Annotated in this window: 48 protein-coding genes and 5 tRNA genes; 17 read left to right on the top strand and 36 right to left on the bottom strand. The window is 41.6% G+C overall.

Annotated features, from left to right (window positions below):
• Positions 1-49 precede the first annotated feature (49 nt).
• The 3 genes from C9J46_RS18625 to C9J46_RS18615 all read left to right on the top strand — a co-directional run bounded on the left by C9J46_RS18625 (position 50) and on the right by C9J46_RS18615 (position 1,725).
• A tRNA-Trp gene (locus C9J46_RS18625) sits at positions 50-126 on the top strand.
• Positions 127-441: 315 nt separating this feature from the next.
• Positions 442-777, top strand: coding sequence for a DUF1904 domain-containing protein (locus C9J46_RS18620; protein ID WP_107205344.1), 336 nt, complete (start codon positions 442-444; stop codon positions 775-777).
• A gap of 96 nt (positions 778-873) precedes the next feature.
• Positions 874-1,725, top strand: a complete 852-nt coding sequence (locus C9J46_RS18615) for an endonuclease/exonuclease/phosphatase family protein (RefSeq protein ID WP_107247699.1) — start codon at positions 874-876, stop codon at positions 1,723-1,725.
• A 20-nt stretch (positions 1,726-1,745) separates the two neighbouring features.
• Here C9J46_RS18615 and C9J46_RS18610 read toward each other — a convergent pair whose 3' ends face one another.
• The 3 genes from C9J46_RS18610 to gloB all read right to left on the bottom strand — a co-directional run bounded on the left by C9J46_RS18610 (position 1,746) and on the right by gloB (position 4,818).
• Positions 1,746-2,435, bottom strand: a complete 690-nt coding sequence (locus C9J46_RS18610) for a YIP1 family protein (RefSeq protein WP_107247698.1) — start codon at positions 2,433-2,435, stop codon at positions 1,746-1,748.
• Complete coding sequence (locus tag C9J46_RS18605; protein WP_107291349.1) at positions 2,432-3,988, bottom strand: LysM peptidoglycan-binding domain-containing protein; 1,557 nt, start codon at positions 3,986-3,988, stop codon at positions 2,432-2,434. The genes C9J46_RS18610 and C9J46_RS18605 overlap by 4 nt, the downstream gene beginning before the upstream one ends.
• Before the next feature lie 71 nt (positions 3,989-4,059).
• On the bottom strand, positions 4,060-4,818 hold the full coding sequence (gene gloB, locus C9J46_RS18600) for a hydroxyacylglutathione hydrolase (protein ID WP_005363468.1): 759 nt from the start codon (positions 4,816-4,818) through the stop codon (positions 4,060-4,062).
• A 43-nt stretch (positions 4,819-4,861) separates the two neighbouring features.
• Here gloB and C9J46_RS18595 point away from each other — a divergent pair, with 43 nt between their 5' ends.
• Positions 4,862-5,632, top strand: coding sequence for a methyltransferase domain-containing protein (locus tag C9J46_RS18595; RefSeq protein ID WP_107261819.1), 771 nt, complete (start codon positions 4,862-4,864; stop codon positions 5,630-5,632).
• Here the strand turns inward: C9J46_RS18595 and rnhA are convergent.
• Positions 5,629-6,093 carry a ribonuclease HI gene (gene rnhA, locus C9J46_RS18590; protein ID WP_045084816.1) on the bottom strand — a complete coding sequence of 155 codons (465 nt, stop codon included), beginning with the start codon at positions 6,091-6,093 and terminating at the stop codon, positions 5,629-5,631. The two genes, C9J46_RS18595 and rnhA, sit on opposite strands and share 4 nt — an antisense overlap.
• A 51-nt stretch (positions 6,094-6,144) precedes the next feature.
• On the opposite strand from rnhA, the gene dnaQ reads away from it, so the two are divergent.
• Positions 6,145-6,870 carry a DNA polymerase III subunit epsilon gene (gene dnaQ / locus C9J46_RS18585; protein ID WP_107261798.1) on the top strand — a complete coding sequence of 242 codons (726 nt, stop codon included), beginning with the start codon at positions 6,145-6,147 and terminating at the stop codon, positions 6,868-6,870.
• 7 nt (positions 6,871-6,877) lie between these two features.
• Positions 6,878-8,116 (top strand): TIGR03503 family protein, encoded by a 1,239-nt coding sequence (locus C9J46_RS18580; protein WP_233217815.1) that lies wholly within the window; start codon positions 6,878-6,880, stop codon positions 8,114-8,116.
• A 75-nt stretch (positions 8,117-8,191) separates the two neighbouring features.
• On the opposite strand, the gene fadE is transcribed toward C9J46_RS18580, so the two are convergent.
• Complete coding sequence (gene fadE / locus C9J46_RS18575) at positions 8,192-10,642, bottom strand: acyl-CoA dehydrogenase FadE (protein WP_107247693.1); 2,451 nt, start codon at positions 10,640-10,642, stop codon at positions 8,192-8,194.
• 503 nt (positions 10,643-11,145) lie between these two features.
• Between fadE and dauA the strand changes: the two genes are divergently transcribed.
• The 3 genes from dauA to C9J46_RS18560 all read left to right on the top strand — a co-directional run bounded on the left by dauA (position 11,146) and on the right by C9J46_RS18560 (position 14,378).
• The gene (gene dauA, locus C9J46_RS18570; protein WP_107291348.1) at positions 11,146-12,837 is read left to right on the top strand and encodes a C4-dicarboxylic acid transporter DauA; all 1,692 of its coding nucleotides are present in this window, start codon (positions 11,146-11,148) and stop codon (positions 12,835-12,837) included.
• A 99-nt stretch (positions 12,838-12,936) separates the two neighbouring features.
• Complete coding sequence (lpcA, locus tag C9J46_RS18565; protein WP_006647091.1) at positions 12,937-13,518, top strand: D-sedoheptulose 7-phosphate isomerase; 582 nt, start codon at positions 12,937-12,939, stop codon at positions 13,516-13,518.
• Positions 13,519-13,580: 62 nt separating this feature from the next.
• Complete coding sequence (locus C9J46_RS18560) at positions 13,581-14,378, top strand: class II glutamine amidotransferase (RefSeq protein ID WP_107205351.1); 798 nt, start codon at positions 13,581-13,583, stop codon at positions 14,376-14,378.
• A gap of 71 nt (positions 14,379-14,449) precedes the next feature.
• On the opposite strand, the gene purN is transcribed toward C9J46_RS18560, so the two are convergent.
• Both purN and purM read right to left on the bottom strand, forming a co-directional pair.
• Positions 14,450-15,094 carry a phosphoribosylglycinamide formyltransferase gene (gene purN, locus C9J46_RS18555; RefSeq protein WP_107261804.1) on the bottom strand — a complete coding sequence of 215 codons (645 nt, stop codon included), beginning with the start codon at positions 15,092-15,094 and terminating at the stop codon, positions 14,450-14,452.
• A 100-nt stretch (positions 15,095-15,194) separates the two neighbouring features.
• Positions 15,195-16,235 (bottom strand): phosphoribosylformylglycinamidine cyclo-ligase, encoded by a 1,041-nt coding sequence (gene purM, locus C9J46_RS18550; protein ID WP_107205353.1) that lies wholly within the window; start codon positions 16,233-16,235, stop codon positions 15,195-15,197.
• Positions 16,236-16,428: 193 nt separating this feature from the next.
• Here purM and upp point away from each other — a divergent pair, with 193 nt between their 5' ends.
• Complete coding sequence (gene upp, locus C9J46_RS18545) at positions 16,429-17,055, top strand: uracil phosphoribosyltransferase (RefSeq protein WP_045129097.1); 627 nt, start codon at positions 16,429-16,431, stop codon at positions 17,053-17,055.
• A 610-nt stretch (positions 17,056-17,665) separates the two neighbouring features.
• Positions 17,666-18,820: a DUF2066 domain-containing protein gene (locus C9J46_RS18535; RefSeq protein ID WP_107291347.1), complete on the top strand. Its 1,155-nt coding sequence runs from the start codon at positions 17,666-17,668 to the stop codon at positions 18,818-18,820.
• Between the two features lie 80 nt (positions 18,821-18,900).
• On the opposite strand, the gene C9J46_RS18530 is transcribed toward C9J46_RS18535, so the two are convergent.
• From C9J46_RS18530 to C9J46_RS18515, 4 genes are all read right to left on the bottom strand, one after another.
• Positions 18,901-19,332 carry a DUF2069 domain-containing protein gene (locus C9J46_RS18530; RefSeq protein WP_107291346.1) on the bottom strand — a complete coding sequence of 144 codons (432 nt, stop codon included), beginning with the start codon at positions 19,330-19,332 and terminating at the stop codon, positions 18,901-18,903.
• A 29-nt stretch (positions 19,333-19,361) separates the two neighbouring features.
• Positions 19,362-19,937, bottom strand: coding sequence for an NAD(P)H:quinone oxidoreductase (gene wrbA, locus C9J46_RS18525; protein ID WP_107205356.1), 576 nt, complete (start codon positions 19,935-19,937; stop codon positions 19,362-19,364).
• The gene (gene arsC, locus C9J46_RS18520; RefSeq protein WP_107205357.1) at positions 19,937-20,287 is read right to left on the bottom strand and encodes an arsenate reductase (glutaredoxin); all 351 of its coding nucleotides are present in this window, start codon (positions 20,285-20,287) and stop codon (positions 19,937-19,939) included. Before arsC ends, wrbA begins: the two co-directional genes overlap by 1 nt.
• A gap of 84 nt (positions 20,288-20,371) precedes the next feature.
• A complete protein-coding gene (locus C9J46_RS18515; RefSeq protein ID WP_107205358.1) occupies positions 20,372-21,829 on the bottom strand; it encodes a M48 family metalloprotease in 1,458 nt (485 codons plus the stop codon).
• Positions 21,830-21,994: 165 nt separating this feature from the next.
• On the opposite strand from C9J46_RS18515, the gene C9J46_RS18510 reads away from it, so the two are divergent.
• Together C9J46_RS18510 and C9J46_RS18505 are read left to right on the top strand one after the other, a co-directional pair.
• On the top strand, positions 21,995-22,219 hold the full coding sequence (locus C9J46_RS18510) for a sulfurtransferase TusA family protein (RefSeq protein ID WP_107205359.1): 225 nt from the start codon (positions 21,995-21,997) through the stop codon (positions 22,217-22,219).
• A gap of 8 nt (positions 22,220-22,227) precedes the next feature.
• Complete coding sequence (locus tag C9J46_RS18505) at positions 22,228-23,313, top strand: AI-2E family transporter (protein ID WP_107205360.1); 1,086 nt, start codon at positions 22,228-22,230, stop codon at positions 23,311-23,313.
• A 51-nt stretch (positions 23,314-23,364) separates the two neighbouring features.
• On the opposite strand, the gene bcp is transcribed toward C9J46_RS18505, so the two are convergent.
• Positions 23,365-23,829, bottom strand: coding sequence for a thioredoxin-dependent thiol peroxidase (bcp, locus tag C9J46_RS18500; RefSeq protein ID WP_107261813.1), 465 nt, complete (start codon positions 23,827-23,829; stop codon positions 23,365-23,367).
• Positions 23,830-23,922: 93 nt separating this feature from the next.
• Positions 23,923-24,462 (bottom strand): glycine cleavage system protein R, encoded by a 540-nt coding sequence (locus C9J46_RS18495; protein WP_107205362.1) that lies wholly within the window; start codon positions 24,460-24,462, stop codon positions 23,923-23,925.
• Positions 24,463-24,811: 349 nt separating this feature from the next.
• Here C9J46_RS18495 and dapA point away from each other — a divergent pair, with 349 nt between their 5' ends.
• Entirely contained in the window at positions 24,812-25,690 is an 879-nt protein-coding gene (gene dapA / locus C9J46_RS18490) for a 4-hydroxy-tetrahydrodipicolinate synthase (RefSeq protein WP_107291350.1), read from the top strand.
• Between the two features lie 31 nt (positions 25,691-25,721).
• Complete coding sequence (bamC, locus tag C9J46_RS18485; RefSeq protein WP_107205363.1) at positions 25,722-26,732, top strand: outer membrane protein assembly factor BamC; 1,011 nt, start codon at positions 25,722-25,724, stop codon at positions 26,730-26,732.
• Between the two features lie 89 nt (positions 26,733-26,821).
• On the opposite strand, the gene lipA is transcribed toward bamC, so the two are convergent.
• The 12 genes from lipA to leuS all read right to left on the bottom strand — a co-directional run bounded on the left by lipA (position 26,822) and on the right by leuS (position 39,925).
• A complete protein-coding gene (gene lipA, locus C9J46_RS18480; protein WP_107205364.1) occupies positions 26,822-27,793 on the bottom strand; it encodes a lipoyl synthase in 972 nt (323 codons plus the stop codon).
• Entirely contained in the window at positions 27,790-28,440 is a 651-nt protein-coding gene (gene lipB / locus C9J46_RS18475) for a lipoyl(octanoyl) transferase LipB (protein ID WP_107205365.1), read from the bottom strand. The genes lipA and lipB overlap by 4 nt, the downstream gene beginning before the upstream one ends.
• Positions 28,441-28,625: 185 nt before the next feature.
• A complete protein-coding gene (gene ybeD / locus C9J46_RS18470; RefSeq protein WP_105060821.1) occupies positions 28,626-28,901 on the bottom strand; it encodes a DUF493 family protein YbeD in 276 nt (91 codons plus the stop codon).
• 213 nt (positions 28,902-29,114) lie between these two features.
• Positions 29,115-30,290, bottom strand: coding sequence for a serine hydrolase (locus tag C9J46_RS18465; protein ID WP_107205366.1), 1,176 nt, complete (start codon positions 30,288-30,290; stop codon positions 29,115-29,117).
• 239 nt (positions 30,291-30,529) lie between these two features.
• Positions 30,530-31,408 carry a septal ring lytic transglycosylase RlpA family protein gene (locus C9J46_RS18460; protein ID WP_107205367.1) on the bottom strand — a complete coding sequence of 293 codons (879 nt, stop codon included), beginning with the start codon at positions 31,406-31,408 and terminating at the stop codon, positions 30,530-30,532.
• Positions 31,409-32,530 carry a peptidoglycan glycosyltransferase MrdB gene (mrdB, locus tag C9J46_RS18455; RefSeq protein ID WP_105060818.1) on the bottom strand — a complete coding sequence of 374 codons (1,122 nt, stop codon included), beginning with the start codon at positions 32,528-32,530 and terminating at the stop codon, positions 31,409-31,411.
• Positions 32,530-34,491 (bottom strand): penicillin-binding protein 2, encoded by a 1,962-nt coding sequence (gene mrdA / locus C9J46_RS18450; RefSeq protein ID WP_107291345.1) that lies wholly within the window; start codon positions 34,489-34,491, stop codon positions 32,530-32,532. Before mrdA ends, mrdB begins: the two co-directional genes overlap by 1 nt.
• A gap of 6 nt (positions 34,492-34,497) precedes the next feature.
• Positions 34,498-34,968, bottom strand: coding sequence for a 23S rRNA (pseudouridine(1915)-N(3))-methyltransferase RlmH (gene rlmH / locus C9J46_RS18445; protein ID WP_005363385.1), 471 nt, complete (start codon positions 34,966-34,968; stop codon positions 34,498-34,500).
• A 7-nt stretch (positions 34,969-34,975) separates the two neighbouring features.
• Complete coding sequence (rsfS, locus tag C9J46_RS18440) at positions 34,976-35,293, bottom strand: ribosome silencing factor (protein WP_005363382.1); 318 nt, start codon at positions 35,291-35,293, stop codon at positions 34,976-34,978.
• A gap of 226 nt (positions 35,294-35,519) precedes the next feature.
• Positions 35,520-36,545, bottom strand: coding sequence for a DNA polymerase III subunit delta (gene holA / locus C9J46_RS18435; RefSeq protein WP_107205369.1), 1,026 nt, complete (start codon positions 36,543-36,545; stop codon positions 35,520-35,522).
• On the bottom strand, positions 36,542-37,213 hold the full coding sequence (gene lptE / locus C9J46_RS18430; protein ID WP_105060815.1) for an LPS assembly lipoprotein LptE: 672 nt from the start codon (positions 37,211-37,213) through the stop codon (positions 36,542-36,544). The genes holA and lptE overlap by 4 nt, the downstream gene beginning before the upstream one ends.
• Positions 37,214-37,351: 138 nt before the next feature.
• Positions 37,352-39,925 carry a leucine--tRNA ligase gene (gene leuS, locus C9J46_RS18425; protein ID WP_107291344.1) on the bottom strand — a complete coding sequence of 858 codons (2,574 nt, stop codon included), beginning with the start codon at positions 39,923-39,925 and terminating at the stop codon, positions 37,352-37,354.
• A gap of 171 nt (positions 39,926-40,096) precedes the next feature.
• On the opposite strand from leuS, the gene C9J46_RS18420 reads away from it, so the two are divergent.
• Complete coding sequence (locus tag C9J46_RS18420) at positions 40,097-40,579, top strand: zinc ribbon-containing protein (RefSeq protein ID WP_107205372.1); 483 nt, start codon at positions 40,097-40,099, stop codon at positions 40,577-40,579.
• Positions 40,580-40,666: 87 nt separating this feature from the next.
• Here C9J46_RS18420 and C9J46_RS18415 read toward each other — a convergent pair whose 3' ends face one another.
• The 7 genes from C9J46_RS18415 to mtgA form a co-directional block, all read right to left on the bottom strand.
• Entirely contained in the window at positions 40,667-41,392 is a 726-nt protein-coding gene (locus tag C9J46_RS18415) for a YSC84-related protein (protein ID WP_107205373.1), read from the bottom strand.
• Between the two features lie 158 nt (positions 41,393-41,550).
• Positions 41,551-43,104 (bottom strand): apolipoprotein N-acyltransferase, encoded by a 1,554-nt coding sequence (lnt, locus tag C9J46_RS18410; RefSeq protein WP_107291343.1) that lies wholly within the window; start codon positions 43,102-43,104, stop codon positions 41,551-41,553.
• A 3-nt stretch (positions 43,105-43,107) separates the two neighbouring features.
• Positions 43,108-43,980: a CNNM family magnesium/cobalt transport protein CorC gene (gene corC, locus C9J46_RS18405; protein WP_107205375.1), complete on the bottom strand. Its 873-nt coding sequence runs from the start codon at positions 43,978-43,980 to the stop codon at positions 43,108-43,110.
• An 87-nt stretch (positions 43,981-44,067) separates the two neighbouring features.
• Positions 44,068-44,532 carry an rRNA maturation RNase YbeY gene (gene ybeY / locus C9J46_RS18400; RefSeq protein WP_107291342.1) on the bottom strand — a complete coding sequence of 155 codons (465 nt, stop codon included), beginning with the start codon at positions 44,530-44,532 and terminating at the stop codon, positions 44,068-44,070.
• On the bottom strand, positions 44,532-45,629 hold the full coding sequence (locus tag C9J46_RS18395; RefSeq protein ID WP_107205377.1) for a PhoH family protein: 1,098 nt from the start codon (positions 45,627-45,629) through the stop codon (positions 44,532-44,534). The genes ybeY and C9J46_RS18395 overlap by 1 nt, the downstream gene beginning before the upstream one ends.
• A 107-nt stretch (positions 45,630-45,736) precedes the next feature.
• Positions 45,737-47,164, bottom strand: coding sequence for a tRNA (N6-isopentenyl adenosine(37)-C2)-methylthiotransferase MiaB (gene miaB / locus C9J46_RS18390; protein WP_107247683.1), 1,428 nt, complete (start codon positions 47,162-47,164; stop codon positions 45,737-45,739).
• A 160-nt stretch (positions 47,165-47,324) separates the two neighbouring features.
• The gene (mtgA, locus tag C9J46_RS18385) at positions 47,325-48,044 is read right to left on the bottom strand and encodes a monofunctional biosynthetic peptidoglycan transglycosylase (protein ID WP_107205379.1); all 720 of its coding nucleotides are present in this window, start codon (positions 48,042-48,044) and stop codon (positions 47,325-47,327) included.
• A 162-nt stretch (positions 48,045-48,206) separates the two neighbouring features.
• Between mtgA and C9J46_RS18380 the strand changes: the two genes are divergently transcribed.
• Complete coding sequence (locus C9J46_RS18380) at positions 48,207-49,367, top strand: 2-octaprenyl-3-methyl-6-methoxy-1,4-benzoquinol hydroxylase (RefSeq protein WP_107205380.1); 1,161 nt, start codon at positions 48,207-48,209, stop codon at positions 49,365-49,367.
• Between the two features lie 128 nt (positions 49,368-49,495).
• Here C9J46_RS18380 and C9J46_RS18375 read toward each other — a convergent pair.
• The 4 genes from C9J46_RS18375 to C9J46_RS18360 form a co-directional block, all read right to left on the bottom strand.
• Positions 49,496-49,580: transfer RNA gene (locus C9J46_RS18375), tRNA-Leu, on the bottom strand.
• Positions 49,581-49,614: 34 nt separating this feature from the next.
• Positions 49,615-49,689 (bottom strand) — tRNA-Gln (locus tag C9J46_RS18370).
• A gap of 42 nt (positions 49,690-49,731) precedes the next feature.
• Positions 49,732-49,816 (bottom strand) — tRNA-Leu (locus C9J46_RS18365).
• Between the two features lie 82 nt (positions 49,817-49,898).
• A tRNA-Met gene (locus tag C9J46_RS18360) sits at positions 49,899-49,975 on the bottom strand.
• Positions 49,976-49,979: the final 4 nt, after the last annotated feature.

Here is a 49,979-nt window from a genome sequence, read left to right as displayed (position 1 = left end):
TCCGCTCCGCCACTTTATTTAGACACAGTTAAGTCTTTAAAATAACTACAGGGGTGTAGCTCCAATTGGCAGAGCAGCGGATTCCAAATCCGCGTGTTGGGAGTTCGAATCTCTCCACCCCTGCCATCTTCAAGAAAGCCTCGTCAGAAATGACGGGGCTTTTTTACGTCTGGATATTATTAGCTCCGCTATGTTCTTTTTAACTCTCTTTTATTGATTTCTTTTATTGATTTCTTTTATTGAATGTAAATTATCATTGTATTCACTCTTCAATGTATTCTGCTGTTGATATTGTATTGCTTGGTGTAAAAGCAAAAAAGGAGGGGTATGATTACGCTTATAAGCAAAGAGATTGACCTATCGCTAACAATAAAATCTCGAGCTTAGGTAAGATTAAGTGATAATCTAGTGCTGCTAACATTGATCAATCAAGGAGAGTTCATGCCTCATCTTCGTTTCCGTGCTGTAGAGTTTGATGCAGTGAAAACATTATCAACAGATCTTGTTGATGAACTTCAACCACTTATGTCATGTCCTCGCGAAGATTTTACTCTAGAGCATATTCCGGCATCTTTTATCTTTGACGGAGAAGTATCTGATGCTTACCCGTTTGTAGAAGTTTTGTGGTTTGAGCGCGGACAAGAAACGCAAGATAAAGTTGCAGCGGTAATAACCGCTTCTATACGTAAAGTACTGGATGATAAAGATCAGGATGTTGCCGTCATTTTTACCGCATTAACGGCAACCGCTTATTATGATAATGGCGAACATTATTAATATTCCTCTCTAAAACAGATATTCAAACGTTTAAGTATTCATTTTTATAAGTCAGCTTATATCCAATAGGCTGACTTACTCTGTTTAAGGGGTAGTATGGCACGTTATACAAAAACGAAGCTTGTTGCTGGTGTCGGGGTGGTGGCAGGGGCGTTAGGCCTTGGGGCTTTTAATGCTTCTTTTGATATATCAACCCAACCTGATGTTACTAATGAGGTCTTTGCTCCACACCTCTCGTATCGTTGTATGGAAAGTGTTATTGCGCCGCCATTGGATATTGATGGTGAATTAACGGTAGCGGTCTGGAACATCTATAAACAACAACGCAGTAATTGGCGTAAGGCTTTAGAGTCTTTTTCAGCAGGAACGGATTTAGTTTTACTGCAAGAAGCGAGCTTAAATACTGATTTAAAATCATACCTTGATGATAATAGCTGGATGGTACGGATGGCGAATGCTTTTCGTTTCCTAGATACGCCGGCAGGGGTGATGAATTTATCTCGAGTAGACTCTAAGCAGACGTGCGCTTATCTAGCCATGGAGCCTTGGTTACGATTACCAAAGTCAGCATTGTTATCAGAGTTTTCGCTTTCTAATGGGCAAACACTGGTTGTTGTGAACTTGCACGGTGTGAACTTTGCATTAGGGCTTGATGAGTACAAAGCACAGCTCAATAGTTTAAAAGATGTGTTGTCCAATCATGTTGGTCCAATCATTTTGGCTGGGGATTTTAATACTTGGCGTCAGGGGCGGATCAAGGTGCTAAAGTCGTTTGCACATTCATTAGGATTGAAAGAAGTATCATTTGCAGATGATCAACGTATTCGTATCTTAGGCAAGCCACTTGATCATTTGTATTATCGTGATTTAACGTTAGTTAAATCAGAAGCACCAAGAACTGATGCTTCTGATCATAATCCGCTACTTGCATCGTTTAGGTTGAAGTAACAAGACGAGCGACGAAGTTGCTAGGCCACAATAATCAGTAGTGGCCAAACGATAAGTGTTAATGCCCAAGGTAATACGGCAACAATAATTGCTTTAGGACGATCAAAGTCAGTCCAAGCGCCTACAGCTGCATAAGTGAGTGCAATATACCAAGGCGCTAACAATGGTATTGTGGTCGCAAACGGTGCCCATGGATTGTTTAACGGTAACTTTAATAGCCCATTAATGCTGTTTAAATCAGCGGCATTGGGCAGAATATTTGCAGAATTAAAGATAACATTTATATAACTCGCAATATCACCAATAAATGCAGGTAACATGATAAAGCAAGAGGCTGCTAACCATTTACCGTAACTGTGTTGATATTGACTTCCTTTAGTGGCCATTTTTAACCATAATGCCAGTAGAAAAATAACCGCAGTTCTGCCTGAAAAATCGCTAAATACTTCTCCTGCTAGTAATACTTCTTTTGTTAACCACGCTTGTTTTACGGATTCATCCACACTACCCAGTTGGCTTTGTAAGGCTTGCTGTAACCAAGGTAGATCAACGTGATTAAAGTAACTCCCCCATAAGATAAATGAGCCGAAAATAATGATGATGTAGGGTAAGAACGCCCACTTTGGACGTTCATAAACCGCTGCAAAACAATCAATCGGCGAACGGAAAAGATCAACAAGAGCAATTAATGGATTTTTGGACGGTGTCATGCTTTAACCTTGCTTGTATCTATAACCAGTTTAAGTGTTTGGCCCTGTTTTAGATACTTTTTACTATTGAGATTATTCCATTTTACTATTTGTTTTACTGTCACTTTGTGACGTTGTGCAATAACACTTAAACTATCGCCATTTTTTACTTTATAGCTAATTGTTTTGACTTTATTGGTTGATTTTCCAGTACTTGTCGATACTTTATTATCAGAAACTTTTAGTTTTTGACCTAAATGTAACGTTGATTTCGTGGAGAGTTTATTCGCTTTCGCTAGTGCGTTAACAGAGGTGTTGTATTGACGTGCAATTGTCCACAAGCTATCACCTTTACGAACGGTATGGTGTGTGTGAGCAACCGCATTGCTGTGCTGAGTACGAACTAAGGCATAACTTGATGTTGGCAGTTTAAGTTGCTGGCCAATACGTATATTGCTTGTTTTGAGGTGGTTTGTTTGTTTAATTGCACTGATTGTTGTGTTATGACGAGCGGCTATTACACCTAAGCTATCGCCAGACTTAACTGTGTAAGTCGTAGTTCTTAAGGCTTTATTCCTATTATTAGCTAATGCGCGATTAAATTTATTGACGCTGTTTATTGGCAATAATAAATCGTTTAACCCATTAGGTGCTGTAACGCCTCGACGATAAGCCGGATTTAGCGCTTTTATTTCAGCTGTGCTGATACCTGCAAACTTTGCTGCAATATTAAGATCGATTTGTGTATTGGGCTTAACTATTGCAACCGCAGGTTTGTTACTAATTGCGGGTAATGTGATGCCGTATTTTTTCTGATTTTTGATAATATCAGCAACAGCATAAAGTTTAGGCACATAACTACTGGTTTCATCCGGTAGATCTAAATCCCAATAATCGGTTGATTTACCAAGCGCTTTATTTTTCTTAATGGCATTAAATACTCGGCCTTCACCGGTATTGTATGCAGCAAGTGCGTACTGCCAATTACCATCAAACTTTTTATTAAGATAAGTCAGTAGATTTAATGCAGCATTTGTTGATTTCACAATATCGCGACGACCGTCGTACCAACTATTTTGCTTTAAGCCAAAGCGACGACCTGTATCGGGGATAATTTGCCATAAACCTGCCGCTGCCATATTAGAGTAGGCGTTTTGATCAAATGAGCTTTCTACAATAGGCAGTAAGGCAATTTCTAATGGCATACCGCGTTTCTCAACTTGTTCTGTAATGTAGTACAAGAAAGGTTGAGCACGTTCTGCAATGATTTCTAAATTGCGAGGGTGTTCTAAGTACCAGTTACGGTAATAACGGATACGTTTATTATTTGGGATGTGGGTATCGATTTGCATGCCAATGCGATCCCAGACATTTTTTTGTTGTTGGGGTGTAATTTTTTTTACTTCTGAAGTTACCTTGTCTGGTTGGGATTCAAACAAGGGGGGAATGACTTCATTTATCGGTTTTACAACGACGGTATTTACATCGTTAGTCTCGGCTTTTTTGGTGATAGGCTGTGATGTTTCACAGCCAACTAATAAAAGCACGCTTGCTAAAAGAATCCGTGATTTCATAACTGTCGTCTATTGCTAAAGTGGCTGGAGATAATACGTGTCCAACCACCTTAGTGACAAGGTCTAGTATGTTAAAACTTATCTTTCCAACGTCGAAGTGCTGCGAAAGTCTCAAGATCGGAGTTATCATATGCTTTATCAGCAACAGAACGCTTGATGCTAGGTTGATCGCAACGTAAAAAAGGATTGATGCGTTTTTCTTGACTTAGTGTTGATGGAAGCGTTGATTTTCCGTTGGCACGAAGTCGAATCACTTTATCGCGGTATTGCTGTAGGTGGGGATTATCTTGCTCAGCGACAAGAGCAAAAGCGAGATTACTTGCGGTGTATTCGTGAGCACAAAAAACTTCTGTTTCATCAGGAAGGCTAGCAATTTTTTGTAGTGAATCGAACATTTGTGCTGGCGTGCCTTCAAATAAGCGTCCACAACCCGCCGAGAAAAGGGTATCACCACAAAAGAGTTTTTCATCCCCGACATAAGCGACATGACCTAAGGTATGGCCTGGAACACTAAGCACCATAAAACGTTCACCAAAAATATCCACTTGGTCGCCATCTTCTACTGGCTGCGTTAGCCCAGGGATTGGCTCATTAACCGGTCCAACGACTTTCGTTGATGGAAAGCGGCGTTTGAGTTCACTGATCCCCCCGATATGATCATGATGATGGTGAGTGATTAAAATCGCATCAAGGGTAAAACCGAATTTATCGATGGTTTCTAAAACCGGAGTTGCATCACCGGGATCGACAACGACACAGTGATTATCTTTGTTGTGAATGAGCCAGATGTAATTGTCATTAAATGCGGGTATGCTTTTAACTGTTAGCATGAATTTCTTCTCCAGCCTTATTCAAGTGTTGAGCAGTACTATTATGAAGCCAGCGCGTACAGTAACACATATTGAAGTGCCTTATTCTTGGTCTAATGTGACCAATGGTGAATGGGCGGCACAATTATTACAAGCTCGAATCGATGAGTGGTGTCCGAAGCTGTTTGGTTACCATATGTTAAAGCTTGGTGGCTTAAGTGCAGAGCTGACCAGTCACCATTGTAATATCCAACATCAAATTAGTGTAGATAAATTCAGTAGTTATCGTAACGTCGAGGCTGAATCTTTTGAATTGCCCTTTATTGAAAAGTCATTTGATGCGTGTTTGCTTATTCATCAGCTCGATTATTCAACGGATCCTCATCGATTATTGCGTGAAATTGATAGAGTTACTGTTGATGATGGCTACCTGTTACTTAGTGGTAATAATCCATTAAGTGTTAATGGGTTTTGTGGATTATTGCCGTGGAATAGAAAAAAAGCGCCATGGAATGGACGAATGTATTTATCCTCTCGAGTGATTGATTGGCTTAGGTTGTTAAACTATGAGGTGATATATCACGAAACATTTGCGGTATTACCTTCTACGCGTCATTTAACGTGTTCAGCATGGCTGGAAAATATCTTATCAGAACCCTTATCTGTAGTCGGAAGTTTGTACTTTATCGTGGCTAGAAAGCGTACTTTTCCATTAAAACCGATAGAACCAAAATGGAAAGTGAGACGTCAATTGGCTCCGTTACAAGTAAATTGTCGTACCGAAGCCTGTAATAAAATGGAGAAGAGAGATGAGGCGTATAAAAAGTCAAACTAATTGGCTTGGTAACCTTCGTCAGTAAAGGTGGGTTTTTCTGCCGCGGCTCTAGCTAATACATCGCAACGTTCATTTTCTGGATGACCCGCGTGACCTTTTACCCAATGCCATTGCACCTGATGACGTTGGGTTTCTGTGTCTAAACGTTGCCATAAATCTGCATTTTTTACCGGCTTTTTATCGGCTGTTTTCCAGCCCCGTTTTTTCCAATTATGGATCCACTGGGTAATTCCTTGACGCACATACTGGCTATCAGTGGTAAGATCAACTAAACATGATTCCTTAAGGCTTGCTAACCCTTCAATGGCTGCAAGTAGCTCCATTCGATTGTTAGTTGTCATGAAAAAGCCGTCACTTAATTCTTTTTCATGTTGCTTGTACCTAAGTACTGCGCCATAGCCACCGGGACCTGGATTACCTAAACAAGAACCGTCTGTGTAAATTTCTACCTGCTTCATCATATTTGGTAGTATTGCCCTAGATAAAAACTTAAGTCTGACACATAAGCCACTATGAAAGCCACTAACCAACGCATTATTGTATTTGATACAGAAACTACCGGTATGAATATGACGGGCCCGCATTATGAAGGGCATCGAATTGTTGAAATTGGTGCGGTTGAAATCATTAACCGTAAATTAACCGGTAAAACATTCCATGTTTATATCAAGCCTGATCGCCCAATCGATTCTGAAGCGATTGATGTTCACGGTATTACGGATGAGTTCTTAATCGGTAAGCCGAGCTATGCTGACATCCATCAAGAGTTTATCGACTTTATTGATGGTGCAGAGCTGGTGGCTCATAACGCATCGTTCGATATTGGCTTCATGGATTATGAATTCCAGTTAATGGGATCTGATCTTAAGAAAACGGAAGATATCTGCAAAGTAACGGATACCTTGGAAATGGCAAAACGCCTCTTTCCTGGTAAACGTAATAACCTTGATATTCTTTGTTCACGTTATGGCATAGATAACTCGCATCGAACGCTCCACGGGGCTTTGCTCGATGCCGAGATCCTTGCTGATGTTTACTTAATGATGACGGGTGGTCAAACATCATTGAAATTAAGTGGCGATAACGAAGGGGATAGTGAGAAAGAATTTGCGATAAAGCGTTTAGTCGGAGAGAGAAAAGGGCTAAAGGTTATCTGTGCTTCTGCCGATGAATTAGTTTCACACGAAGAAAGACTCGATTTGATCGGAAAAAAAGCTGACGTTCTTTGGCGTCTGTAGGAGAGTTATGCTGAAGCGGTTATTAATATGTATGGCTGTCTGGCCATTATTTGCTTGGGCGCAAGATAATGATCGGATGACGTGGCTTGATAACCGTTTCCGTGTGGATCCAACGATAAAACAAGTGTCTTTCATGGTTAAACGAGAGCAACCAAGTCGCCCTGTGGTGTTGGTTGCGCCGGATGGCACGAAATATTACTCCAGTCGTCATCCTAAGCATGTCTCTTGGTATTCTGAAAATGATCTCGACATTATTTCGATTGATGAGCCAATGGCTGGACCTTGGCAAGCAATTGGCCGTGTGTCGCAAGATAACCGTATTACCTTGCTGTCTAATCTTCGCCTAACAGCTGACACGTTGCCGCAGAATTTATACCAATCTGAAGTGTTAAAGTTCTCAGCAAAACTGTTGCAGAATGACCAGCCTTTAACCGTCCGTGACTTTTTAGATCGGGTTAAATTACGTGTGTCATTTTACCCCTATATATCGAAAGAGCAGCAACTCGTTCATGATGTACAGCCTGAGCCAATAGTGGTGGGTAATTTTGAAGATAATGGTCAAGATCGTGATGAAGTGGCAGGGGATGGTATCTTTACTGTTTCTCTTCCTGTAACGGTTGCACCGGGTAAATACCGGGTTGTGATTAAATCAATGAATGGTGTTTTTACGCGAGCCATAGAGCAAGAAGTATTAGTTTACCCTAAACCGTTTTCTGCCACTCTCATTAAAAGTCATAAGCCGCAAGAACCTCACCAGTTAGTCGTATTACCACAAGATGATGCGTTGGTCGCAGGATCGTTAGCAGCTTATATTCGCTACGGTACACCAAATACCAAGCAGCAAATTATTCAGCAACGAACATTACCAAATGAAACTAAGCTGTCGATAGGATTACCTTTTGATGGTGAGGCGGGGAAATATTCGTGGGAAGGTTGGATCTATGGTACTGATCGTTTGTATCAACGCGAGCTGATATTTCCGTTAGTTGAGAGCCATTTTGCGGTGATTAATAATATTCGTTCAGAAACTCATGTTGAGATCACGCCTATCGATAAAGCGGAACTTGAACGACAACAGATATTGAAAGAAATTGAATTGCAAAAAACCTCACGTGAAAAAACACTTAGCGTGATGGTAATGGGGAATATAGCGGTAATCGTATTGGTCATTAGTGGAATATGGGGCTGGCGAGTATTTAAAAAGCGTCGAAAAGAGAAAAAAGAAGCTCTTGTTTTACCCTTATAAACAATGGTCAGAGAACAAGAAAAGGGAAGCGCTAGCTTCCCTTTTGTATTTTTAACTGACTTCAATATGTCGTGCTTAAGCCGCGTGATTGATTGAGTAATCAGGGTTTGTCTTTGCTGCTAATTGTTCAGGCTCAAAGTCATCAACATTAATCGTACGTAAACGACCTAATTCTGCACGGCGCAATAACTCAGCTTCAGCATGTTCAATTACACCGAGTTCAAGCCCTTTATCTGCAACATTACCTAACTGTACAAACGGATATTTTTTGTTCGCAGCTTTACACACTCGATCATAAATCGGCTCAGCGGCAAGAATATCGTTAAGTGCAGCTTCCATCATACCGACTGGATTCCCTTCAGATGCTTCTAAGAATTGACCTCGACCTAGGCGATCTCGAGTTTCTGATGGTGTTTGTGCTAAACGAGCAACGGCATGATCTAAGTTATCACTTGGTTTGATACGACGTTGACCTAATGGGAACAATACAACACGTAGTGCGCCAGCAATGAACTTATTAGGGAAGTTACTTAGGAAGTCATCAAGGGCTGTTTCTGCTTGGTATAATGAATCCTGTAGACCCCAATGTACTAATGGAAGATCTTGCTGTTGATAACCATCATCGGCATAACGTTTTAGTGTTGCTGATGATAAATAAAGCTGGCTAAGCACATCACCTAAACGGGCAGATAAACGCTCTTTACGTTTTAATGAACCACCAAGTACAGCCATAGAAATATCAGCCAGTAGCGCAAGGTTAGCACTGTAACGGTTGAGTTGTTGGTAATAACGTGTGGTTGCATCTTTACGTGGTGCGGATGAACCGTAGCCATCGGTAATACCTAACCAGAAAGAGCGTGCCATGTTACTTATCACGAAGCCAACATGCGCAAATACGGCTTTATCAAAGCTCTCTAAGGCTTGTTTTTTATCATCATTATAAGCAGCGTTCATCTCTTCTAACACATAAGGGTGACAACGGATGGCGCCTTGTCCAAAGATGATCATTGAACGTGTTAGAATATTCGCTCCTTCAACGGTGACTGCAATAGGTGCTCCTTGATAAGCACGAGCAATAAAGTTGCTCGGTCCCATACAAATCCCTTTACCACCGACAATATCCATCGCATCAATCACACCGCGTTGGCTACGATGGGTACAATGGTATTTTACAATCGCAGAGATAACGGAAGGTTTTTCACCAAGATCGATACCCGCGACGGTTAGAGTACTGGCTGCATCTAAGACATAAGCATTACCCACAATACGTGCAAGTGGCTCTTCAATCCCCTCCATTTTACCAATAGGCATTTTAAATTGTCGACGAATACGAGCATAAGCCCCTGTTGCGATTGCTGCGGTTTTTAATCCACCCGTTGAATTAGACGGGAGCGTAATACCGCGACCCACCGATAGACATTCCACTAGCATACGCCATCCTTGGCCTGCCATTTCCTGACCACCGATAATAAAATCAATAGGAACAAAGATCTTGTTACCTTTAGTAGGACCATTTTGGAATGGTACATTAAGAGGGAAGTGACGACGGCCAATCTCAACGCCCTCTAGATCGGTTGGGATCAATGCACAAGTGATACCCAGATCTTTTTGATCTCCGAGTAAGTTGTCAGGATCCGAAAGTTTAAAGGCAAGACCTAGTACCGTAGCCACCGGTGCTAGAGTGATGTAACGTTTGTTCCATGTTAATTCCATACCAAGAACTTCTTCGCCTTGCCACAGACCTTTTTTCACAATACCGAAATCTGGGATAGAACCAGCATCTGAGCCTGCTTCTGGGCTAGTTAAGGCAAAACAAGGGATTTCCTGGCCAGCTGCTAAGCGGGGTAAATAATGGTTTTTTTGCTCTTCAGTACCATAGTGTTGAAGCAGTTCACCTGGACCTAGTGAATTAGGCACACCAACGGTTGATGATAATACCGCAGAAGCACCGGTTAATTTTTGCAGAACTAAAGATTGGGCATAAGCAGAAAACTCAAGTCCACCATATTGCTTTTTAATGATCATGGCGAAGAATTTATGATCTTTTAAGTATTGCCATACTTCGGGTGGTAGATCGGCAAGTTCATGGGTAATTTGAAAATCATTTACCATGCGGCAAAGTTCATTTACTGGTCCATCGAGAAAAGCTTGCTCTTCTTCTGAAAGGGTTGGTGCAGGGATATCATGGAGCTTTTTCCAATCTGGATTACCACCAAATAAATCAGCTTCCCACCACACTGTACCCGCATCGATTGCTTCTTTTTCGGTACGAGACATTTCTGGCATGACACCTTGAAAGGCTTTTAACGCAGGAGCGGCGAGATATTTTTTACGTAAGGCTGGGATATTAAGAGGAATCGCAATCGCAGCGAAAATTAACCAACTAATAATACCTGTAATGGAAAAAACAGTACCAATTAATAGTGTTGCAGCAATTACTGCCGTAAAGGTTTTTAACGACGCGCGATGATACGCCAATATGAACATAACACCGATAAAACCAATGACATACGCAAGCGTAACCATAGTGATTCTCCTTAATCTGTATAGTAAGACTACTTACACATCATCAAGAATAATCGAGCGACACCTGATTTCATGATGAAGAGTTCAGTACATTGCTACACATTTTATTGTTAATTGTAGGGTAATTATTATTAAGGTAAGAGGTCTTACCACTTTTAAATTATTGTAATGCGTTTTTTAACAAAATGTAAAATAGTTTTTTGATATGAAAGTAAACTGTTATGTGTACAAAGTGGGCTGAGGTCAGGTTATTAAAGGGATTGATCGAAATCATTGTGACTATTTTTTTTACTTGCAGATTTTTAGCAGAGCGTTAACATACGCCGTGTTGTGATACTGTTCACGTTATTTTGAGTGGTTGAGTTCTGACCATCTGTACTGAATGGTATTTCCCTTTGTTGCCTTTCCCGATTCCGACTGACACATGCCCGCCGGACTCCCTTACATCGGGTTGACATCAATTCCTGTTTATCAAATGTACGCAAAGTACAAGAGGTCTTGTTGTGTTGTTATTTCATGCTTTATCACAGGCGTGGAAGGATGGTTATTCCTTCTCTAAATTTCGTGCCGATATTGTATCGGGTATTACGGTCGGTATTGTGGCGATTCCATTGGGGATGGCATTAGCAATTGCTGTCGGTGTGCCACCACAACATGGATTGTATACCGTCATTGTGGCGGGCTTTTTAGCGGCGTTATTAGGTGGTTCACGATTTAATATCACAGGCCCAACCGCAGCCTTTGTAGTCATCCTTTTACCGATCACTCAAAAATATGGCTTATCAGGCTTAATGTTAGCGACCATGATGTCAGGCATTATCCTGTTATTGATGGGCGTTTTCCGCTTAGGACAGCTGGTGGCGTATGTACCATACCCAGTTACCACCGGATTTACTGCCGGTATCGGTTTTGTTATTGCTTTTTTACAACTTAAAGATTTATTAGGCCTACATCTTCAAGGTAGCCCAATCCATTTTCCTGAAAAAGTGATGTCGTATGCCCATGCACTACCTACCACGAACTATGCTGATGCGATTGTCGGTGTGGTCACCATTTTTGTTTTTATTGGCTGGGCGAAATTAAAAACGCGTATTCCACCCCATTTAGTTTCATTACTGGTAGGGACGGTTTTAGCTTTAGCATTAAATAAATTTGGCCCTGAGCATGTGACTTTGCTGGGGGAAAAATTTAGCTACACCATTGGTAGCCTTGTAGGTCATGGTATTCCACAAGAAGCACCGCAGTTTATTGCGCTGTGGAAGTCCAATACATTTAATTGGGCCACCGTAATTGAATTAATGCCTTCAGCATTAACTATCGCGATGCTAGGTTGTATCGAATCACTATTATGTGCGGTTGTAGCAGACGGTATGACAAGTAAAAAGCACAATCCGAATGCAGAGCTTGTCGGTCAAGGGCTCGCGAATATTGTCGTCCCTTTCTTTGGCGGAATTCCAGCAACGGCGGCGATTGCTCGCACAGCGACCAATATTCGCTCTGGTGCGTTTTCACCGATATCTGGTATGACGCATGCGCTTTTTGTTTTAGCTGCGATGATTGTATTAGCACCAGTGCTATCGTTTGTTCCGATGAGTGCGTTGGCTGGCTTACTGATCATGGTTGCGTGGAATATGTCTGAAGCACCTCACTTTGTGCATACATTAAAGGTTGCACCTCGTCGTGACGTTGCCGTCTTGATGACATGCTTTATCTTAACCGTTGCATTTGACATGGTTGTCGCTGTTATTGTCGGTTTATTACTTGCGGGCGTGTTATTTATTCAGCGTATTGCGACATTAACGACAGTTACGATTTCACATGATGAGCATCCACATCTTAACTTTGGCGGTGATGTAGTGGTTTATGATATTAATGGCCCATTATTTTTTGCTGCGAGTGAGAAAGCTTTTTCTGTTATTGAACATGCAACGACAGAAACGCGCGCGGTTGTGCTCGATTTTAGTGATGTATCAACCATTGATATTACGGCGATTCATGCCTTTGATATGGCGTTAGATCGCTTGTCTGAGTTACCTGTCTATTTATTAGGTACGCAGCCGCATGTTGAACGTAAACTCTACCATGCTGGAATATTTGAAGCTGAGAATGTGCATTTAGCTCACTCTGTTAGTCAATTACAGCAAGTTTTACTGATTAATTCTCACAATCATTCTGATCAGGAGTCGACACTGTAAGTTATTTGTATGTAAACTGCGAATAACGGTGTATTTAAAACATCAAGCGGGTATTTACCCGCTTGATTTGTATCTAAAGAATAATAGAGAGAATCGCTTATGTATCAGGATCTGATCCGCGCTGAATTAACAGATGCAGCTGATGTACTCAATCGCTTTTTAAGTGATGATAAAAACCTTGCAGATATTGAGGCGGCAGCAAAGCTATTGGCTGATTCCTTTAAACAAGGCGGTAAAGTATTGTCTTGCGGTAACGGCGGATCGCATTGTGATGCAATGCACTTTGCTGAAGAACTAACCGGTCGTTACCGTGAAAACCGCCCTGGTTATCCTGGTATTGCGATTTCTGATCCAAGCCACTTATCGTGTGTAAGTAATGACTTCGGTTATGAATACGTATTTTCACGCTATTTAGAAGCCGTTGGCGCTAAAGGGGACGTATTATTTGGGCTGTCTACTTCTGGTAATTCAGGCAATATTTTAAAGGCAATTGAAGCGGCAAAGGCCAAAGGCATGAAGACAATAGCCTTAACCGGTAAAGATGGTGGTCAAATGGCTGGCTTAGCGGATGTTGAAATTCGTGTTCCTCACTTTGGTTATGCGGATCGCATTCAAGAAATCCATATTAAGATTATTCATATTTTAATTATGCTAGTGGAAAAGGAAATGGCAGCAGAATAAGCCTTAGGTCATTCTGGCTATCGATAAGTATCGTTAATCAATAATAAAGGGCATAAAGGAAAATGTGTGAATTGCTAGGCATGAGCGCAAATGTGCCAACAGATATTTGTTTTAGTTTTACGGGATTAATGCAGCGAGGAGGCAATACAGGTCCTCATCGCGATGGTTGGGGCATTACGTTTTATGAGGGTAAAGGTTTTCGAACCTTTAAAGATCCGAATCCAAGCTGTCAGTCCCGTATTGCTGAATTAGTCCAACAATATCCGATAAAAAGTCGTGCAGTGGTGAGCCATATTCGCCAAGCTAACCGAGGAGCGGTGAATTTAGAAAACACCCATCCTTTTACGCGCGAGTTATGGGGTAATTATTGGACGTTTGCTCATAATGGTCAGCTAACGGGTTATGAGAGTTTAGAAACAGGTCGTCATAAAGCGGTAGGTGATACCGACAGTGAAATTGCTTTTTGCTGGTTACTCAATCAACTTGAGTCTAGATTTCCAGAATTACCTGACGATTTAAACCCAGTATTTAGTTACTTTGCTCAGTGTTGTGATCAGTTACGTCAGCTTGGCGTTTATAATATGCTGTTAAGTAATGGTGAGTACGTACTTACCTATTGCACTAATAATTTACATTGGATCACGCGTCGAGCACCATTTGGACAAGCATCATTAATTGATGAAGATGTCACGATTGATTTTAAGCAAGAAACAACTCCTGATGATGTTGTGACAGTTATCGCTACTCAGCCATTAACCAATGATGAAAATTGGCACAAAATGGCAACAGGCGAGTTTATTGTGTTTCACTTTGGTGAGCCTGTTTTCAACCAGTTAGTGGCTGAAGGTAAAACAGAATAATGGTTATTTTCTGTCACTATTGAAGTGGTATTATCTACAATAGTAAAAAGGCGATCTTACGATCGCCTTTTTTATTGTGCTGCATATCCTTGAGCGGGGAGTTCAATACCATCTAGGATAGCTTTGCCGTCACTACTCATGGTCAAACGATTTTCCGCTAACCATTGAGTTACAAGTGGATAAATAGCATGTTCTTGCTTTTGAACACGAGCTGTTACTTCTTCAACGGTGTCATTGTCAAAAATAGGCACTCTGGCTTGTAAAATAACAGGGCCGCCATCCAATTCTTCTGTTACGAAGTGGACACTGGTGCCATGTACGTCATCGCCAGCATCCATCGCTCGTTGGTGAGTATTTAAGCCGGGATACTTAGGAAGGAGTGATGGGTGAATATTTAGCATCTTTCCTTTAAAGCGACGAACAAAGTCTGCGCTCAAAATACGCATAAATCCGGCTAAAATAACCACATCGGGTTTGAACTGTTCAATACAATCCGCTAAGGCTTCATCATATTGTTCACGGTCAGTATACTGATTAGGCGCAATATGTATCGCTTCAATATTGGCATTACGCGCACGTTCTAACCCATAAGCATTTTCTTTATTTGAGATCACAGCGGTTATTTGACTGTTTTTAATCAAACCTGCACTGCATGCATCGATAATCGCTTGGAGATTACTTCCGCTACCTGAAATAAGGACGACGATATTTTTCATATTTGGTACTACCATTTATTGAAAGGTTATCGGTATGTAGATAGCAGAATGAGGACATAGCGTCCTCATTCTTTTTATTACGAGTCAGCACTGTTGAGAGTTATTTGATCTCGACTTGCTCTTCGTTATCAGCAGCGTTTGCAATTTCACCTAGTAGCCATGCGTTTTCGCCTTCAGCATTTAGGATATCAATGGCTTGTTGTGCTTGATCTTGTGGAAGGGCAATGACAAGGCCAACACCACAGTTAAACGTACGGTACATTTCGTAAGTTTCGACATTACCTGCAGTTTGTAGCCAGTTGAAGATGGCAGGCCATTGCCAGCTTGCACCATTTACAACCGCTTTTGTGCCTTTAGGAAGTACACGTGGGATATTTTCCCAGAAACCACCACCTGTAATGTGTGAAATAGCATGTACGTCACAGCTTTCCATCATTTTTAGCGTTGATTTAACGTAAATTTTAGTTGGTGTTAATAGATGTTCAGAAAGTGTTTTACCTTCTAATTCTTGATTCAAATCGGCATTGGAAACGTCAATGATTTTACGTACTAATGAGTAACCGTTTGAGTGTGGGCCGCTTGAACCGACAGCGATAAGTGCATCACCAGCCGTCACTTTTGAGCCATCGATGATATCTGCTTTTTCAACAACACCAACGCAGAAACCTGCCACGTCATAATCTTCACCGTGGTACATACCCGGCATTTCAGCTGTTTCACCACCAATTAGAGCACAACCTGATTGGATACAGCCTTCGCCAATACCTGTTACAACACTTGCTGCTGTATCAATATCTAACTTACCGGTTGCGTAGTAATCAAGGAAGAACAGAGGTTCAGCACCTTGAACAATAAGATCGTTCACACACATAGCAACCAGATCGATACCGATTGAATCGTGTTGGTTTAAATCCATAGCCAAGCGAAGTTTAGTTCCTACACCATCCGTGCCTGAAACTAAAACGGGCTCTTTATATTTGGTTGGTAGTGAACAAAGTGCACCAAAACCACCAATTCCCCCCATAACTTCTGGGCGATGAGTACGTTTTACCACCCCTTTAATACGGTCTACTAATGCATTACCGGCATCGATATCAACACCAGCATCTTTGTAACTAAGAGAAGAGTTTTTGTCGCTCACAGATGATCCCTCAACGTATTAAAGTAAAAAAAGCGAATACATGATAACAGCAGTCACCGTCTAAAGGAAAACGTTTGCGTCAATTTTTTTAGCTGGATATTAAGTAAACAGTTAAACGTTTACTACTATCTGAAATCGTTTGGCTTAGTATATAATAATGCGATTTTATTTTTTAATTGCTCAGGAGTCAGAGATGAAAGTCGTTGAGGTAAAACACCCACTGGTTAAACATAAGATTGGTCTTATGCGCGAAGGTGACATCAGCACTAAGCGTTTCCGTGAGTTAGCAACTGAAGTTGGTAGCCTACTGACATATGAAGCGACTTCAGACTTCGAGACAGAAAAAGTTACGATTGAAGGTTGGAATGGTCCAGTAGAAATTGACCAGATCAAAGGTAAAAAAGTAACGGTAGTGCCTATTCTGCGTGCTGGTCTTGGCATGATGGATGGCGTACTTGAGCATATGCCAAGTGCACGTATCAGCGTTGTTGGTATTTACCGTGATGAAGAAACGCTTGAGCCTGTTCCATACTTCAACAAGCTAGCATCAAACATTGATGAGCGTATTGCGCTTGTTGTTGATCCAATGCTAGCAACGGGTGGCTCTATGATTGCAACACTGGATTTGTTAAAAGAGCACGGTTGTACGCAATTTAAAGTACTAGTATTAGTAGCAGCACCTGAAGGTATTGCTGCATTAGAAAAAGCACACCCAGATGTTGAGCTATACACAGCTGCAATTGATGAGAAGCTAAACGATAAAGGTTATATCGTTCCTGGTTTAGGTGATGCTGGTGATAAAATCTTCGGTACTAAGTAACTTAGTAGCCAAGATTAAAATAAAACCGGACATGACGTCCGGTTTTTTATTTCTGAAAAGTGCTAAATATTAAGGTAAGTAATTATAAGTACTCGGTATCTTCGATTTGAGCATTGTCTACCACATTATTCTCGCTCAAGTCTTTGGGGAAATTAGGTTGAGTACAACTGCAACAATACCGCTCATTACAGGTGCTAGAATCGTATTGCAATACGGCTCTTAATTTACCGACAAACGCTAATACCAATGCTGTTATCGTCGCTCATGTGATGATCACAGGATAAAAGGGTTTCGTTAACATTACCCCTCTCGTGACTTCTGACTCAGTCGTATTTGTTGGATCGGCAATTAAGAGATGCGACAATAGTGGCGATACCATTCCCCGCCACAATGTTAATTTTGTAAACGCTACTATTTCTCACTAGAGAATATTTTTCAGCAAATGGTTTGTTTCTTGCCTGTTGTATTGTGTTGGTTCAGGAAAAAGTACATATTGTATAGCTAATTAATTTTAGACTATGTGGCTATACTGAATATCAATGAGTCTTTAGGTCTTTTTGATTATCTTTTTATCTTTTGACGACTTATTTTTGTAAATTACGAGTGCGATATGTTGCGATTTGCGTTGTTATTTTTAGCTCTACTGGCTTTACCTATTAAAGCGGCTACTGTCAGTGATTTATATCAGGCTCAAGTAGTGATGCCTACTGATGGTCAAACCCCCGATCAAGCAGCAAGAGAGCAAGGCTTTAAGCAAGTATTAGTTAAAGTGACTGGTAATCCGAACATTACCCAAAATAGTGTTGTGGCTCAGGCGATAGTCAACAGTTCAAATTACGTCAGCCAGTTTGGTTATGGCCAATATAATGGACAGAAGACGCTAGATTTAACCTTTGATAAGGTACAAATTAAGCAGCTATTAACACAAGCTAAAGCGAATTTTTGGAGTGCTCAGCGTCCTAATATTCTCGTTTGGATGGTTGATGATAACGGTAATAGCCGAGATATTTTATGGGATCAATCAACCAATGCACTCGTCGCTGATACCAAACAAGCCGCAAATGATCGTGGTCTACCCGTTACTTTCCCTGTGGGTGATTTTAACGATGTTACGTCAGTACACGTATCCGATCTTTGGGGGAGTTTTATCGACACCATCACTAGCGCAAGTCAACGTTATAATGCGGGTGGTTTATTGTTAGTAAAAGCTCACCAACAAGACGCAGATAAGGTTGAATTAACATGGCAACTGTATGCTCAACAGCCTAGTACGATTGCAGCCGATACTCAACCTATTACCGGCAAAGCGAACGGTACATTGGCACAAGCTAGCCGCGATATGATGAATCAAGTGACAAACCACTTAGCACAGAAATATGCTATCGAATTAGGTAGTGTCGCGTCAGGCAGCGTTAATATTGAAGTGGAGAATGTTAATTCAACAGAAGACTTTTTTACGCTTGAACGTATGCTTAATCAGATGACGACAGTAAGTAGTGCTAATGCGGTAAATATTAAAGGTGATAAGGTGATTTTCCGTATGAACTTATCAGCATCTGATGCTGAGTTTAAGCGCGAATTGAGCCATGAAAGTCGTATTAGCGCCGATGATTCTACTGTTACTAATACTAACGCAACGACAATGGCAAATACTGATGTGAACCAAGATCCTAATACGTTGGATGTCACAGCGACACAATCACAGCCGCAAACTCAACCTGAAAACTATGTTGCACCTGATGACATGTATATATGGCATAACTAAAATCTGGTGTTAGTAGCAATAATTAAGCCCTCATGATGAGGGCTTTTTAATATCTCATTATTAGAGAACGAACGATTGGTTCAATCTTTAGGTGGTTCAAAACGTTCGCGTTCTTGTCGCTCCACTTGCGATAGACGCTGGAGTTTTATGCCGAGTTCTTTTGCTCTTACGCGTGCAAAAAGTATGTTACTGAGAAAGGCTATGGTTACGAGTAGTAGCTCTACGCCTGCTAACCACCGTTCTCCTTCATCAATAGTGAGTAGCGTTAGAGCATGCAGGAAATAAAACATTAAAATGAAGTTAGACCATGCGTAAGTATAAGGTTTTGCAGCTAACATCCCACGTAATGGCAATAGTAAAGGAATGATCCAAACAACAGCCATTACCCAGTTATTAAGATGTGGGTGGGGAGAGAGAATCGTTTGCCATAACGCGACCCATAGCATAAGAGTTAAATTCGCGCAGACGGCAAAGCGGTGAATATATTGTGTTTGCGGTTGCATCGGAGGCATCGAATATCCCTTTTCGTTTGCCATATGAGTTAACGCTGAAGTTGCATCGCGGTTAGTGCAAGCCGTTTACCGAGAGCTTGTGCAAGTTCAATTTCATCACTATGGAGCTGCTTATTAGTACCAATGTTGAGATGTGAAGCCCCATAGGGAGTACCTCCATGTTGCGTGGTATGCAAAGTGGGTTCGGAATAAGGGATCCCAACAATTAGCATGCCGTGATGCAGTAACGGTAACATCATCGATTGTAACGTTGTTTCTTGACCGCCATGCATAGAGGATGATGAGGTAAAGACACAGGCTGGTTTATCGATTAATGTACCTGATAACCATTCTTGGCTAGTACTATCAATAAAGTGTTTTAATGGCGCAGCCATATTACCAAACCGAACAGGGCTTCCCATTGCTAAACCAATGCATTGTTTCAGATCGTCATGATTGACGATTGGATCAAGGGGCGATTGCTGAAGATCATTTGTGTCGATTTCAGCAACCGTTCTTAGCACTGCTTCACAACCGGCTACTTGCTCAATACCGCGACCAATATGTCGTGCTAACTGACGTGTATTACCATGACGGCTGTAATAAAGAACTAAGATTTTATGCATTATAAAATATCCAACACTTGCTCTGGTGGGCGACCCAATGCCGCTTTTTCACCACTTACTACAATTGGACGTTCGATTAGTTTTGGATGAGTACTCATTGCAATGAAGAGTGCCTCATCAGATACGTCATTATTACCGAGTCCCAGTGTTTTATAATCCGCTTCTTTGGTACGCATCATTTTACGCACAGAGTCCAAGCCCAGTTGGCGGTATAACGTTTCTAGTTCCGCGACGCTTGGTGTTTGTTCTAGGTATTTAATGATAGTCGGTGTGATCCCTTTTTCTTCTAATAGCGCCAGTGTTTCACGGCTTTTAGAGCAACGAGGATTATGATAAATAGTGACTGACATGTCGTCTCCTAACTGATGACTGTATTAGCTAGTGTATTTTATTACGATTGATTTATTGTCGATGAACTATAATAAATCAATACATTATTGTAATGCTTTGAATTTTTGACGTTGAAAGCGAAGTTGATCAATGCGTGCATCATAACGTGCTTGCTCCATGGAGCCGAGCTTTGCCATTTGTGCGGCTTGAGTATAATTATGAATGGCTTTATCCCATTGAGCACGCAAAGCTAATAGCTCCCCAAGGGCAGCAAGCTCTGCGCTACGATCACCTATTTTGGCGTAGTTGTGTGCTAATAATGTCCACCCATTAATATCATTAGGGTGATCGTAAGAGTAACGATTCAAAATTTGAATACTCTTTTGATATTGTCCCGATTCAAGGTAAATATTGGCTAAGTTTAAGCGCAATACATTACTGTCAGGACTCATTTTAAGCGCATTGTTTAAGCGGGTGATCGCACGATCAAATTGTTTTTGATTGAGATCGAGATCGGTTGCAGCATCAATAAAAAATAAATTATTGGGTTCGCCAGCCAATAATGGGTCAAGTATTTGATGCGCTAATTCGTATTTATCATTATCTAAATAAATCAGTGCCTTACCGTAATTGAGCTCTTTGCGGCGATTGGGTGGTGCTTTTTTTAACTCACGGTTAAGCCAGTTGAGCGCAGAAGTATCGCTCAAACCAGCATTACGGGCGACAATACGTGAACGAGCGAGTAAATAATCTTCAGAGGGGGGTAAATTTACAAGCGGATATTTTCTTGCGCGCATACGACTATCTGTGACCCGTGATTCGGGTAATGGGTGCGTTAACAACATTGCGGGCAATTTTGAAGTATAACGATATTGATCGGCTAAACGACCAAAAAAACGTGGCATCGCATAGGCATCAAACCCCGCTTTGGCGAGGGTTGTTATACCAATACGGTCGGCTTCTTTTTCATTACTGCGCGTAAAGTTAATTTGTCCTTGAATTCCCACGGCCGTGGTGGCATGAATGGCGGCTAAACCTGCTTCAGGAGCTGCGATTGTTAATAACAGTGAGCCAATCAGTGCAGCCATCGTGATAGGCGAATTTCTGGCCTCTGCTTCCATTCTTCGCGCAAGGTGTCTTTGGGTGACATGGGCAATTTCATGCGCCATAACAGAGGCGAGCTCACTTTCTGTTTCGGCATGAAGAAATAACCCAGAGTGGATCGCAACATAGCCGCCAAAAAAAGCAAAAGCATTAATTTCAGGGTTTTGGATCAAAAAGAAATGGAATGGTGTTCGGACATCTTCCGCACTGGCAACAAGTTTATGGCCCAAAGCTTGAACATAATTTGAGAGTAAAGGGTCGTTAATAACAGGCTGGCTGGCGCTTAGCATGCGCATATATGCATCGCCATATTCACGTTCTTTATCAATCGTTAATGTAGAAGAGGCTGTCGTTCCCATTTCAGGTAAGCGATTATCATCACTAGCAATAGCTGGAATACTGCTACTAAAAAGCGCAGAAAGCAAAAGATAGGTCGGTGCTTTGGTAAATCGAAACATGGGAATGATACAACCTCCTTGTTGAGTTATCTTTAATATCTATAAGTTAGGACACCGAAATACTTTAGAGGTTCGTTAATGTGATTCATGTCCTTTCGATATCTCGCATCTTATATGTGCTGAGGTTACAATACGGCAATACAAAATACCTGTCACTTAAATGAAATGGAAATTATATCACTTGATCTAATGGCCGAACGTTGTCCGCTGGCTTTATTGTTAGCTAAACGCGCATGCGCAACACTTCTTCCCTATCAAGGGTTAGAAATACGAATTTCAGACAGCGGCGCAAGAAGTGATATCCCTCGTTTCTTGCATAATAATGGATATGTTACCGATATTTTAGTTGATGATAATGCCCAACTAATCATAATGGTGGAAAAAGGATAGAAATCAACATGTTACGCATGCTAAATCGCTGGTATCAGCGTCGATTTTCAGACCCCCACGCTGTAAGCCTTGTTGTTATTCTTCTCGGCGGCTTTCTTACTATTTACTTTTTTGGCAGTTTAATTACGCCGTTATTAGTCGCCATTGTTTTGGCTTATTTATTAGAGTGGCCAGTAGCAAGGTTACATAAACTAGGGATGCCAAGAACCCTTTCAGTCGCTATCGTACTATTGGTCTTTGCAGGGTTAATGGTGCTTGCTTTATTTGGTTTAGTGCCGACGATTTGGCATCAAATTACCAATTTAAGTGCTGATGTGCCGAAGATGTTTAACGATCTTCAAATCTATGTATCTAGCTTACCGGAACGCTACCCTGATTTTGTTCAACCGGCTCAAGTGGTTGATTTCATGAATACACTGCGTGAGAAGGTATTAGGACTGGGCGAAAGTGTTGTAAAAGGCTCACTGGCATCATTAGTCAGTTTAGCAACAATCGGGGTATATCTGATCTTAGTGCCATTGCTTGTTTTCTTTTTACTTAAAGATAAAGACGAAATGTTGCGCACGTTATTAAACATTTTGCCTCAAAATCGTCGTTTAGCCAGCAAAGTTGGCAGCGAGATGAATCAGCAGATCTCTAATTATATTCGCGGTAAAGTCACTGAAATTATTATTGTTGGCATTGCAAGTTATATCACTTTTGAAGTTATGGATTTACGCTACGCCGTACTATTAGGTGTATTAGTCGGGCTTTCTGTTCTAATACCTTACATTGGCGCGGCTGCTGTAACGGTTCCTGTTGCTATGGTTGGATTATTCCAGTGGGGATGGACGTCAGATTTTTGGTGGCTATTACTGGCATATGGTATTATTCAAATGTTAGATGGCAATGTATTAGTACCTATTCTATTTTCTGAAGCGGTAAATCTACACCCTGTCGCAATTATTGTTGCTGTGTTGTTTTTTGGCGGTTTATGGGGATTTTGGGGAGTATTTTTTGCTATCCCATTAGCGACATTAGTTAAAGCCGTGTGGGGAGCATTACCTGCGAGCGATAATAATTTATCATCCTCCGATGTGTCAGAAAAAGTGTAGTAAAAAGGCCGTGAAAACGGCCTTTTTTATATCTAATTAAAACCTAAGCGATCATTGATTTAAATAATCAAGTACCACTTGGTGGTGATCTTTTGTTTTAAACTTATTAAATACGTGCTCAATCATACCGTTTTCATCAATTAAAAAGCTGATGCGGTGTAAGCCGTCATATTCTTTGCCCATAAATTTCTTCAGTCCCCAAACACCGAACTGATCAGCGACGGCATGATCTTCATCAGATAAAAGGGTGAAGTTTAGGTTATCGCGTTCGATAAATTTTGGTAGACGTTTTACCGCATCAATACTAATACCCAGTACGACTACATTTTTTTCATCAAGCTCGGCTTTGCTGTCACGCAGTCCACATGCCTGTACCGTACAACCAGGGGTCATTGCTTTAGGGTAAAAGTAAGCAAGTACTTTCTTACCTTTAAAATCACTGAGACTAACAGGCTCGTTATCTTGATTCATTAAAGTAAAATCAGGTGCAGGCATGCCTGCTGTGAGCGTATTCATAAGTATAATATCCTTTTAGTTATCGTATCTCGATGCATTGCATGTTGAACGAACATGAGGCTGATAATGAAAGTCTTATTATTTTTGCTTTCGTTAATTTTTATGACTAATAAAATTCACAGACCCTTTTGCTGATAAGCTATGGCACAAGGTTTCAAATTCCTCTTGCAGCGTCATCAGATTACAGTCTTCAGGTAAATTTGTGCTAATTTGCAAAATAAGTTTATTCATTGTTTCCACAGTTTGGCTTTCAACGGTATTGGCACTAAGCGTCGAAATATCGATGTGTCGGCTCGCCATAAAGTGAGTAAATTGCTTAATTAAACCTGGACTATCATTAGCTTCGACATGGAAATCAGCGGTATAAGGGAAAAAACGTTGTTGGTGTTTACTCGTACGTTTTATAACAGTAATAAGATCATGCTCTTGCCCTTTTAATGGCAAGGTCGATTCAATTCGAGATATTGCATTGTTATTACCTGATAACAGCATGATCAAGGTAAACTCAGAACCAAACAGGGCTATGCGGCTATCTACGATATTACAGCCACATTGAGTCACAAGGTGGGTGATTTCATCAGAGATACCTGGGCGATCAGTACCTACAGCAGTGATGACAAGGTAGTGTTCCATATTGGTCTTCATTGTAAAATTATAATTTAAACATGTTAGCACAGACTGCTATTGATACGATGGCAAATTTAATGACAATAGTCATTGCTGTTGAGATCAAATTTGACTGATTTTTAAGCAAAAAAAGAGAAACATGATTGGGTTTATTGATATTTGAGTTTCAAAGTACAAAATTGTGATGAAAGAAGATGATAAAGCCTGTTAGTTCACTGTTTTCAATCAGCCTTTGCTTGAGTTTATAGTCACTCAAAAGTACCATGACAAAGTTATACCCTAACGGTTTTAGCATACAGCCCCATAAGGTAATGGTGAGAAAGCCGTTTGGATATATAAGAAGAGGGGGATGGACATGTTTAAAGGAAGCATGGTTGCGCTATTAACTCCACTAGATTCAGCAGGCGAAGTAGATTACGTCGGTTTGAAAACGCTGGTGGATTATCATATTAACGCAGGAACAAATGCGATTATTGCCGTGGGTACCACGGGAGAGTCTGCAACACTTACCGTTGATGAGCATATCAAGGTTGTTTTAAAAACATTGGAATATGTTGATGGACGAGTTCCTGTTATTGCAGGTACAGGCGCAAATGCGACGCATGAAGCCATCACTATTACCAAGCTTTTTTCTGGCACGGGTGTAGCAGCATGTTTAAGTGTGACACCGTACTATAATAAACCAACCCAAGAAGGTTTATTCCAACATTATAAAGCTATTGCTGAAGCAACAGATATTCCGCAAATTCTTTACAATGTACCAGGACGAACTGCGGTAGACTTATTACCTGAAACTGTCGCACGTTTAGCTAAAATTGATAATATTATTGGTATTAAAGATGCGACAGCTGATTTATCTCGTGTGAAAAAAACACGGGAACTTTGTGGCGAAGATTTCATCCAATTAAGCGGTGATGACGCGACAGCCGTAGATTTTGTCGCTGAAGGTGGTCACGGTGTTATTTCTGTTACGGCAAATATTGCCGCTGCAGATATGGCTCAAATGTTTACACTCGCATTAAGTGGCCAAATTGACGCTGCACGAGAAATTAATCAGCGTTTAATGCCATTACACAGTCATCTGTTTGTTGAAGCTAACCCTATTCCAGTGAAATGGGCCGCTCATCAGTTAGGTTTGATTGATAATGGTGAATTACGACTTCCGCTAACTGTATTAAGCGAGTCACAGCAACCGGTTGTTAAACAGGCTCTTTTTGATGCCGGTGTGCTTTAAGTTGCACAAGCGTAGGAGCGCAGGAGCATAAATGAATTATAAATATCGACTAGCACTAGCTGCATTCGTGGTAACCAGTTTGTCTGCTTGTTCCGGTGGGCCAGAGGCTCGTCGTCAAGCTAATCAAGATTTTAACTATCTTGATACTCACCCCTTAGAATCATGGACGTTGCCGTCAGGGGCTATGCCTTTTAGTAATGCCAGTTACGCGATTCCGAGTAAGGCATTTGCTGGTGATGTTGGTGCTAGCGTTGATATTCGCCCACCGCAACAGGTTCTTAATCTGATCCCTGGTATGCGCTCTAACGTGGACCAAGATGGTGTAACAGTTCAACTTCCTCGAACTTCTGATTTAACCAAACTATGGCAAGTTACCCAAAATTTGATCAGTAAAAATAACATTGGAATTGCAAAGCAAAGCGCTGATCGTATTGATACTGATTGGGTAAGCTGGACAAATGAAGATGAAGATCATGAAGTGAGCAGTCGCTATAGTATTGAGAAATCACCAGCGACGAATAGTTACCGCATTATCTTAACGGATTGGCGTGAAGATGGTAAAACGATGCCTGTTACGGCGAATAATAAACGTCGTTACAGCATTTTGATGACTAACTTGGTGATGTCGAAATACGATGAGACTATTCGTGAGCAAGCACGTTTAGCAGCGGCTGAGCAGCTGAAAAATATCCCTATTTCAATGGGAATGGATCGCAGCGGTTTCCCTGTGCTTATTGCTCGTGCCTCTTATAATGATATGTGGGAACGTTTACCGAAAGCGTTAGAAAAACTTGGCTTTACTGTTGAAGATCGTAACCGTTCACAAGGTTTGATTGATGTTAAGTACCGTGAGCCTAATGATGAGTTCTGGCAAAAACTAGGGACTAAACCAATGAAATTAACGGATGATAAGTACCGTATTTTAGTTGGTGATCTTGGTAATCGTACGTCAATTAATATTACTGACAATGATGGTAAGCCAGTGACCGGTGAAATTTTAGAATCAGCGGCTCCCGCTTTTGCTGCAAGTTTCCAGAAATAATTCGTTATTTCTGTCATAAAAAAAACCGCTTTAGTTAAAGCGGTTTTTTTATATTTAATTTTTATCTTACTGCCAAAAATGTCGAGATATTATTTAATCTCTACACCTTGTGCTTGTAGATCGGCGTGGTACGACGATCGCACAAATGGCCCACATGCCGCGTGCGTAAAGCCAAGATCGAGAGCGATTGCTTTAAGTTCATCAAACTCTTCTGGCGGAACATAACGCTCAACCGGTAAGTGGTGACGGCTTGGTGCTAAATATTGACCCAGTGTCAGCATGGTAACGCCATGAGCACGAAGATCTTTTAATACTTGAATGATTTCTTCTTTGGTTTCACCTAAGCCCATCATTACACCCGATTTAGTCGGTACATCAGGATGAAGCTCTTTGAATTTTTTCAATAAATCTAGTGACCACTGGTAGTTAGCACCTGGGCGAGCTTTACGGTACAGGCGTGGTGCAGTTTCTAAGTTGTGGTTAAAAACATTAGGTGCAGTATCACGGAAGATTTCTAGTGCACGGTCCATACGGCCACGGAAATCAGGCACTAATGTTTCAATATGAATGCTTGGGTTTTTGGCTCTAATCTCAGTAATACAGTCAACGAAATGTTGTGCGCCACCATCACGTAGATCGTCACGGTCAACAGAGGTGACAACCACATAACGTAGCTTCATATCTGCGATTGTCTGTGCTAAATGCGCAGGCTCTTCAGCATTCGGTGGTAGAGGACGACCATGAGCAACATCACAGAATGGGCAACGACGGGTACAAATGGCACCTAAGATCATAAAGGTGGCTGTACCGTGGTTAAAACATTCGGCTAAATTCGGGCAAGAAGCCTCTTCACAAACTGAGTGAAGTTTGTTTTTACGTAGGGCAGATTTGATTTCCTGAATACGCTTACTATCAGACGGTAGCTTGATTTTCATCCATTCAGGTTTACGTAATACTTCTTTTGGCGCATCTTCATTCGCAACGTTACGAACTGGGATCAATGCCATTTTATCGGCATCGCGATATTTGACGCCTTGTTCAATTTTAATTGGTTTACTCATGGTTGATTGCTTTCCGTCATCCACTCGATTTTCGGATAATCGAGTAATTTAGTTAATTCTTCAACGAGTACAGGCTGAACTTCCGTCAGTTCAGTTGGGCCATTTAATGACGCTGTTTGTGTCATTTCCATTCCAGCATAACCGCAAGGATTAATACGAAGAAAAGGCGCCAGATCCATATTTATATTGAGTGCCAGACCGTGAAAAGAGCACCCACGTCTGATCCGTAATCCTAATGAGCATATTTTTTGGTTATTCACATACACACCAGGCGCATCAGGGCGAGCGTTAGAGCTAATCCCAAAGCGGGATAAAGTATTGATTACTGTATTTTCGATGTGCGTAACTAATTCACGTACACCTAATTTTTTACGGCGCAAGTCGATCAAGATATAAGCCACTTGTTGTCCAGGACCATGATAGGTTACTTGACCGCCACGGTCACTTTGAACAACAGGGATATCGCCTGTGTTGAGCAAGTGTTCGACTTTGCCTGCCTGTCCTTGAGTGAAAACAGGTGAATGTTCGACCAGCCAGATTTCATCTGCGGAGTCTTCAGTTCGATTATTGGTGAACTCATGCATGGCATCGTACGTCGCTTGGTAATCGCAACGGCCAAGGTTTTTAATAATAAGAGCTGTTTGCAATGTACTACCCAGATAATAATTAAGATGCCAATCATAAAGAAGGCCAGGTCAGGGCATTATACCTAAACTTGTTGTGGATGTAATGTTAACGACTGATGAAGGAGTTATGGATAATAAATGAGGATTATAAGAAAGGTAAAGAGAATAGAAGACAGGCGGTATTATAACCGCCTGAAAAATAGTGCTTATAACACTACACGAACAATATCAATTGAACCTAACTCTTTGTATAAGGTTTCAATTTGTTCAACATTGGTCGCGTTTACAGCAACAGAAACTGCAGTGTATGTTCCTTTGCTACTTGGTTTTGTTGTTGGAGTGTAATCACCAGGGATAATACTCTGAATAACTTCAACCACACGATCTGGCAATTCTGGCTTGTTTTCGCCCATTACTTTAAAAGTAAAGATACAAGGGAATTCCAGTAGATCTTTTAGTTTTGGTTGCTCTTGTTCTTGCATATAGAACTCCAAAGTTCGCTTTCAATGTGTCTTTCATCATTACTATTATGGTTAATAGTAGTGTATTGCAGGCATCTTAATGTGTCAGTGATTGTAAAACAAGGGAAGGATGAAGAGTATAGGGAATATAGGAGGTAATGTTTGTATTCAGTAATGAAAACAAAGAGGCAACCGAAGTTGCCCCTTAGTCGTTGATGAAGTCGATGGTTTAAATTACTTAAACCAACTTTGTACTAGCATCATTACGTAGTCGACCATACGGCTAAATAGGCTACCTTCTTTTACATCGTTTAATGCCACAAGAGGGTATTCAGCAACGTCTTGATCGCCAACACGGTAAGTTAATTTACCGACGACTTCACCTTTGGTGATTGGCGCCTTTAGCTCTTTAGTTAGCACAAAGCTAGCTTTCAGATCTTTAGCTTGGCTACGAGGTAATGTTACGTAGGTGTTTTCAGCCACACCTAGGTTTACTGTGTCAGTGTCACCCATCCAAACTTTTTCAGTTTCAATGGTTTGATCTTTTTTGTTTGGTGAAAGTGTTTCGTAGAAACGGAAACCAAAGTTCAGTAGCTTTTTGCTCTCAGCAAGGCGAGCGTTTTTACTCGCAGTGCCCATCACAACAGAGATCAGGCGCATATTGCCTTCTGTGGCAGTACTGACGAGGCTGTAACCTGCGTTATCTGTATGGCCTGTTTTTAGACCGTCAACGTGCATGCTTTTATCCCAAAGTAGACCATTACGGTTGTATTGGGTGATGCCGTTGTAAGTAAATGATTTTTCTGAGTAGATTTTAAATTCATTAGGCAAGTCACGGATGAGTGAGCGCGCTAGAATTGAAAGATCGTAAGGTGTTGTGTATAGATCGGGGCGATCTAGGCCATGAACATTTGCAAAGTGTGTTGATTTCATGCCAAGATTTTTAGCCCAGCCATTCATTAAATCAACAAAAGACTCTTGAGAGCCAGCAACGTGCTCAGCCATTGCGACACAGGCATCGTTACCAGAATCTACGATAATACCGCGGTTTAAGTCAGAAACTTTTACGCTTTTACCGACCTCAAGGAACATTTTGGATGAGCCTGGGAAATTTTTCGCCCATGCATTTTTACTGATAACAACAGTGTCATCTGGTGAGATGTTACCGTTTTTAATTTCTTGACCGATAACGTAACTGGTCATCATTTTTGTCAAACTAGCAGGCGCTAATTTTTCATATTCATTATGACCGGCAAGGATTTTACCTGAGTTATAGTCGACGAGGATATAGCCTTTTGCCGCAATTTGTGGAGCTTCAGGTACGACTGCTGGTGATGCAGCAACAGTAGCTGAAGCCAGCAAAGTGGCTGAGATGGCGACAGAACGGAAAAGCGCAGCTGTTTTCTTCATGATTATTATAACTTTAGTTTATCTAAGACAAGAAATGACGCTCACTATAGCAGATAACGCCTTACCTATCAGTTGAATGGGGGGAGAATCCCAATTATTGACATTAAGCGGACGTAATGTGCGCAAAGATTGGTGATTACCTCATTGTTGTGAACAAAATAAAGCTTGTATGTTCATTACGTTAAACGAGTAAACATACAAGCCGATGTTATGAGTCCTAAATGTCGATTAGGTTCCCATTATCTATTAACAGTGGTTATAAATGCTTTTGGATAGTGATGAGATTTTACTTTGCTAAGTTGTATTTCAGCATCTCGGTGATCCATATAGGGGCCTAAGCGCACACGATATACCGCACGACTCTCAATTTTTTCGATATCAATATCGGTATTGAAGTTACGCTTTAGCTCTTTTTTCATCTCTTCGGCTTTTGCTAAGCTATTTACCGCCGCTAATTGGACAAAATAGTGATGAGGAATTGGAGAGTTCTTCATCGTACTTTTATTTGTCGGCTTGGGTACATTTATCACTTCTATCTTAACTGGGGCTGTGCCAAGACTAATGACGCCAATTTTTGCGGCAGCTGCCATGCTTAAATCGATGATACGGCCGTCATGGAATGGACCACGGTCGTTTACTCGAACGATGGTCGATTTACCATTAAGGGTATTGGTTACGCGTACAAAACTCGGAAGCGGTAAGGTTTTATGTGCCGCTGTCATAGCAAACATATTGTACGTTTCACCATTAGAGGTTTTGTGTCCGTGGAACTTTTCACCGTACCAAGAAGCGTAGCCTGTCTCGGTGTAACCTTTGGTGTTTTTTATAATATGGTAGCGTTTACCACGTAATGTGTAGTCTTTATTACCACCACGGCTATAAGGTTCATAATGCGGTACCACTGGCGGCACTTTACTAAAATCAGGTACAACCTTTGGTGCACGGTCATCTTTTAATGAATAACGGCCCGCGTTGGGATCATCATTGGTTGGAGTATTGGGTTTAAACAGTAAACCGGGTGTGGCTTGATCTGCTTTTGTCTCTGCCTGTTGAGGTTTATCTGGCGCGGAGCTACATCCTGCAAGTAGAACAAAGAACAATAAAAAAAGTGAACGCATTTAGGTCGCCTTAGACAACATTTTTCTGTGAGTGTGGATAGACATCAAAATACCGAAGCCAGCTAGTAGGGTCATCATGGATGTGCCGCCGTAGCTCACCAAAGGAAGTGGAACACCCACCACAGGCAGAATGCCACTTACCATGCCGATATTTACAAAAACATAAACAAAGAAACTTAATACAATACTACCAGCCATCATACGCCCAAATGCAGTTTGTGCTTGGCTGGCTAACCATAAACCGCGTCCTAATATGAACAGGTACATTGTTAGTAAACCAATCACACCGGTTAATCCCCATTCCTCTGCAATTACAGCAAAAATGAAGTCGGTATGTCGCTCTGGAACAAATTCAAGCTGTGATTGAGTACCATGGAGCCAACCCTTACCGCTTATTCCACCAGAGCCAATCGCGATTTTGGATTGGATAATATGATATCCTGCACCAAGCGGATCAGACTCTGGATTAAACAAAGTCAACACTCGTGTTCGCTGGTAGTCGTGCATAAGGAAGAACCATAACACAGGAATAAACGCACCGAGTAATACTAACGCCCCGATAATCAGTCTCCAGCTCATTCCTGACAGAAACAGAACAAAGATACCTGATGCAGCCACCAAAATGGAGGTTCCAAGGTCGGGTTGTTTAGCAATTAAGATGGTCGGTGTGAAGATTAATACTAAGGCAACAAAGATATTACGCATCGATGGCGGTAAGGGACGATTACCAATGAATCTTGCCACCATCAAAGGTACAGCGAGTTTTAATAGTTCTGATGGCTGAAAGCGAACAAAACCTAAATTTAACCAACGTTGAGCACCTTTTGATACTTCACCAAAAGCTAATACACTGAATAACAGCAGTAAGCCAATACCAAAGAGGTAAGGTGCCCATGCTTCGTAATGGCGTGGTGCAATTTGCGCGAGTAAAACCATGATCCCTAGTGACATCAGCATGCGCATTGCCTGGCGTTCCATCATAGCAATGTTTTGTCCGCTTGCGCTCCACATGATGATAAGGGCAAATCCCATTAAGGCAAGGATCCCTAGTAATAGTGGCATATCGATATGTAAGCGATCAGTTAACGTTCGCTTGGTACCGGTTGCCGCCATAATACTCATTATTGTACCTCTGTTGGTTGTGTTGCAGTGAGTTCAGGCTTTGATTTAAGATCGCTGTCAGCGATTGGTTTAATTAACATATGATCAAAAATTTGACGTGCAATTGGCCCACCATTACTCGAGCCACCACCGGCATTTTCTAATACCATAGCAACGACGACTTCAGGTTTATCAAATGGCGCAAATGCAGTAAATAACGCATGGTCACGTAGACGCTCTTCAAGTTCATCAGCATTATATTTTTGGTTTTCAGCCAAACCGAATACCTGTGCTGAGCCTGACTTTCCGCCCGCTTCATATGGCGTATCATAAAATGCTTTACGTGCTGTACCACGATTGCCATAAAGCACACGATGCATACCTTCACGAGCAATCTCCCATGTTTCAGGTGTCACGCCTGTTATCGGTGGGAAATCTTTAAATTCAGCTGGTTTAACTGTTTCTTCGTCAATAACATCTTTTAGAAGATGAGGGCGATGAACTACACCGTTATTGACCAGTACAGATGTCGCTTTTGCTATTTGTAATGGTGTTGCTGTCCAATAGCCTTGCCCAATTCCGACAGGAATGGTGTCCCCTTGATACCAAGGACGTTTATGGCGTGCTTGTTTCCACTCACGTGTTGGCATGTTGGCCTTACTTTCTTCGTGAATATCGATACCGGTATAGACGCCATAACCAAATTTATTCATCCAGGTTGAAAGTCTATCGATCCCCATATCGTAGGCGACTTGGTAAAAGTAAGTATCTACTGACTCTTCAATGGCTTTATAAATGTTGACGCGTCCATGTCCCCAACGTAGCCAGTCACGGAATTTACGGCTAGTCGTGTTAGGGATCTGCCACCAACCGGGATCGTTACGGGTGGTTTTTGGCGTGATCACACCTTCTGTTAATGCAGCGACTGCAATTAACGGTTTTACCGTCGATGCTGGTGGATAAATGCCAAGCGTGACACGGTTAACTAATGGGCGATCAGGATTATTTAATAATTCGCGATATTTTTTACTGGAAATCCCACGAACAAATAAATTGGGATCGTAACTTGGGCTAGAAACCATGGCGAGAATAGCATCGTCTTTTGGATCTAACACTACGACAGAGCCACGCTTGTGTTTAATGATCTCTTCACCCGTTTTAGGATCGATCTTACGTTCAGTCAGTAGTTCTTGTACATAAAGCTGAAGCTGAAGATCAATATTTAACGCAATATCTTTGCCAGGGATAGGAGGCACGTACTTAAGGGTACGAATAATACGTCCACGGCTGTTAACTTCGACTTCTTGGTAGCCTGAAGTTCCATGTAGTAGATCTTCGTAATAACGTTCGATACCCAATTTACCGATATCGCGTGTGGCTTTGTAGTTACTGAGTTTCTCAGCTTTATCGAGTTTGTTAAGGTCACGATCGTTAATTTTCGCGACATAACCCAAGACGTGCGTGAGCGAATCACCATATGGATAGTAACGTTTTAAATAGGCTTTAACTTCCACGCCTGGGAATTTATGTTGGTTAACGGCAAACAAAGCAACTTGCTGCTCGTTTAATCCCTCAAGGATCGGCACAGACTTAAAACGGCGAGTACGGCGACGCTCTTTTTTAAATTGCTCAATGTCTTCATCGGTTAGACCTAATACTGATTTTAAATCCGCATAGGTTTGTTCCATGTCTGGTACTTTTTCAATGGTGACTTCAAGGTTATAGATAGGTCGATTTTCAGCCAGAAGCACACCGTTGCGGTCATAAATAAGACCGCGATTAGGTGCGACAGGAACAATTTTGATTCGATTGTCATTAGAACGGGTCTTATAGTCTTGGTGTTGTTCAACCTGAATATTAAAGAGATTGAACAATAAGACACTGACCAGAATGATAATTCCAATAAATGAGACAAGAGCTCGGCGGAAAAACAGCGCCGACTCAGCGCGATGGTCGCGGATCTGGGTTCGCTTTTGTCTCATCGATGGTTATTCCCTGTGGTACGGATGGTTAGCCGTGATGCTCCATGCACGGTATAAACTTTCTGCCATAACGACACGCACTAACGGGTGCGGAAGTGTTAATGGTGATAGTGACCAGCTTTGCTCTGCAGCTGCTTTACAGGCTGGTGAAAGGCCTTCAGGTCCGCCAATTAAAATTGAGACGTCGCGACCATCAAGTTTCCAAACTTCTAGCTGACCTGCTAGTTGCTCGGTATCCCAGCGTTTGCCAGGAATATCTAGAGTAACAATTCGGTTACCCTTAGCAACGGCAGCTAACATCGCTTCACCTTCTTTTTGAAGGATACGAGCAATGTCTGCATTTTTTCCGCGCTTACCTGCTGGGATCTCAATCAATTCCAGAGGCATATCTTTAGGGAAACGGCGGCTATATTCTTTATAGCCTTCCTCAACCCATTTAGGCATTTTTGTGCCAACAGCAATTAATTGAAGCTTCATGACTCACTTAGCTCCAAAGCTTCTCCAGTTGGTATACTTGGCGAGCATCTTCTTGCATGATATGTAGCATTACGTTACCCATATCAACTATCACCCATTGGCCTTCTTCTTCGCCACTAATACCAAATGGAGGGAAGTCAATTAACTTTGATTCTTTGTTTACGTGATCAGCAATAGAGCTCACGTGACGGTTTGAAGTACCAGTACAGATAACCATTACATCTGTGATGCTTGATTTACCACGAACATCAATTGTTACGATGTCTTGTGCTTTAATGTCGTCAATTTTATCAACAATGAAATCGTGTAGTTCTTGAACTTGCAAAGGGATTCCCTCAATAAGCGTTTAATAAATGTTTAGTCGTTATGATCTATTTTACTACTGGCTAGGATAGGTAAAAAGGTTGCGACCGTAATAAGATCGGAAGTATACCACGCTCTTATCTGACAGCGATAAAAGGACATGGTTCAGACGGTGATTTTTCGACCGCTTAAGGTTAGTTTTATAAAAAAAACGGTCAACAATGACTGAAGACCGTATTTATATAGAATTATGTGTGTTGTAAGTGAGTTTCTAAGCCGCAGATTTCGGCACACAGGGCACTAAGGGCTGGCCATGGTGTGGTGTCGTAATCAGTTTTAACCTGGATTTCAAGTTGAGTTAATTGCCGAATGATCTTTACTAAACGCGACAACGGTAAGCGATGAAGTGCACCAATATAAATTTCACGGCGGTTTTGCCACACTCTAAATTGCTCAAAAATGATATTAAGTGGTGTCCCTTTTTTCCCCATCTCTTGCATCTTATAGAGCTGGGTTAACTCTCGTTGCAAGGTACGTAATAAGATCGTGGCTTCAACTCCCTCACCTTGCAATTGACGAAGCACGCGTTGGCTGCGTTTTGCCTGTCCTGCTAATACCGCATCAACCAATTGGAAAGGGGTATAGTGATTATGGCGACTTAATGCTTCTTGTAGGCGAATAATGGTTAGCTCACCATCAGGATAAAGTAAAACCAGCTTATGTAAGCTTTGTGCTAACGCCAGTAAATTACCTTCATGCCATTGCGCTAGCATTTGTACCGATTCATGATCTGGCTTTAAACCGAGCATTCGACAGCGGGTTTGAATAAAGCGCGGCATTTGTTTAGCGTCGGGGGTATTACATGGCACATATAAGCCTAAGCTATCAAGTGCTTTAAACCACTTTGTCGCTTCTTGCTTCTTATTTAAATAAGGGCCTGTCAGTAATAAAAGAATGTCAGGGTTTAAGTGTGCAACAATCTCTAACAAGGCTTTTGCTTGGTTAGCATTAAGCCCTGTTTCTGGAAATTCTAATTCAATGATTTGCTGGGCTGAGAATAAGCTCATGGCTTGGCAGCAATCGAGAACTTGATTCCAATCTAACTGGTTATCAATGGTAAAACGGTGGCGCTCAAGAAAGCCTTGCTGTTGAGCAAGTTGCTTAATATTGTCACCACATTCTTGTTTAAGTAGTGGCTCATTACCAAATAAAAGGTAAGCCTGACGCAGGCCCTTATTGAGTTGCTGCGTCAGTTGTTCAGGATAAACTCTCATTGCGCGTTATGACTATCATGCTCAATAACTGTATTTGACTGCTTAGCAGGTAACGTTGTAATAATCGTTTTACCTGTCTCATCTGAAGATTCTTTTTTATCTTCTTCGTTAAGAATTTCTTTTAATTGAGAGTCTAATTTATCTTCTTCAATCTTATTAAATACGGCGGTTAGACGCGCTAATTTACGCATAATTTGTTGCGCGGCTTGTTCACGCATAACGTTAACCAATTCATCTTGCTCAACAGACTTCGCTAATGCTGTTAATGGGTTATCAAGGAACGTACGAGTCACTTTGGTGGTATACGTTTGCTGACCTTGATTAGGGATAGTGACTGAGTAATTAACCGTTAAGGTTAAATCGTATTCCGCTTTACCGTTGTTTTGATAAATCGATAAAGTGCGCTCACCTTGAGACTCACTGTTTATATTTAGGTTCGGCACATTTTTCGCAGGTGCAACTTCGCTAATACCATGGAGTTTAAATTGGTATCTAACCATACGGGTTAGCTGACCATAAGGGTCAAAACTGGTTAATGATAGTTTAGCAATACCGTCAGGAAGCATGTAATTACCGCGAAGGTGGAAGCCACAAGAAGCTGTTGTTAGCGCGAGAAGAGTAATGATAAGTAGTCGAGTTAGGCTGTTGGCCGAGAAAAAACTTTTCACGAAAGTCAGCTCCTTGAAGTAAAAGAAGGTGCGCTAGGCGCAAAATAAAATTGAACGGTTATTATAAAGATCCCCGCAGAAGCGGGGATCTTAGGGTTACTCGCTCTGCTAGATGCACTAACAGAGAAAATAACCTAATTAGCTAGCAACAATGTTAAGCAGTTTGCCCGGTACGTAAATGACTTTACGGATCGTTAAACCATCAGTGAACTTAATGACGTTCTCATCGTTTAGACCAAGTTCTTCAACTTGTTCTTTTGTTGCATCTGCTGCAACTGTTAACTTAGCACGAAGCTTACCGTTAACTTGAACAATGATCAGCTTCTCATCTTCAACTAATGCTTTTTCGTCAGCTTGTGGCCATAGTGCATTATCAATATCAGTTTCGCCCAGTGCCGCCCACATTTCGAAACAGATATGTGGCGTGATAGGGTAAAGCATAGTAACAATTGCTTTTAGTGCTTCATCAAGAATTGCGCGATCTTGAACTGATTCTTGAGAGGCTTTAGCCAGCTTATTCATCAGCTCCATGATAGCAGCAATTGCAGTGTTGAATGTCTGACGACGACCAATATCATCACTTACTTTTGCAATAGTTTTGTGAATATCACGACGAAGTGCTTTTTGATCTGCAGTTAGTGCTGCTGTATCAACTGCTTCAGCTGCGCCTTTCGTTGTATGTTCACGTACGAGTTTCCAAACACGCTTAAGGAAACGGTTAGCGCCTTCAACGCCTGATTCTTGCCATTCAAGTGTCATGTCGGCAGGTGATGCAAACATCATGAATAGACGAACGGTATCAGCACCGTACTTATCTACCATTTCTTGAGGGTCGATACCGTTGTTCTTAGACTTAGACATTTTGATCATGCCAGAGTGTTCAACGTTGTGACCTTGAGAGTCAACAGCAGACGTGATGCGACCTTTACCGTCACGTTCAACAGTTACATCTGTTGGTGCAACCCACTCTTTACCGCCTTTCTCTGTGGTATAGAAGAATGCGTCAGCCAGTACCATGCCTTGACATAGTAGTTGCTTGAATGGTTCGTCAGATGTTACGTAGCCTGCATCACGTAGCAATTTGTGGAAGAAGCGAGAGTACAGCAGGTGCATACATGCGTGTTCAATACCACCGATGTATTGATCAACAGGTAGCCAGTAGTTCGCTTTTTCTGGATCTAGAATATCGTCAGCTTGTGGCGAACAGTAACGCGCGTAGTACCAAGACGATTCCATGAAAGTATCGAATGTATCTGTTTCACGAAGTGCTGGTTCACCGTTAAAGGTAGTTTTTGCCCACTCTTTATCCGCTTTGATTGGGCTCGTTACGCCATCCATTACCACATCTTCAGGCAAGATCACGGGTAGTTGATCTGCAGGTACTGGGTGAACTTCGCCATCTTCAGTTGTGACCATTGGGATTGGCGCACCCCAGTAACGTTGACGAGAAACGCCCCAGTCACGTAGACGGAAGTTAACTGTCTTTTTGCCTTTGCCTTCAGCTTCAAGTTTCGTTGCAATTGCATCGAACGCTTGTTGGAAGTTAAGGCCATCGAATTCACCTGAATTAAACAGTACACCTTTTTCTGTGTATGCCGCCTCAGAAATGTCAGCATCGCTACCATCTTCAGGCTTGATAACCGCCATGATGTCGATGTTGTATTTTGTTGCAAATTCAAAGTCACGCTGATCATGCGCAGGTACTGCCATTACCGCACCTGTGCCGTAATCCATCAGTACAAAGTTTGCAACGTAAACTGGTACTTCACGACCATCTAGTGGGTGGATAGCTGTTAAGCCTGTATCCATGCCTTTCTTTTCCATCGTTGCAAGATCGGCTTCTGCTACTTTGTTATTGCGGCATTCGTGAATGAAATCGGCAAGCGCAGGGTTATTTTCAGCCGCTTTTGCAGCAAGCGGGTGGCCTGCAGCAATGCTGACAAATGTAACCCCCATAAGGGTATCAGGACGGGTAGTATAAACTTCTAGATCGTCTTGACCTTTAACGTTAAATGTTAGTTCAACACCTTCAGAGCGACCAATCCAGTTGCGCTGCATGGTTTTAACCATTTCAGGCCAGCCATCAAGGTTGTCAAGATCGTCAAGTAGCTCTTGCGCGTACTCAGTGATCTTAATGAACCATTGTGGGATCTCTTTTTGCTCAACAGGTGTATCACAACGCCAACAACAACCATCTTCAACCTGCTCGTTAGCAAGTACAGTTTGGTCGTTAGGACACCAGTTAACAGATGAAGTCTTCTTATAAACTAGGCCTTTATTGTAAAGCTTAGTGAAAAACTCTTGTTCCCAACGGTAGTACTCTGGCGTACACGTTGCGAATTCACGGTTCCAATCATAACCAAAGCCTAATAGCTTAAGCTGGTTTTTCATGTACTCAATGTTTTCGTAAGTCCATGGTGCAGGGGCTGTCTTATTTTTTACTGCCGCATTTTCAGCAGGTAGACCAAATGCATCCCAGCCGATTGGCTGCATTACATTTTTACCTTGTAAGCGCTGGTAGCGAGAGATAACATCACCGATAGTGTAGTTACGCACGTGACCCATGTGCAGTCGACCACTAGGGTACGGGAACATGGACAGACAATAGAATTTTTCTTTATTAGGGTCTTCACTAACAACAAATGTTTTTTTGTTGTCCCAATGTTCTTGAACTTTTTGTTCAATGTCCTGTGGACGATATTGTTCTTGCATCGATGACATCCGGGATTTTGTGAGTTTAATATAAACACATTAAAATTAATCGACATAGAATAACCAAAGGTAAAGGTGTCAACAATAGCTGAAGGCAATTCGGTACCTTTAATCTTCTATTTGGCGGTATTTCAGCACGCTTTTAGTCAATATAGGCTAAGGAGAAACATCATGACTCAGCAAAAAGCACATTACGAAGCACTATTAGAAAAAGTAACAGAGACATTAAAGAATAGCCCACACGAGCTTAAGAAGTTTATTGAGACGACTGAACTGTATGGTAAAGCCGCCAGCGATATGACCAAAGATGAACTTGCACTGATCGAAGCATATTTAAAAAGTGATTTAAAAACATTCAGTGATGAAGTGAAAAATAGCCCTGAACCGTTTAAAGAAAGTCCATTCTATAAGTTAGTAAGTGAAACAGTATGGCGACACCTTGCTGAGATCACAGACAAAACACAATTAGAGTGGATTGAGGTGATGGATGATATTAAACATAAAGGAGTGTATCGCGCAGGTGAGCTGGTTGGACTTGGACATTTAGTTTGTGAAAAATGTGGTCATCAACAAACCATTACGCATGTGACTCGTATTGAGCCATGCATTAAGTGCGGTTGCGTAGAGTTTAATCGTCAGCCTTTAGAGCCTTAATCTTCGTATAGGGGATTAATGCAAAAAATAAAAACGCAGCGAATAGGCTGCGTTTTTTATTTTAGAATAAGTCATGACGCTTAGGCGTTAAAAATCGTCAGGGCGCTCGATAGTATCAACCACAACAGCAGAATCATCTTGGGGTTGAGTTAACGTTGCTGCTGGTTTTTGCTGTTTCTGTTTTGCTGGCTGCTGAAGCCCTTGGGGAACATCGTTATCGTAACCTTTTACTTTTCGCGTTGCTTCTGTCATTGGCTCGAAAGTGAACTTTTGTCCAGCCAGTGATGCTTCAACCATGGCACCGCCTTTCGTTTTGGTGAAAATGGCTACGCCATTGATGTAACTTTTTGTTGCATAGTTACCATTAGAGCCAGCACCGGCACCCGCGGTTCCCGCTTTTGCAGATGCGCCTTCATCTATGGCTACTGCTGATGCTTGGGCATCTAGCTCAAAGCTGCCGCTGACGAAATTGTCATAAGCACGTTTGTCTTGGAAAAACAGAATCTCGCTGTAAGCTTGCCCCCCGAATTGTAAGCCAATAGAAACTTGAAATAGTTTTGCAAATCCAGTGGCTTTATTCGCTTTAAAGACAACGCCCTTACCATAAGCACCACCAACCCAGAAGCCACCTTTACCGACAGATGGAAAAACCGCATAGCCATAGGCTGAGTTAAAGAAAGGTTGTGTTTGCGGTGATTGGTAAAAATGATCTAATGCGATTTTTGTATCGCTATCTTGTGCAAACACAGACGTTGAACTCAGCATTACGGCACAGGCACATAAGGTTACAAATAGTTTATGTATCGCTTTCATTATCCGATCCTTGTGGGTTGCGTAAGTACCAAGGGAAGCCTTACGAATCATAGGTTCTCATTATTAAGTGTTCTTTCTATATTTATTTTGTTATTCAACTCAACATACCATGAGCTGAAAAAAAAGGTGAAGTTTAAAGCTTCACCTTTTTGAGTATCTTATTCTGTTTCTAATTGCCTTGTGTCACGGAAATGTCCACGTTGACGGCGGATAAGGATCCAAGATAACGCGAAAGCCCAGAAGCTATAGAAATATAAAGGCCAACTACCCATGGTAGTATAAGGTGTCATACCTATCGTTGGGATCACCGTTGCTTTTAGTACTCCAGTGACAAACTGAGGTAATTTTTTAGTGATCATCCCCTTATAATCAACGACCGCTGTAATACCTGTATTAGTTGCACGTAAGAGTGGTTTCCCCAATTCTAATGCGCGCATTTGGGCTATTTCCATATGTTGGAAAGGACCAATAGAGTGACCAAACCATGCGTCATTAGAAAGCGTTAGTAGCATTTCCGTGTGCTTGGTTATGTTCTCACGCATTTGCTCACTAAATGCCACTTCATAACATAATGCAGGTGCTATTGAATAGCCATGGGCTTGAATATTCGGTTGTATATAAGCACCACGACTAAATGATGACATTGGCAAGTTAAACAACGGTGCAATAGGGCGCAATAAATTGCCAAACGGCACAAACTCACCAAATGGGAGTAAGTGATGCTTACTGTATCGTGTTGCTGTGTCGTAGTTATACGGACCATCAGCATCCACACCGAGAGTTAAGATATTATTGAAGAACTGACCATCAGGTTTTTGATCAAGAATACCGGTGATCACTGTACTGTTATGGGCACGGGCTGCATTATCTAAGCCTTGTAAAAAAACAGGAATATGTGCTTCGAGTGCAGGGATTGCAGCTTCAGGCCAAATAATAAGGTCGGATCCCCAGTTTTCACGGGTGAGATCCATATATTTCATCAAGGTTGGCCAACGTTGGCTCGGTAGCCATTTTTGGTCTTGAGGAATATTGCCTTGAATTAAAGCGACAGACACGCTGTGTTTATGATCAGGTTTCACCCATTGTGCTTTTCCTGCCCATAAAGACAAACCAATAATGACAATAGGGATCAGTAATGGTTTCCAATTACGGTAGGTTATCGCAGCAACAATCGCACCGGAAATAAGCACTAAGGCAAGGGTAATACCTTCAACGCCGAAGATTGGCGCAATAGCAGCCAAGGGAGTATCAATTTGGCTATAACCCATCCATAACCATGGGAAGCCGGTAAATAGCCAACCACGTATCCAGTCTAAAATTAACCAGATCACAGGGCCTGTTAACAGTAGCTGGTGGAAAGGGCGAGTACGATTAAAGCGATTGTAGAGATAGCCATATAACGCAGGGTATAGTGCTAAGTAGCTGATCAGCAGTGTCATTAAGAATACACTTGCAATCTTTGGCATACCACCAAAGTTATCTATACTCACGTGTACCCAGCTGATGCCAGTACCAAACATACCTAAACCGTAAAGAAAACCGATTAGGGCTGAACGTTTGGCTGTTTTATGTTGGAGTAAAAAGAAAAAAGCGATGAGAGATAATGGCGCGAGAAGCCAGTAGTTATAAGGTGCAAAAGAAAGTGTTGCAATTGCACCCGCAGGTACAGCTGCAAGCAGCTGTCCCCACGATAATAATGATTTTTTTGTCATTCTTTAAGAAGTAATAGTCGGTTGAAATGCTTCGTCAGGTACCGTTACTTGTAACTGGATAACACGACGGTTATCGGCAGAAGTCACTTTAAACGAGTAACCATTAACTTCAACAACTTCACCACGTGTTGGTAGGTGACCAAAGTTCATCATCACAAGTCCGCCGACAGTATCGACTTCTTCATCACAGAATGAGGTTTGGAATAGTTCATTGAAATCTTCAATGGTTGTCAGTGCTTTTACCGCAAAAGTATGTTTACTTAACTGACGGACATCTTGCTCTTCCTCGTCATCGAATTCATCTTCAATTTCGCCAACGATTTGTTCAAGAATATCTTCAATGGTGATAACGCCTGAAACACCACCAAACTCATCAACCACAATAGCCATGTGGTAACGTTCTTCACGGAACTCTTTTAATAGTCGGTCAACGCGCTTACTTTCCGGCACCACAACGGCGGGACGCAGCACTTTATCCATATCAAAAGGCTCGCTATCAGGAAGCAGATAACGCAGGAGATCTTTAGCAAGTAAGATACCTTCTACGTGGTCTTTATCATCACTGATAACAGGGTAACGAGAGTGTTGGGCTTCAACAATTAAATCAATCAGATCTTCTAACTTCTGAGAACGTTCAATCGTGATCATTTGCGAACGTGGGATCATGATGTCACGAACACGCATTTCAGAAATTTCCATAACACCCTCAAGCATATCGCGAGTGTCATGGTCGATTAGATCGTTTTCTTCTGAATCTCGAAAAACTTCAACCAATTCTTCACGGTTTTGTGGATCACCTTGAAATAGTTGGCCAATACGTTCAAAGAAGGACTTTCTACTCGGACCTTCAGATGTTGGAGAGTTATCTTCGTTCATTATTTACTTTCAGCAAATAGCTTGTCAGCTAAGTGGACGATGCCACGGAAATGCGATTCATCGTTGGATGAATCGCGATATAAATGATTACAGCTTCTCAGAAATATAAGGGTCAACAAATCCCATGTTTTGCATGATCTCTGTTTCCAAATTTTCCATTTCTTCAGCTTCTTCATCTTCAATATGATCATAACCTAGCAGATGGAGACTGCCATGTACAACCATATGTGCCCAGTGTGCTTTTAGGGGCTTATTTTGTTCAACGGCTTCTTTTTCTACAACTTGACGACAAATAATTAAATCGCCAAGCAGTTCCAATTCCATGCCAGGAGGCGCTTCAAATGGGAAAGATAACACATTTGTTGGACGATCTTTACCACGATACTCGAGATTTAGTGCATGGCTCTCTTTTTCATCAACTAAACGGATCGTGACTTCTGCATCAGCTTGAAAAGGGATAACGGCTGTATTTAACCACTGTTGAAACTCCGCTTCTGTCGGTAACCCGTCCAGACTCTCAGTGGCGTGTTGTAAATCGAGGTAAATAGCCATTAATTACTCTTTTCTGATTCTATCTTTGCCGCAGTAGCGACGGCAACTAATGCCGCTTCTTTTGCTTCCTGCTCTGCTCGACGGCGTTGCTCTGCAAGCTTACGTTGTTTTTGGTCTTCGCTTTCCCATACTTCGTAAGCTTGAACAATACGTGCTACCACAGGATGTCGAACGACATCATCGGCTAAGAAGAAATTAAAGCTGATCTCATCAACTTCAGACAATACTTCAATAGCATGACGTAGCCCTGAACGTGCACCACGAGGTAGGTCAATTTGCGTCACATCACCTGTGATCACGGCACGAGAATTAAAGCCAATACGAGTAAGGAACATTTTCATCTGCTCCACTGTAGTGTTTTGGCTTTCATCTAGAATAATAAATGCATCATTAAGGGTACGTCCACGCATATATGCTAATGGGGCAACTTCAATCACATTTCGTTCAATTAATTTTTCTACACGCTCGAAACCTAACATTTCAAATAGCGCATCATAGAGAGGACGTAAGTAAGGGTCGACTTTTTGGCTTAGATCGCCAGGAAGGAAACCTAACTTTTCCCCAGCTTCTACTGCTGGACGTGTTAATAGAATACGTCGGATCTCTTGACGTTCTAATGCATCAACGGCAGCGGCAACGGCAAGGTAGGTTTTACCTGTACCTGCTGGACCAATACCAAAGGTTATATCATGCGTCACCATATTGGCAATATATTGCGCTTGGTTAGGGGTACGCGGTTTAATTACACCTTTTTTGGTTTTGATGTGAATTTCTTTACCGTATGGGATAGAAGATTCTGTTGTTTGCTCTAATATGCCAGATTCTTTGATCGCAAGGTGGATTTGATCTGGTTCGATATCAGGAATAACGTTACGAACTGGCGCCGTATCAACGTAGAGATCTTTGATGATATTTGTCGCAGCCTCTACGGAATAGTTTTTTCCAACTACGCTAAAGTTATTGCTACGGTGATTAATTTCAACCCCTAATCGACGTTCTAATTGTTTGATATTATCGTCGAAAGGGCCACAAAGACTAGATAAACGTTGGTTATCAGCCGGCTCTAGTTGAAATTCTACAGTAATTATTTTGCTCAAGGTTTGCCTCTCATTAAGGCCGCCATGATGACGGCCATAGGTTCAGGGCAGGAGACGTACTCAGGTAAAACGTACATGCCTACCAATGTAGAGCAAGAGCTAACGGTTTACTCTGGTGTAAATACGCCTACACCCAATTCATTTTCTTTACGTGTTTTTGCCATCATTTCAGATGGTGACATTGCAACACGTAGATCCATTTCTGCTTCAGTACGTACTAATTCGCCACGTAGGGAGTTGGTAAATACATCAACAATTTTCACATCGACGAATTGACCAATTAAATCAGCAGAACCTTCAAAGTTTACGATTCGGTTGTTTTCAGTACGGCCACGCAGTTCCATCACGTTTTTACGTGAAGGACCTTCAACAAGGATACGTTGTTCTGTACCTAACATTTGACGCGCATGTCGCATTGCTTGGCTGTTTAGCTGTTGCTGTAGTGCGTATAAACGTTCTTTCTTCACTTCTTCAGACAAATCACAAGGGTAATCAGCTGCTGGTGTACCTGGACGTGGAGAGAAGATAAAGCTGTAACTAATATCAAAGTCGATTTCACGAATTAACTTCATCGTATCTTCGAAATCTTGATCCGTTTCACCAGGGAACGCGACGATAAAGTCTGAGCTCATTGTGATATCTGGGCGAACTTTACGCAATTTACGAATCTTAGATTTGTACTCTATTGCCGTATGAGGGCGTTTCATCATCGTCAGAATACGATCTGAACCACTTTGTACTGGTAGGTGTAAGTAGTTCACTAATTCTGGTGTATCTTTGTACACATCAATAATGTCATCAGTAAACTCAATAGGATGACTAGTTGTGTAACGAATACGGTCAATACCATCAATCGCAGCGACTAAACGCAGTAACTCGGCAAAGCTTGCTAGTTCTCCATCGTGCATTGGACCACGATAAGCATTTACGTTTTGTCCAAGTAGATTGACTTCACGAACGCCTTGTTCTGCAAGTTGTGCAATTTCAAACAGTACATCATCTAGTGGACGGCTCACTTCTTCACCGCGAGTATAAGGTACTACGCAGTAAGTACAGTATTTAGAACAACCTTCCATAATAGATACAAATGCTGTTGCGCCTTCAGCACGAGGCTCAGGCAAGCTATCGAATTTCTCAACTTCAGGGAAGGAGATATCCATAACGGTTTTTTCATTTGATTGTGAACGCTTAATCATCTCTGGCAAACGGTGCAGTGTTTGCGGACCAAAGATTACGTCAACATACGGTGCACGTTTACGAATCGAGTCACCTTCTTGCGTGGCTACACAACCACCGACACCGATCACAAGATCTGGCTTATTATCTTTTAATTTTTTCCAACGCCCTAGCTGATGGAAAACTTTCTCTTGTGCCTTCTCACGGATCGAGCAGGTGTTAAGTAGCACAACATCTGCTTCTTCTGGGATATCGGTTAACTCAAAGCCATTAGCTGCATTAAGAAGATCTGCCATTTTTGATGAATCGTATTCGTTCATCTGGCAGCCCCAGGTTTTGATCAGCAGTTTCTTCGCCATCTCTAACTCTTCGCTCGTAGTGTTGATTTCATTACATTCAGATTACGGGCTGACAGGGGACATGATAGTCATCGCCTGTAGCAAGCCGCGTATTGTACTGCTTTAAACTCGCTCTGACCAGAACATCACCACCCTGAATAAATTGTGGGTTTATTCCAAGCTATGGGTAAAGATGGAATGATTTAAAAAGTGATTGTTCATTATAGACTTTATCGAGCGTTACCATACCAAGTTGGTGCATTTGACGGCGGATCCATAGAGTACGTTGATAGACGTAATTACTCATTGGTGATGCTTTTATCTTATATGGGTTTGGTAATACCGCAGCAAGCTGTGCAGCCTGTTGGATACTTAGTTGGCTGGCAGGTATATGGAAAAAGTGTTCACTTGCTGCTTCTACACCATAAATACCAGGACCGAATTCAATAATATTTAGGTAAACTTCAAGAATACGTTCTTTTCCCCAAACTATTTCCATCAATAAAGAGAAGTATAATTCGATACCTTTACGAATATATGAGTGAATTGGGAATAGAAACATATTTTTAGCCGCTTGCTGGCTAATCGTACTGGCTCCACGTACAGGCCCATTTTTACCTTCGTGTCTTAACACTGACAGTGTCGCTTGTATGTCAATGCCGTGATGCTCAGGAAAGGTTTGATCTTCTGAAGCAATCACCGCTAACTGCATATTTTTTGATATTTCATCTAAATTAACCCACTGATGTTGAGTGTGCGCAGGGTAACCTTGAGGTGGAAATAGTGTTCGGCTAATCTCCCATCCCCAAAATGGTGGATTAATAAACTTAAAAATAATCACGAGAAATATAGGAAACAAAAGTACAAATAAAAGAAATTTAGTAAAAAAACGTTTTAGCATGGTAAGACTGTTTCCTGATTATCAAAGTGATTGCACAATAAAAGAATGTTTATCTTAGTGACATTCCTTATATATTAAAATTTTTTATACAATTCGAGTTACTATGATGGTTTATTGGATTATAACCAAATAATGAGCCTGAACGTAATAGGTAGGTAAATAATGAAGCAGTATGATGTCATCGTTGCGGGTGGCGGTATGGTTGGGGCTGCAACCGCGCTTGGCTTAGCGAAGTTAGGTTTAGATGTTGCTGTATTAGAAGGCTTTGCCCCTCGACCTTTTGCAAACACACAACCGATGGATTTACGTGTTTCCGCAATTTCTCCTCATTCCGTTGCATTATTAGATCGGTTAGGCGCATGGAATGAGGTGCTCAACATGCGTTTGTGTCCTTTTAAACGATTGGAAACATGGGAAAATCCAGAATGTCGTACACGCTTTAATGCTGATGATATGGGATTAGATCAACTAGGCTATATTGTTGAAAATCGCCTGTTGCAACTTGCGCTTTGGCAGCAATTCGACAATATCGAGAACTTGACGTTATATTGCCCATCAAAAATGGTTTCAACAACATCGATTGAAAATGGCTATATCGTTGAGCTAGAAAATACTCAACAGCTACAGTGTCGATTATTAATTGGTGCCGATGGTGCTAATTCTCAAGTACGCCAACAAGCCGGTATTGGTATTACTGCGTGGGATTACCGTCAACACTGCATGCTCATTAATATAGAAACAGCATTGCCGCAACAAGATATTACTTGGCAGCAGTTTACGCCAGCAGGCCCTCGTTCATTCTTACCGTTGCCAGGACATCAAGGTTCATTAGTATGGTATGACAGCCCTGAACGTATTCGACGCCTATCACATATGACTACCGAACAGTTGCATGCAGAGATCTCTGCCGTTTTTCCTGAAGAGCTTGGTGAGTTCAGTGTGGTTGATCATGGATCTTTTCCATTAACGCGTCGTCACGCACAAACCTATTACAAGCCAAATGTCGTTTTATTAGGTGATGCTGCTCATACGATTAATCCATTAGCAGGCCAAGGTGTGAATCTTGGCTTTAAAGATGTTGATGTTTTACTTCAAGAAATAGAAGCGGCAGGTGAGCATTGGGCGGAAAGTTCGGTACTTGATAAGTACCAACGTCGTCGTCGTCCTGATAACCTTATAATGCAAACAGGGATGGATTTTTTCTATGTGACATTTAGTAATAACATCACGCCATTAAAGTTTATTCGTAATGCAGGACTTCGTTTAGCTGATGGGGCTGGCGGCATTAAAAAACAAGTATTGAAATACGCGATGGGTCTTTAGTTAAAGATTTTGCTATTTTTATAACGAAATGCAGAAAGCCGAGAGACATGATCTATCGGCTTTTTCTTTATCTAATAATATATCGCTAGATAAAAGAAAACCCACTCAAAGAGTGGGTTTCTAGTGTATGGTGCGGAAGGAGAGACTTGAACTCTCACACCTTGCGGCGCCAGAACCTAAATCTGGTGCGTCTACCAATTCCGCCACTTCCGCATGATTAATCGTCGAGACAATCAATCTTAAATAATGGCAGGTCTACCTGGATTCGAACCAGGGAATGGCGGCATCAAAAGCCGCTGCCTTACCGCTTGGCGATAGACCTACAGCGCTTGTTCACACAAGACTTTTCACAAACTAGAGAGAATGGTGCGGAAGGAGAGACTTGAACTCTCACACCTTGCGGCGCCAGAACCTAAATCTGGTGCGTCTACCAATTCCGCCACTTCCGCATATTGTCAGTTATAAATAACTGTTGTCTCTAGTTGTATAATTTAAATCAGTAATTGGTAAAAAGCTGATTTAAAGAATAAATGGTGGCTACGACGGGATTCGAACCTGTGACCCCATCATTATGAGTGATGTGCTCTAACCAACTGAGCTACGTAGCCAACA

The organism is Photobacterium sp. GB-36 (assembly GCF_003026135.1).
Taxonomy (GTDB): domain Bacteria; phylum Pseudomonadota; class Gammaproteobacteria; order Enterobacterales; family Vibrionaceae; genus Photobacterium.
The sequence above is the reverse complement of the archived record's forward strand: the minus strand, read 5'-3'. Positions and strand labels throughout refer to the sequence as shown.

Excerpts from the sequence above, each read along its gene's own strand:
- upp (WP_045129097.1), top strand. The coding sequence starts at position 16,429 with ATGAAAGTCGTTGAGGTAAAACACCCACTGGTTAAACATAAGATTGGT.
- miaB (WP_107247683.1), bottom strand. The coding sequence starts at position 47,164 with ATGGCGAAGAAACTGCTGATCAAAACCTGGGGCTGCCAGATGAACGAA.
- C9J46_RS18510 (WP_107205359.1), top strand. The coding sequence starts at position 21,995 with ATGGAAATTATATCACTTGATCTAATGGCCGAACGTTGTCCGCTGGCT.
- lnt (WP_107291343.1), bottom strand. The coding sequence starts at position 43,104 with ATGACAAAAAAATCATTATTATCGTGGGGACAGCTGCTTGCAGCTGTA.
- C9J46_RS18505 (WP_107205360.1), top strand. The coding sequence starts at position 22,228 with ATGTTACGCATGCTAAATCGCTGGTATCAGCGTCGATTTTCAGACCCC.
- C9J46_RS18465 (WP_107205366.1), bottom strand. The coding sequence starts at position 30,290 with ATGAAGAAAACAGCTGCGCTTTTCCGTTCTGTCGCCATCTCAGCCACT.
- bcp (WP_107261813.1), bottom strand. The coding sequence starts at position 23,829 with ATGAATACGCTCACAGCAGGCATGCCTGCACCTGATTTTACTTTAATG.
- C9J46_RS18460 (WP_107205367.1), bottom strand. The coding sequence starts at position 31,408 with ATGCGTTCACTTTTTTTATTGTTCTTTGTTCTACTTGCAGGATGTAGC.
- C9J46_RS18620 (WP_107205344.1), top strand. The coding sequence starts at position 442 with ATGCCTCATCTTCGTTTCCGTGCTGTAGAGTTTGATGCAGTGAAAACA.
- C9J46_RS18495 (WP_107205362.1), bottom strand. The coding sequence starts at position 24,462 with ATGGAACACTACCTTGTCATCACTGCTGTAGGTACTGATCGCCCAGGT.
- bamC (WP_107205363.1), top strand. The coding sequence starts at position 25,722 with ATGAATTATAAATATCGACTAGCACTAGCTGCATTCGTGGTAACCAGT.
- gloB (WP_005363468.1), bottom strand. The coding sequence starts at position 4,818 with ATGCTAACAGTTAAAAGCATACCCGCATTTAATGACAATTACATCTGG.
- mrdA (WP_107291345.1), bottom strand. The coding sequence starts at position 34,491 with ATGAGACAAAAGCGAACCCAGATCCGCGACCATCGCGCTGAGTCGGCG.
- C9J46_RS18560 (WP_107205351.1), top strand. The coding sequence starts at position 13,581 with ATGTGTGAATTGCTAGGCATGAGCGCAAATGTGCCAACAGATATTTGT.
- C9J46_RS18515 (WP_107205358.1), bottom strand. The coding sequence starts at position 21,829 with ATGTTTCGATTTACCAAAGCACCGACCTATCTTTTGCTTTCTGCGCTT.
- lipA (WP_107205364.1), bottom strand. The coding sequence starts at position 27,793 with ATGAGTAAACCAATTAAAATTGAACAAGGCGTCAAATATCGCGATGCC.
- C9J46_RS18580 (WP_233217815.1), top strand. The coding sequence starts at position 6,878 with ATGCTGAAGCGGTTATTAATATGTATGGCTGTCTGGCCATTATTTGCT.
- C9J46_RS18595 (WP_107261819.1), top strand. The coding sequence starts at position 4,862 with ATGAAGCCAGCGCGTACAGTAACACATATTGAAGTGCCTTATTCTTGG.
- mrdB (WP_105060818.1), bottom strand. The coding sequence starts at position 32,530 with ATGAGTATTATGGCGGCAACCGGTACCAAGCGAACGTTAACTGATCGC.
- C9J46_RS18610 (WP_107247698.1), bottom strand. The coding sequence starts at position 2,435 with ATGACACCGTCCAAAAATCCATTAATTGCTCTTGTTGATCTTTTCCGT.
- C9J46_RS18530 (WP_107291346.1), bottom strand. The coding sequence starts at position 19,332 with ATGCCTCCGATGCAACCGCAAACACAATATATTCACCGCTTTGCCGTC.
- C9J46_RS18420 (WP_107205372.1), top strand. The coding sequence starts at position 40,097 with ATGACTCAGCAAAAAGCACATTACGAAGCACTATTAGAAAAAGTAACA.
- rlmH (WP_005363385.1), bottom strand. The coding sequence starts at position 34,968 with ATGAAGCTTCAATTAATTGCTGTTGGCACAAAAATGCCTAAATGGGTT.
- dapA (WP_107291350.1), top strand. The coding sequence starts at position 24,812 with ATGTTTAAAGGAAGCATGGTTGCGCTATTAACTCCACTAGATTCAGCA.
- C9J46_RS18380 (WP_107205380.1), top strand. The coding sequence starts at position 48,207 with ATGAAGCAGTATGATGTCATCGTTGCGGGTGGCGGTATGGTTGGGGCT.
- C9J46_RS18535 (WP_107291347.1), top strand. The coding sequence starts at position 17,666 with ATGTTGCGATTTGCGTTGTTATTTTTAGCTCTACTGGCTTTACCTATT.
- fadE (WP_107247693.1), bottom strand. The coding sequence starts at position 10,642 with ATGGTTACGCTTGCGTATGTCATTGGTTTTATCGGTGTTATGTTCATA.
- holA (WP_107205369.1), bottom strand. The coding sequence starts at position 36,545 with ATGAGAGTTTATCCTGAACAACTGACGCAGCAACTCAATAAGGGCCTG.
- dnaQ (WP_107261798.1), top strand. The coding sequence starts at position 6,145 with ATGAAAGCCACTAACCAACGCATTATTGTATTTGATACAGAAACTACC.
- ybeY (WP_107291342.1), bottom strand. The coding sequence starts at position 44,532 with ATGGCTATTTACCTCGATTTACAACACGCCACTGAGAGTCTGGACGGG.
- C9J46_RS18415 (WP_107205373.1), bottom strand. The coding sequence starts at position 41,392 with ATGAAAGCGATACATAAACTATTTGTAACCTTATGTGCCTGTGCCGTA.
- ybeD (WP_105060821.1), bottom strand. The coding sequence starts at position 28,901 with ATGCAAGAACAAGAGCAACCAAAACTAAAAGATCTACTGGAATTCCCT.
- leuS (WP_107291344.1), bottom strand. The coding sequence starts at position 39,925 with ATGCAAGAACAATATCGTCCACAGGACATTGAACAAAAAGTTCAAGAA.
- wrbA (WP_107205356.1), bottom strand. The coding sequence starts at position 19,937 with ATGCATAAAATCTTAGTTCTTTATTACAGCCGTCATGGTAATACACGT.
- purN (WP_107261804.1), bottom strand. The coding sequence starts at position 15,094 with ATGAAAAATATCGTCGTCCTTATTTCAGGTAGCGGAAGTAATCTCCAA.
- C9J46_RS18615 (WP_107247699.1), top strand. The coding sequence starts at position 874 with ATGGCACGTTATACAAAAACGAAGCTTGTTGCTGGTGTCGGGGTGGTG.
- corC (WP_107205375.1), bottom strand. The coding sequence starts at position 43,980 with ATGAACGAAGATAACTCTCCAACATCTGAAGGTCCGAGTAGAAAGTCC.
- C9J46_RS18605 (WP_107291349.1), bottom strand. The coding sequence starts at position 3,988 with ATGAAATCACGGATTCTTTTAGCAAGCGTGCTTTTATTAGTTGGCTGT.
- arsC (WP_107205357.1), bottom strand. The coding sequence starts at position 20,287 with ATGTCAGTCACTATTTATCATAATCCTCGTTGCTCTAAAAGCCGTGAA.
- rnhA (WP_045084816.1), bottom strand. The coding sequence starts at position 6,093 with ATGATGAAGCAGGTAGAAATTTACACAGACGGTTCTTGTTTAGGTAAT.
- lpcA (WP_006647091.1), top strand. The coding sequence starts at position 12,937 with ATGTATCAGGATCTGATCCGCGCTGAATTAACAGATGCAGCTGATGTA.
- mtgA (WP_107205379.1), bottom strand. The coding sequence starts at position 48,044 with ATGCTAAAACGTTTTTTTACTAAATTTCTTTTATTTGTACTTTTGTTT.